This is a genomic window from Bizionia sp., from assembly GCF_048259285.1.
GTDB lineage: Bacteria > Bacteroidota > Bacteroidia > Flavobacteriales > Flavobacteriaceae > Algorimicrobium > Algorimicrobium hallyeonense.
Map to the genome: position 1 here is coordinate 1 of NZ_JBLXHU010000023.1, position 46,228 is coordinate 46,228.

General features: G+C 34.9%; 36 protein-coding genes. 11 read left to right on the forward strand and 25 right to left on the reverse strand.

The window, feature by feature from the left end:
* The 3 genes from ACN0QX_RS11155 to ACN0QX_RS11165 form a co-directional block, all read right to left on the reverse strand.
* The coding region (locus tag ACN0QX_RS11155) for a phosphoribosylaminoimidazolesuccinocarboxamide synthase (RefSeq protein WP_417197029.1) at window positions 1–287 on the reverse strand (287 nt) is incomplete at its 3' end.
* A gap of 118 nt (window positions 288–405) precedes the next feature.
* Entirely contained in the window at window positions 406–918 is a 513-nt protein-coding gene (locus ACN0QX_RS11160; RefSeq protein ID WP_248399034.1) for a hypothetical protein, read from the reverse strand.
* A gap of 200 nt (window positions 919–1,118) precedes the next feature.
* Window positions 1,119–2,072: a PhoH family protein gene (locus ACN0QX_RS11165; protein WP_248399032.1), complete on the reverse strand. Its 954-nt coding sequence runs from the start codon at window positions 2,070–2,072 to the stop codon at window positions 1,119–1,121.
* 110 nt (window positions 2,073–2,182) lie between these two features.
* Between ACN0QX_RS11165 and ACN0QX_RS11170 the strand changes: the two genes are divergently transcribed.
* From ACN0QX_RS11170 to dnaN, 4 genes are all read left to right on the forward strand, one after another.
* A complete protein-coding gene (locus ACN0QX_RS11170) occupies window positions 2,183–3,019 on the forward strand; it encodes an SAM hydrolase/SAM-dependent halogenase family protein (protein WP_248399030.1) in 837 nt (278 codons plus the stop codon).
* Between the two features lie 3 nt (window positions 3,020–3,022).
* Window positions 3,023–3,319: a putative quinol monooxygenase gene (locus ACN0QX_RS11175; RefSeq protein WP_248399028.1), complete on the forward strand. Its 297-nt coding sequence runs from the start codon at window positions 3,023–3,025 to the stop codon at window positions 3,317–3,319.
* A gap of 167 nt (window positions 3,320–3,486) precedes the next feature.
* Window positions 3,487–5,871, forward strand: coding sequence for a gliding motility-associated ABC transporter substrate-binding protein GldG (gldG, locus tag ACN0QX_RS11180; RefSeq protein ID WP_417197032.1), 2,385 nt, complete (start codon window positions 3,487–3,489; stop codon window positions 5,869–5,871).
* Between the two features lie 130 nt (window positions 5,872–6,001).
* On the forward strand, window positions 6,002–7,120 hold the full coding sequence (gene dnaN / locus ACN0QX_RS11185; protein ID WP_248399024.1) for a DNA polymerase III subunit beta: 1,119 nt from the start codon (window positions 6,002–6,004) through the stop codon (window positions 7,118–7,120).
* A gap of 100 nt (window positions 7,121–7,220) precedes the next feature.
* Here the strand turns inward: dnaN and ACN0QX_RS11190 are convergent, their stop codons facing one another.
* A complete protein-coding gene (locus ACN0QX_RS11190) occupies window positions 7,221–7,559 on the reverse strand; it encodes a DUF4870 domain-containing protein (protein WP_417197035.1) in 339 nt (112 codons plus the stop codon).
* A 270-nt stretch (window positions 7,560–7,829) separates the two neighbouring features.
* Between ACN0QX_RS11190 and ACN0QX_RS11195 the strand changes: the two genes are divergently transcribed.
* The 4 genes from ACN0QX_RS11195 to ACN0QX_RS11210 all read left to right on the forward strand — a co-directional run bounded on the left by ACN0QX_RS11195 (window position 7,830) and on the right by ACN0QX_RS11210 (window position 15,484).
* Window positions 7,830–10,085, forward strand: a complete 2,256-nt coding sequence (locus tag ACN0QX_RS11195; RefSeq protein ID WP_417197037.1) for an FUSC family membrane protein — start codon at window positions 7,830–7,832, stop codon at window positions 10,083–10,085.
* A 150-nt stretch (window positions 10,086–10,235) separates the two neighbouring features.
* Window positions 10,236–13,322 carry a ligand-binding sensor domain-containing protein gene (locus tag ACN0QX_RS11200; protein WP_417197039.1) on the forward strand — a complete coding sequence of 1,029 codons (3,087 nt, stop codon included), beginning with the start codon at window positions 10,236–10,238 and terminating at the stop codon, window positions 13,320–13,322.
* Window positions 13,323–13,339: 17 nt separating this feature from the next.
* A complete protein-coding gene (locus ACN0QX_RS11205) occupies window positions 13,340–13,957 on the forward strand; it encodes a response regulator transcription factor (protein WP_248399016.1) in 618 nt (205 codons plus the stop codon).
* 168 nt (window positions 13,958–14,125) lie between these two features.
* Window positions 14,126–15,484, forward strand: coding sequence for a S28 family serine protease (locus ACN0QX_RS11210; RefSeq protein WP_417197041.1), 1,359 nt, complete (start codon window positions 14,126–14,128; stop codon window positions 15,482–15,484).
* A gap of 115 nt (window positions 15,485–15,599) precedes the next feature.
* Here ACN0QX_RS11210 and ACN0QX_RS11215 read toward each other — a convergent pair whose 3' ends face one another.
* The 12 genes from ACN0QX_RS11215 to ACN0QX_RS11270 form a co-directional block, all read right to left on the reverse strand.
* On the reverse strand, window positions 15,600–16,808 hold the full coding sequence (locus tag ACN0QX_RS11215) for a M24 family metallopeptidase (RefSeq protein WP_417197043.1): 1,209 nt from the start codon (window positions 16,806–16,808) through the stop codon (window positions 15,600–15,602).
* A 5-nt stretch (window positions 16,809–16,813) separates the two neighbouring features.
* Entirely contained in the window at window positions 16,814–18,109 is a 1,296-nt protein-coding gene (locus tag ACN0QX_RS11220) for an aminopeptidase P family protein (RefSeq protein ID WP_417197045.1), read from the reverse strand.
* A gap of 243 nt (window positions 18,110–18,352) precedes the next feature.
* A complete protein-coding gene (locus tag ACN0QX_RS11225) occupies window positions 18,353–18,802 on the reverse strand; it encodes a heavy-metal-associated domain-containing protein (protein ID WP_417197047.1) in 450 nt (149 codons plus the stop codon).
* A 34-nt stretch (window positions 18,803–18,836) separates the two neighbouring features.
* Window positions 18,837–20,594, reverse strand: a complete 1,758-nt coding sequence (locus ACN0QX_RS11230; protein WP_417197049.1) for an efflux RND transporter periplasmic adaptor subunit — start codon at window positions 20,592–20,594, stop codon at window positions 18,837–18,839.
* 67 nt (window positions 20,595–20,661) lie between these two features.
* Entirely contained in the window at window positions 20,662–21,150 is a 489-nt protein-coding gene (locus ACN0QX_RS11235) for a DUF305 domain-containing protein (protein WP_417197051.1), read from the reverse strand.
* 177 nt (window positions 21,151–21,327) lie between these two features.
* Window positions 21,328–24,045, reverse strand: a complete 2,718-nt coding sequence (locus ACN0QX_RS11240) for a heavy metal translocating P-type ATPase (protein WP_417197053.1) — start codon at window positions 24,043–24,045, stop codon at window positions 21,328–21,330.
* Window positions 24,046–24,108: 63 nt separating this feature from the next.
* Window positions 24,109–24,696, reverse strand: coding sequence for a transposase (locus ACN0QX_RS11245; RefSeq protein ID WP_417197055.1), 588 nt, complete (start codon window positions 24,694–24,696; stop codon window positions 24,109–24,111).
* A 72-nt stretch (window positions 24,697–24,768) separates the two neighbouring features.
* On the reverse strand, window positions 24,769–25,155 hold the full coding sequence (locus tag ACN0QX_RS11250; RefSeq protein ID WP_248398997.1) for a DUF302 domain-containing protein: 387 nt from the start codon (window positions 25,153–25,155) through the stop codon (window positions 24,769–24,771).
* Window positions 25,156–25,226: 71 nt separating this feature from the next.
* Entirely contained in the window at window positions 25,227–26,501 is a 1,275-nt protein-coding gene (locus ACN0QX_RS11255) for a TolC family protein (RefSeq protein WP_417197058.1), read from the reverse strand.
* The gene (locus ACN0QX_RS11260; RefSeq protein ID WP_417197060.1) at window positions 26,498–26,857 is read right to left on the reverse strand and encodes a four helix bundle protein; all 360 of its coding nucleotides are present in this window, start codon (window positions 26,855–26,857) and stop codon (window positions 26,498–26,500) included. The genes ACN0QX_RS11255 and ACN0QX_RS11260 overlap by 4 nt, the downstream gene beginning before the upstream one ends.
* 82 nt (window positions 26,858–26,939) lie before the next feature.
* Entirely contained in the window at window positions 26,940–30,821 is a 3,882-nt protein-coding gene (locus ACN0QX_RS11265) for an efflux RND transporter permease subunit (RefSeq protein WP_417197062.1), read from the reverse strand.
* A 107-nt stretch (window positions 30,822–30,928) separates the two neighbouring features.
* Entirely contained in the window at window positions 30,929–31,342 is a 414-nt protein-coding gene (locus tag ACN0QX_RS11270) for an HYC_CC_PP family protein (RefSeq protein ID WP_417197063.1), read from the reverse strand.
* Between the two features lie 331 nt (window positions 31,343–31,673).
* Here ACN0QX_RS11270 and ACN0QX_RS11275 point away from each other — a divergent pair, with 331 nt between their 5' ends.
* Window positions 31,674–32,525: a hypothetical protein gene (locus tag ACN0QX_RS11275; protein ID WP_417197064.1), complete on the forward strand. Its 852-nt coding sequence runs from the start codon at window positions 31,674–31,676 to the stop codon at window positions 32,523–32,525.
* A 209-nt stretch (window positions 32,526–32,734) separates the two neighbouring features.
* On the opposite strand, the gene ACN0QX_RS11280 is transcribed toward ACN0QX_RS11275, so the two are convergent.
* The 7 genes from ACN0QX_RS11280 to ACN0QX_RS11310 form a co-directional block, all read right to left on the reverse strand.
* Window positions 32,735–34,258: an N-6 DNA methylase gene (locus ACN0QX_RS11280; protein ID WP_417197066.1), complete on the reverse strand. Its 1,524-nt coding sequence runs from the start codon at window positions 34,256–34,258 to the stop codon at window positions 32,735–32,737.
* A gap of 1 nt (window position 34,259) precedes the next feature.
* Window positions 34,260–35,231 carry a RhuM family protein gene (gene rhuM / locus ACN0QX_RS11285; protein WP_417197068.1) on the reverse strand — a complete coding sequence of 324 codons (972 nt, stop codon included), beginning with the start codon at window positions 35,229–35,231 and terminating at the stop codon, window positions 34,260–34,262.
* Between the two features lie 70 nt (window positions 35,232–35,301).
* Window positions 35,302–36,726: a restriction endonuclease subunit S gene (locus ACN0QX_RS11290; RefSeq protein ID WP_417197070.1), complete on the reverse strand. Its 1,425-nt coding sequence runs from the start codon at window positions 36,724–36,726 to the stop codon at window positions 35,302–35,304.
* 56 nt (window positions 36,727–36,782) lie between these two features.
* Window positions 36,783–36,941: a GxxExxY protein gene (locus tag ACN0QX_RS11295; RefSeq protein WP_417197072.1), complete on the reverse strand. Its 159-nt coding sequence runs from the start codon at window positions 36,939–36,941 to the stop codon at window positions 36,783–36,785.
* The gene (locus ACN0QX_RS11300) at window positions 36,928–37,161 is read right to left on the reverse strand and encodes a GxxExxY protein (RefSeq protein WP_417197074.1); all 234 of its coding nucleotides are present in this window, start codon (window positions 37,159–37,161) and stop codon (window positions 36,928–36,930) included. The genes ACN0QX_RS11295 and ACN0QX_RS11300 overlap by 14 nt, the downstream gene beginning before the upstream one ends.
* A 50-nt stretch (window positions 37,162–37,211) precedes the next feature.
* Entirely contained in the window at window positions 37,212–38,165 is a 954-nt protein-coding gene (locus tag ACN0QX_RS11305; protein WP_417197076.1) for a type I restriction-modification enzyme R subunit C-terminal domain-containing protein, read from the reverse strand.
* Window positions 38,053–40,026 carry a DEAD/DEAH box helicase family protein gene (locus ACN0QX_RS11310; protein ID WP_417197077.1) on the reverse strand — a complete coding sequence of 658 codons (1,974 nt, stop codon included), beginning with the start codon at window positions 40,024–40,026 and terminating at the stop codon, window positions 38,053–38,055. Before ACN0QX_RS11310 ends, ACN0QX_RS11305 begins: the two co-directional genes overlap by 113 nt.
* 625 nt (window positions 40,027–40,651) lie before the next feature.
* Between ACN0QX_RS11310 and ACN0QX_RS11315 the strand changes: the two genes are divergently transcribed.
* Window positions 40,652–41,950, forward strand: coding sequence for a BspA family leucine-rich repeat surface protein (locus ACN0QX_RS11315; RefSeq protein ID WP_417197079.1), 1,299 nt, complete (start codon window positions 40,652–40,654; stop codon window positions 41,948–41,950).
* Window positions 41,951–42,277: 327 nt separating this feature from the next.
* Here ACN0QX_RS11315 and ACN0QX_RS11320 read toward each other — a convergent pair whose 3' ends face one another.
* Window positions 42,278–43,027 (reverse strand): hypothetical protein, encoded by a 750-nt coding sequence (locus tag ACN0QX_RS11320; protein ID WP_417197081.1) that lies wholly within the window; start codon window positions 43,025–43,027, stop codon window positions 42,278–42,280.
* A gap of 675 nt (window positions 43,028–43,702) precedes the next feature.
* On the opposite strand from ACN0QX_RS11320, the gene ACN0QX_RS11325 reads away from it, so the two are divergent.
* Window positions 43,703–45,409, forward strand: a complete 1,707-nt coding sequence (locus tag ACN0QX_RS11325; protein WP_417197083.1) for a potassium channel family protein — start codon at window positions 43,703–43,705, stop codon at window positions 45,407–45,409.
* 63 nt (window positions 45,410–45,472) lie between these two features.
* On the opposite strand, the gene ACN0QX_RS11330 is transcribed toward ACN0QX_RS11325, so the two are convergent.
* The gene (locus ACN0QX_RS11330; RefSeq protein ID WP_417197085.1) at window positions 45,473–45,862 is read right to left on the reverse strand and encodes a hypothetical protein; all 390 of its coding nucleotides are present in this window, start codon (window positions 45,860–45,862) and stop codon (window positions 45,473–45,475) included.
* Window positions 45,863–46,228: the final 366 nt, after the last annotated feature.

Below are 46,228 nucleotides of genomic sequence, written 5' to 3' on the forward strand. Positions count from 1 at the left end.
TTAAAAGGCGTACATAAATGGCCAACCGCTACGTTTGGATCTGGAGTAGCTATAAGCCAGTTTGGAACCACATCTTCCGTGGCTTTCATCATTTTTGTCGCAATCTGATTTAGAATTTGCCCTTTATACGGAATTCCTTTTGGCATAACCACATCAAAAGCGCTTAACCTATCTGTTGCAACCATAACTAATTGCTCATTGTTTATATTATAAACTTCTCGAACTTTACCTTTATAAAGGCTTTTCTGTCCTGGAAAATTAAAATTGGTATCCGTAATTGTATTCATTTAAAGTTGGTTGTTGTTTGTTTGGTAAAAGTAAATTGTTTCTGAATGTCAAACAAATCTAAATGTAAAAAGGGAGAACTATTTGTTCTCCCTTTTATCAGCTGTTGATATATTTATATTAATTGAATCGGATGTTGTACGTTACACCAACTCCAACATTTGATAAATTTAAATCGTTTTCTGCAAAGGTATTTTGGTAATAGGCGTAAAAATTCCAATCGCGGTTATGGTAACCAACTTGTGGGTTAAGATACAAGCCACCATCATTATTATCTATATTGGCTAAAAAACCGTAACCTACATCAGCACCAAAAAATAAACCGTCTGGTGTAAAGTAATATCTAAAAAAGGCGGCAGCTGGAATAACACCAAAGTCCTCGAAGTCGTCATTTGCAAAATAATGGGTGTAACCAGATGCAAAACCTATGGCAACATTTGGGTTAAACAAATATTGTCCTCTAATGTCTGCCCCTACTGTAAAATCGGAAACATCACTTGCATCCCCTACAGGAATACCAGCTGTTAAGCCAACTTTTAACCAAGAGTTATCTGGTGTTAAATCTACATTGTCATCCTGTGCAAACATTGGACTAAATCCAAATAATAATGCTACTAAAAATAATTTTTTCATTTTGTCTCTTTTTTGATTAGAGTACAAAGTTGGACAATAAACAGAGAATTATCTTACAGCATTCAAGGCTATGTTTATAGAATTATAGGAAATCACCATTGAAAACCACTTCAAACACCTGACTACCAGCGTGAAACACCACAATAAAAAAGCCAGTTAGAAAACCGGCTTTTATAAGTAAAAAAATTAGTTTGTAGGTATTAGTCCACGTTCTCAATACTTTTATAGGCTTCAATAACTTTTTTTACCAATTTATGGCGAATAACATCCTTATCATCTAAAAATATCATCCCCACACCTTCTACGTTTTTCAAAATGAGCAAGGCTTCTTTTAGTCCGGAAATGGTGCGTCTTGGTAAATCTATTTGTCCAGGATCTCCTGTTAATAAGAACTTGGCATCTTTACCCATACGTGTTAAAAACATTTTCATTTGGGCATGTGTGGTGTTCTGACCTTCGTCTAAAATAACAAATGCATGATCCAAAGTTCGTCCACGCATAAAAGCTAAAGGTGCAATTTGAATGGTGCCGTTTTCAATATAATGCGCTAATTTTTCAGGCGCAATCATATCGCGTAAGGCATCATACAAAGGTTGCATGTAGGGATCTAATTTTTCCTTTAAATCGCCAGGAAGAAACCCCAAATTTTCACCAGCCTCAACCGCTGGACGTGTTAAAATAATCCGTTTAACTTCCTTATTTTTTAAGGCACGAACCGCTAAAGCCACACCGGTGTATGTTTTTCCTGTTCCAGCTGGACCAATAGCAAAAACCATATCGTTTTTACGCATGCTTTCTACCAATTTACGCTGATTGGCTGTTTGGGCTTTAATTAATCGGCCGTTAACACCATGAACAATCACTTCGCCACTTTTAGCGCTAGTCTCATAATCCGCTTTACTATCACTGGTTAAAACGCGTTCAATAACATTTTCGTCTATCTTATTGTATTTCATATAATGCTCCATGAGCATATTAAAGCGTTTATCAAATTCTTCCAGTAAATCTTCATCACCATAGGCTTTGATTTTATTACCTCTGGCAACAATTTTTAGTTTTGGATAATACTTTTTAAGGAGTTCTATATTAACGTTTTGTGCACCAAAAAAATCCTTTGGTGATACGTCTTCAAGTTCGATTATGATTTCGTTCAAAAGCTAGGCGATTTAATTAAATTAATCTATTTAGTTTTATTAGTTTTGTGTTTAAACAAAAATACACATTTTAATTTCGTGTTGGGTTAAAAAAATATCAACAATTCTAAATGGCAATCATTACATTAACAACTGACTTTGGGGAGAGAGATCACTTTGCAGGCGCAACCAAAGGTGCTATTTATAGCGAATTACCTGATGTAAAAATTGTTGATATCTCACATTCCATTTCGCCTTTTAGTATTCCTGAGGCAGCTTATATTATATTAAACGCTTTTAGTAGTTTCCCGAAAGGCACCATTCATATTATAGGTGTGGATTCAGAATTAAATGAAGAGAATAAACATATAGCCGTAAAATTAGATGGTCATTATTTTATTTGTGCCAACAATGGTATTATGAGTATGATTTGTGCCGAAATAGCACCCGAGAAAATTGTAGAAATTAATATCCATGACGCTATTATAACCAGTTTTCCGGTTTTAGATGTGTTTGTAAAAGTAGCCTGCCATATTGCTCGAGGTGGTACGCTGGAAGTAATTGGAAAGGTAATTAACACGATAAAACCTATAAAAAATATCATTCCGTTTGTTAATGATGAACGCACGCAGATAATTGGTCATATTATTTATATTGACAATTACGGGAATGTGATAACTAATATTAAACGTAACTTTTTTGAAAAAGTGCAATTGGGTCGTTCGTTTGAAATTTCCGCGAGAAACAAAACTTTCAATAAAATTTATAACAAATATAGTGATGTGGTAGATTTTAGTAAAGCGCCCGAAACACGGAATATTGAAGGTCATAGAATGGTGGTTTTTAATTCCTCTAGTTACCTAGAAATTGCCGTTTACAAGAGCAATCCAAATACCACCGGTAGCGCCTCATCATTGTTAGGTTTAGAACTTATGGATACTATTTCCGTTAATTTTTTAAAAGAATAAAATATGTTTGTACGTATTGTGAAATTGGGCTTTGAACCGAAACATATTGATACCTTTCTAGAAAATTTCCATAAAAACAAACAGGCTATTCGAGATTTTGAAGGATGCCAGTTTTTAGAATTATATCGCGATAAAAACAATACACATGTGTTTTTTACGTATAGTTATTGGAAAAGTGAAAACGATTTAGAAAATTACAGGCAATCTCAATTATTTAAAAGCATATGGTCTGTAACCAAACCCATGTTTAATATGAAACCTGAAGCTTGGAGTGTTGATAAGCTGGAATCGCTTGAATAGTGAATAGTGAATAGTGAATAGTGAATAGTGAATAGTGAATAGTGAATAGTGAATAGTGAATTTGGTTTTTGAAAAGGACAATACAAAAGAAATTTTACTTTTATTTTACTCACCGCTAACACCTAATACCTAATACCTAATACCTAATACCTAATACCTAAAATAGCATGTTTGCAATCCTCAAAAAAGAAATAAATGCCTTCTTCGCCTCCTCGATTGGCTATTTAGTGATTGCCATTTTTCTCATTTTAAACGGTTTATTTTTATGGCTTTTTATAGGGGAATTTAACATCCTTGATAATGGCTTTGCTGATTTGTCTAGCTTCTTTTTATTAGCACCTTGGATTCTGTTGTTTTTAATTCCTGCGGTTACCATGCGGAGTTTTTCAGACGAAAAAAAACAAGGCACTTTAGAACTATTAGTCACCAAACCCATCAGCTTATTTAAAATTGTTTTAGGAAAATATTTAGGCGCTTTTATACTTATTATCTTAGCCTTACTTCCTACGCTACTCTATGTATACACGGTGTACCAATTAGGAAACCCAGTAGGAAATATTGATTTTGGAAGTACGTTTGGTTCCTATATAGGTTTATTATTTCTGGCTGCGGCTTACACGGCAATTGGTGTGTTTGCTTCTAGTTTAACAGACAATCAAATAGTAGCTTTTATATCTGCTGTATTCTTGTGTTTCTTCTTTTATATTGGTTTAGAAGGTATTGCCGATTTTGTTTCTAGTAGTTTTATTGACCAACTCGGTATGAGTGCCCACTATAAAAGCATTAGTCGTGGTGTTATTGATACACGCGATTTACTGTACTTTATAAGTATCATTTTAGTGTTTTTGGTTTTTACAGTTCGGTTTATAACCACCCAACCATTCCACAAAAAAGAATTGACCACACTTGTACTACTTCCTTTAGGCCTACTTGTATTGAATATTTTTACACATAATTTTTATGAGCGTTTTGATTTAACTAAAGACCAACGCTACACCTTAAGTCAAGCTTCTCGAAGCATTATAGAATCGGTGGAATCGCCTATTATTATTGATGTTTTTTTAGATGGTTCCAATCTCCCTTCAGAATTCAGACGTTTACAAACGGAAACACGTCAACTTTTAGAAGAATTTAAATCGGAAAACAGTCAAATTTATTTCAATTTTATCAACCCACTAGAAGATGATAAAACGCGCGAGCAGAGTATTCAGGCCTTAAATGAGCGTGGTTTAAAACCCATGCAAGTTACCGTTCAAGATGCAGGGAAATCCAGTCAAGAAGTTATTTTTCCATGGGCTTTGGCAAGTTATAATGAAGTAACTATTAAAATTCCTTTAATTAAAAATAAAATTGGCGCTGATGTGCAAGAATTAGCTAGTAATTCCATTCAGCATTTAGAGTATGCATTTGCAGATGGTTTAAGCAAGCTGGTGAATCCAAAACGTCGTAAAATTGCAATTCTTAAAGGAAATAATCAGTTGAAGGATGCGCAAATTTTCGATTTTGCAAAAACTATAAAAGACTATTATTATATAGCAGCCTTTACTTTAGATAGCGTTCAAAGCACACCACAAAAAACGTTGGACGATTTAAAATCTTACGATTTAATTATTTCAGCTAAACCAACAGAGGCCTTTACAGAAGCTGAAAAATTGGTATTGGATCAATTTACCATGTCGGGTGGAAAAAGTCTGTGGCTGTTGGATAGAGTGGTAATTGAGCAGGATAGTTTGTTTAATGCGGAAGGAAAAAATATTGCGGTTGCTCGCGATTTGAATTTAACCGATTTCTTTTTCAAATACGGAGTCCGCATCAATCCAGTATTAATAAACGATCTCTACTCCGCGCCTATTACCTTGGCAACTGGAGACGGCAGCCAATCGCAATTTCAACAACTACCATGGTTTTATTCACCCTTGGTGACGGCCACATCCAAGCATCCCATTGTTAATAATTTGAACTTGATAAAATTTGATTTTGCCAATCAAATTGACACGCTGAAAAACGATATTCAAAAAACAGTATTATTACAAAGTTCCATACTTACCAAAATTGATGGCACACCTCGTGAAGTGAGCTTAGCTATGACAAACGAAGAGCCAGACCCAAATAAGTATGTAAATGGTCCTCAAAATTTGGCCGTTTTATTAGAAGGGGATTTTACATCCGTTTACCATAATCGCGTGAAACCATTTCATGTTGCTGATATTAAAAACACCAGTATTCCAACTAAAATGATTGTGATTGCAGATGGCGATGTCATTAAAAATGATGTAGGAAGAAATGGGCCTCTGGAATTAGGTTTTGATCGTTGGACAGGACAAGAATATGGTAACAAGGATTTTTTACTGAATGCCGTAAATTACCTGTTAGACGATAGTGGACTTATAAACATTCGATCTAAAGATATTTCTTTGGCTTTTTTAGACTATCAAAAAGTAGCGGACGAAAAAACCAAATGGCAAATTATTAATATGGTCTTACCGCTAGTGTTTTTAGCGGTTTTCGGATTATTATTCAACTTTCTCAGGAAACGAAAATACGCGAGATAAGCCTATAATATCTGGATGAGATTCCCTTTTTTATGGGAATGATTTGTTAATAAGTTTGTTTCCTATATTAATCGGTTTAGGATATATTTGTATGATTAACTTATTGAACTCATAAACGTATTTTACATAGATGAAATTTATAGTATCAAGTACCTATTTACTGAAACAATTACAAGTTCTTGGTGGTGTTATTAATAGTTCGAACACCTTACCTATTTTAGATAATTTTTTATTCGAATTAAACCAATCGGAACTTATTATTTCTGCGAGTGATTTAGAAACAACTATGTCTTCTAAATTAGAAGTGGAAAGTGATAATAGTGGTAGCGTTGCAGTACCTGCAAGACTATTGTTAGATACATTAAAAACCTTTCCAGAGCAACCTTTAACTTTTGTGGTTGAAGAAAATAATACAATTGAAATTAGCTCAAATCACGGTAAATATGCACTAGCATATGCTGATGGTGCCGAGTTTCCTAAACCAGTAACTCTAGAGGATGCTACAGCCACAACTTTAAATGGTGACATTTTAGCAACGGCTATCAACAAAACTATTTTTGCGGCAGGAAATGATGATTTACGTCCTGTAATGAGTGGTGTGTTTTTCCAGTTTTCTACCGAAGGCTTAACCTTTGTAGCTACCGATGCACACAAATTGGTAAAATATTCACGTGCCGATGTTCAGGCTTCTGAAGTCACAGAATTTATCATGCCTAAAAAACCTTTAAATTTATTAAAGGGTATTTTAGCCGCAAGTGATGACGATGTCACGATAGAATACAACGATTCGAATGCGAAATTCACCTTTGAAAACGTAGAATTAATTTGCCGATTAATTGATGGAAAATATCCAAACTATGAAGCGGTAATCCCAAAGGAGAATCCAAACAAACTTGTTATAAATAGAAATCAGTTTTTAAACTCGGTTCGTCGTGTGAGTATTTTCTCAAATAAAACAACGCACCAAATTCGTTTAAAGATTGCTGGTGCAGAATTAAATATTTCAGCAGAAGATATAGATTACTCAAACAAGGCAGAAGAGCGTTTAACCTGCGATTACCAAGGTGATGATATGCAAATTGGCTTCAACTCGCGTTTCTTAACCGAAATGTTAAACAACCTAACAAGTGACGATGTACAATTAGAAATGAGCTTACCAAATAGAGCCGGAATTCTAACACCTGTAGATGGTTTAGATGAAGGTGAACAAGTTACTATGTTAGTAATGCCTGTTATGTTGAATAACTAGTATATTCCTTCGGAAGAAGGAATATACTATATTAAAAATGCTCTCCGATTGGTGAGCATTTTTTTATAAATTTATTATAAATATCTCTCTCTATATATATTTACTTTATAAACGTAATGGAAAGCGGATAATTAGTTACTTCACCATTACTAGCTTTAATCGCATTTATTATAGGAAATATAAAAGCAATAACACCAATTACAATAAGCATTAAAAAGCCTAACCCTATAAGTATAATGGCTGGAATACTTAAAATAGCATAAATAAACATGCTGATTTGAAAGTTGACTATTTTCTTTCCATGGTCGTCCATTTTGAAAACCTTATCTTTTTGGGTTAACCAAATAATAAGAGGTACAATGAGTCCGCCAAAACCAGTAATGTACGTTAGTAGTTGACTTAAATGCGTTAATACTAATAATTGATTATCTTCTCTCATGATGATTATTGTTTATAGATTGATGTATTAATAGGACGTGAAACAGGATTAAATGTTACACCTAATATATATTAAATTACTGATTTAAAAATTATTTTTATAGATTACCCTATTCAAAACGTCAGTTAAACTGGCGGTGTTTTTCAGTATTTTCAGCAAATAGATACCTTTCAGGATTACTTATCGTGTTTTCAATTTTCACATAATCTATATAAAATTAAAAACACCCTACTATAATTAAAGTACCTTTGCTCTTAAGACATTATAATATTGAAAAAATTCCTAACAAACATAGAGCTATTTTTAAAAGGCTCCGATTTTTACCGAGGACTCAAAATTACTTTTGCTGTTTTAATTCCTCTAATAGCATTTAATTTTATAGGCTATTTTGAATTTGCACCTGCCATAGTAATTGGTGCTTTTTTAAATGCACCAGGTGATATTGCTGGCAGTATAAAACGAAAAGTAAATGCCATATTAATTAGTATTGGTTTAACCATGCTAATTACAGCTGTCATTTTGTTTCTAAAACCATACCTCCCACTTTTAGTTGTAGCCCTAGCCGTTATATCCTTTGTTGTATCTTTTATTTCGATCTATGGATTCCGCGCTTCCTTGGTGTCTTTCTCTGGATTACTTGCTATGGTACTGGCATTTGCAATTGAGAAAAAAACAGCACAAGAAATTTTCATACATATTGGACTCATGGGAATTGGTGGATTTTGGTATTTACTGGTGTCCTTTCTATTTCAAAAATTAGCACCCAAAAAAGAAGAAAACCAACTCCTATCAGACACGCTTTTACTTATTGGCGACTATTTAAAACTACGCGCACGGCTATTAACTAAAAGTAGCAAACGTGAAGAGCTTATTCAGAAGACCTTTGTACTTCAAACACAGATTAATGAGAAACACGAAACCTTAAGAGAAGTTCTTTTTACAGGAAGAAAACGATCTGGTCGTTCGCATTACGATGAAAAACAGGTGTTAATCTTTATATCATCTGTAAATATATTTGAACTCATTGAGGCCAAGCATTTAGATTACAATGAATTAGATAGATTGTTTGGCAATAATAAAAAGCATCTTAAAGCTGCTAAAAAACTGAATACCGTAATGGGCAACCACCTGATTAAGTTGTCAGAATTATTAATTCAGAATGATGAGCTACCCAATAGAGATAATTTATTAAAAGCACTTGCAAATGCACGTCAAGCTATTACAGATTATGTTAACGATGTTAAACTTCCAAAGGCTCTAGAAGGTTCACTTCTTTTGCGGAATCATTACGATTATCAAGAGCTTTTACTGGAAGAAATACGATCCATTAGGCGTGTCATGGCAAACGTACAACATGCTTCTAAAGTATCTTTAAAGCGCCAAGATGCCAAGCAATTCTTAACGCTTCAAGAATATCGTTTTAATGTTATTCTCCAAAACTTAAGCTTCAATTCAACATTATTTAGTCACGCCCTTCGTTTTACAGTAGCTATAGTATTTGCCTTTATTTTAGGAACAGTTTTTAATATTCATAATACCTATTGGATTCTATTAACCATAATTGTGATTATGAGACCCAATTACGGTTTAACGAAAGAGCGCTCCAAAGATCGTATTATAGGCACGTTAATAGGTTCTGCCTTTGCCATTGGTATTGTATTAATAACCCAAAACATTATGGTGTATGGTGTGTTAGCTATTATATCATTAACCCTAACATTTGCTTTAATTCAGCAAAACTATAAATCGGGAGCTGCATTCCTGACTATTAATATCATTTTTGTGTATTCATTAATGAATCCGAATACGTTTGAAGTTATTCAATACCGAATAATTGACACCATTATTGGCGCGGGTATTGCTGTCATTGCAAACTATTTTTTATGGCCATGTTGGGAAAGCAATAATTTAAAAGATGTATTGTTAAGCACCATTCAAAAAAACAAAGTTTACTTATTAGCCACTAAAGATTTATACCATGAAAAAAATGAAAATCAGCTAGCCTATAAAATTGCTAGAAAAGAAGTGTTTTTAGCCATTAGCAATCTGAATGCCGCATTCCAAAGGTTAACACAAGACCCAAAATCAAAGCAAAAGGAATTTCAGTTAATTTATAATTTAGTAACCTTAAACCAAACCATGGTTTCCGCTATTGCCTCCATTGGTAGTTTTATTCTAAATCATAATACCACAAAAGCATCTGAAGAGTTTGATGCCGTATTATTACATATTGTAGATAATCTACATCAGTCCTGCAAAGTGTTAGAAGGTACTGTTCCCGAAAATAGCCTAGATAAAAAGTCGGTAATCCGTGCGGAAGAATCCTTGTTAAGAGCCTATCAGAACTTATCGTGCTTACGGGATAAAGATATCCAAGATGGCAATACGGAAATAGATACGGATACCTTAAACCAATTACAAGAAGCCTATCTAATATCCAATCAACTTATTTGGTTAAAAACCTTATCTGAAAATTTAAAGAAAGCTACCAAGCAGTATAAGATAGTTTTGAATGGTAAGGGCTAAAATGGACATAAATACACTTTATTTAAGGCAATATAGAAATAAAAAAAACTATATAATATTACAGAGTGATAATGGTTAAGCACATATATTTGAAAGTAAATACTTAATTATAAGTAGATTGTTTTTATATTCAATTCAAAATTTTGTTACTTGTTATACCCAATTTTTCAGAACTTGTTTAAAATATATATTGTTTTTTTTGCGCTATTTTCTTCAGTATTTTATGCTGTAGGTCAAAATGATGTGCACGTAGACACATTAAAAATTAAACAAATAGGCCAAAAGGAAGGTTTAATACAGCTTAATGTAAAAGCCTTGGTTCAAGATAGTTTGGATTATCTTTGGTTAGCTACGGAAGATGGTTTACACCGTTATAATAGTGCAGATTTTAAAGTTTACAACAACAACCCTTTGGATTCCTTAAGTATACCAGAAGATCACGCTAGGGATTTATATATAGCAAACGACACACTTTTTATAGCCTCCAACTCCAAAGGAATTTTTGGATTGAAATTGTCTACAGATAAATTTATTGAGCTTTCAAAAAATGTGGAAGTTTTAAATACAAATACATCTTATAAAATTCGCCCTTTAGGTGAAAAAGTACTATTGTTTTCTTTTCGGAATGCGTTCATGATTTTCAATCGAGAAAATAAAACACTTAAAACCAAGAACCTACCAAAAAGCAAGATTGAAAATTACGTTCAAGATGTGTTTGCTTTAAATACAGATAATTATATACTAGCAACTACAGCATCTGGCCTTTTAAATTACAATATGAAAAGTGGCGTTATAAGCAACTTCAAAATGCTAGACGACAGCTCTCACAACGCAATCTTTATAAAAAATAGCACAATGTACATTGGTACAGATATAGGTTTTTATAGTTATGATTTGCAAACAAATAAAACAAACATTATTATCAATAATGATGGCGTGAATTGTTTTTATACAGGCCAAAATAATCGGATTTTAATAGGTGCAGATTCCGGGGCTTATACTTATTTTAGTAAAAAACAAAATCTAGTAAAACATGTATTTGTTGATCAAAATCATATGAGTTTCACACCCATTGAAATTAATGATATTAAAGGTGACAACGAAGGAAATTTATGGTTTGCCACAGATGGCGAGGGTTTGTTTCATTTTAATAGCTATCGGGAAAAATTTAAAACGCTCAAGTTAAAAATACCTGGCTTTTCAGCTTCAAAAAAAATAAGTTCCTTTCAATTTCTTCCGCTTAAAGACTCCACCTTACTCATAGGGAGCACGGTAGGTATTATTAAATATAATTTCAAAACACAAAAATTTAAGCAGTATCAAAATTATAGAGACGAATTAATTTACACCTTAATCAAAGATTTTAATGGCACTATATGGGCTGGTGGATTTACAACGGGCTTATTAAAATATAATTCAGAAACCGATAGATTTTTAGAAGTAAAAGGTGCAAATAACGGCATATCAAATCGTGATGTTATACAAATTACACCACGTTCTAAAACCGAACTGCTGGTGGCCACATGGTCTGGTGGACTGTATATGTACAATATAGAAACCAATACTTTTTCGGAATATCGCATTAATAATAAACCGTTGAACAGAGCGCGTACGTCATTCGTAGATTCTAAAAACAATCTGTGGTTAGGTACAGATGAAGGTGTTTTTAAGATAAACAAAAACGGACAGACTCAAAAACTTACAGCCGCAGATGAAAATGACAAGAAGTTGAGTAGCAACCGTGTTTTCGGTATCGCAGAAGACGCAAAAGGAAACATGTGGTTTGGCACTAGTGTTGGATTAACCAAATTAAATATCATGACCTTAAATACCACTATTTACTATAAGCAAAAAGGCCTCCCTAACGACTTTATTTACACCGTAATAGCGGATGATAAGGATAATATTTGGGTTAGTACCAATTATGGTATTTCTGTGCTAAATACAGACAACAATACCTTTACAAATTACACGCAAAATGATGGGCTTCAAAACAATGAATTTAATGGAAAAGCAGGTTTCAAGGACAGGAATGGCACCTTTTATTTTGGTGGAATAGATGGCATCAATATATTCCGGCCAACAACTATAAAAACAAGTCCGTTTTTACCAAAAGTACATATTGAGTCTATTGAGTTATTTAATACAGACATAAATAGAAATGAGCTTTATAGTAACAATATAGTGTTTAATAGTGATGAAAACGTATTGACCTTTAATTATAGGGCTATCAATTTCATCAATTCGGATAAAGTAGATTATGCCTATTATATGGAAGGGTTTGATGAATCCTGGAGACCCATCACCAAAAACAACAACATTACTTATACCAACCTAAATCCAGGAAACTATACCTTTAAAGTTAAAGCCACAAATGCAAACGGAATGTGGAGTCCCCATGAAGACACCATGCAACTCACCATTGTACCGCCATGGTATCAAACTACGCTTTTTAACATAGGAATCCTGCTCTTACTCTTAGGCTTAATTTTCGGTTTCTATTACTACAAAACCTATCGCTTAAATCAAGAAAAACACTTATTAGAAAAGACCGTAACAGCACGAACAAAGGAAGTGCAAGCAAAAAATGATGCATTAAATGAAGCTTATGAAGTTTCAATTTCGCAAAGAGAAAATATAAAATTTCTAATGCGGGAATTACAACATCGCGTAAAAAACAACCTACAAATTGTTTCTAGTTTATTAAACATACAATCACGACTTATTCAAGATGACTTGGCACATGAAGCCTTGCAAGTTGCAAAAAACAGAATTTTGGCCATTGCCTTTGTGGAAGATGCTCTAAAACTAGATTCCAAGACTATTGAAATAAAAACATTCACGATTAATTTGTGCAATAACATATTGGAGGCCTTGGGCGAATCGGAACAATTAAAATTTAGAATGCAGTACCAAATTAAACCTTTTGAATTACATAATTTGAATACAACGGTATACGGCTTAATTTTAAACGAACTAATTACAAACATCTCGAAACATGCATTTAGCACCTTTAGCGAAGCTAATTTAGTTACTGTAACCTGTTCAGAACATAACAATGTTTTGACATTGATAGTCAACGATAACGGTAAAGGCTATACGGAAACCGATACCAAATCCAATTCCATGGGCCTAGATCTAGTGCGAGATATGGTTACACAAGTAGATGGTTCAATAACTATAGAAAGTCATTTTGGAACCAAAAATATAATAAACATACCCTTAAAAAATGTATAAGTAAAGCACATAAAATTATGTTACACATATTACTAATAGAAGATGAATTGATAATTGCCAAGGACCTCCAATTGTCCTTAAACAAAGATCAATTTGCGCAAATAGATGTGGCAAGAAACTATGAAAGTGCCATAGCGCTATTTTTAAAAAATAATTACGACTTGATTATTTCAGACATCAACCTGAAATCGGATAAGGATGGTATAGACATTATAGAAAAAATTAGCGAAACCAAAATAATTCCCGTGGTATATCTTACCGCTTATTCCGATACAGATATTGTGGAGCGCGCAAAAAAAACGATGCCATTTGCCTATATTCTTAAACCGTTTAATCTTAATCAGCTGAAATTAACCATAAACTTAGCGCTCTTAAACTTTAAAAAATTTCAGGAAAATCTAGAACCGTCTGATGCCAATGCAGCCTTAGTAAAAACACTAACCAAGCGTGAAAAGGAAATTTTGGTCGTCCTAGCCTCGGGGAAATTAAGTAAAGAAATAGCCGCTACCCTAAATATTTCGGTGCTAACCGTTGAAAAACACAAACAAAACATCAGAAAAAAACTGAACCTGGTAACCATTGGCGAGTTAATTAATTTTGCATTAACCTCTAGGTTGTATGTGTTGAGTGATTAATTCCGAACCCACGAAGAATTTAACTAATAAAGCATTATAACTTTATTGTAGGATTTCGTCAGATGAAATCAACAGGTTTTTTAAAATTGTTAAAGTCCTGCTGAAATTAAGAATGGAAGGCATGTTTGCTTATAATATGAGTATATTTAGAACCTGAAATTTATAGCAATGACCCAATTCAAAAAACATAAAACAAGCCTAAATACTACAACGATGAAAGTGACCAAAGCCTTTATTATAGTAGCTACTGCACTAGTATTCGTGAGTTGTAAAACAATGCAAACGGCGAATGAATCGACTATTGAAACATCAATCTTCGAGAAATTAGCAAGCCTGAAAAATGTGGTGCGTATTGAAAAAAGAGAAGCCGTTAGTCATTTTGATGAAAACTATGAAATTTGGTTTCAACAGCCCATAGATCATAATGATTTAACCAAAGGCACTTTTAAGCAACGTGTTTTTTTAGGTTTCGAAAATATTAACAAACCCGTAATTGTTGAGCTTCGCGGTTATGGTATTGGTTCTGAAAAAGCTGGGGAACTCGCCAATCATTATCAAGCCAATCAGTTAACTATAGAGCATCGCTATTTTAATGATTCACGTCCTGAAAACATTGACTGGAATACCTTAACCGTTGAAAATGCGGCAAAAGATCAGAATTTTATTATTAATGAAATTAAAAATGTGCTCTATCCCGACGCGAAGTTTGTTACGACAGGAATCTCTAAAGGCTGCCAAACGACTATGGCACACAGAAGGTATTTTCCAAATACGGTAGATGCCAGTGTCTGTTATGTGGGACCTTTAAATTACCAACGTGAAGATCCTAGAGTATATTCATTTCTAAAAAGTGTTGGCACTAAAGACGATCGTGAGAAAATTAAGGCCTTTCAAAATTTATGTTTTGAAAATAGACAGGCGCTGTTAGAAATGATGAAAAAAGTGGGTCAAGAAAAAGGATTCTCTTGGGAATTTGGGGTTGAAAACGCCATAGATTACACAATTTTAGAATATTCATTCGCCTTTTGGCAATGGGGAACATCAGTTGATAGTATTCCATCTGGAGATGTTAAAGTGGAAGAACTATACAAGCATTTAATAGATGTGGTTGGTTATGGCTTTTTTGAAGAACAATCCGTGGCTAGTTTACAACCTTATTTTTGGGCGGCACTAACCGAACAAGGCATTTACGGATATGAAACGGCACCATTTAAAACGTATTTAAACACCGAAGAAATTTATAAATTCGATTGGGCTTTTCCTGAAGGCATTAGCAAAACATATAATTTAAAACCGATGCAGGATATTAAAACCTTTTTAGATACTTCGGCTCAAGATATGTTGTTTATTTATGGTGAATACGATTCTTGGAGTGCAACGGCCGTAGAGCTTACTGAAGACGCTTCAAAAAGAGCCGTTTATAAATATATAAATCCTAAAGGAAGTCATACTACAAGAATCAATAGCTTTAAGCCAGAAACGAAACAAGAAATTTACACCATTATAGATGGTTGGTTAGCTGAATAGCCTTCACGTTCGCAATGGATACAAACTATGCCGCCTCCCGAAAAGAAGGCGAAATAGAAGTCTAATAATTTGTATATAAAATGGAAATCTAATGGTTTATTACTAAACAATTAAATTAATAACCAAAAGGGTTATCTATACTGTGGATGGGCTGAGTAAACCATTTAGGCCCCGAATTTGTCATATATACGTGATCTTCATGACGGATTCCAAACGCATCTGGCACGCAAATCATAGGTTCAATACTAAACGTCATGCCTGGCTCTAAAACCGTGTGGTCGTTTTTAACAATATAAGGCCATTCGTGAATTCCTAAACCAATACCATGACCTGTTCTATGTGGTAATCCCGGTAATTTATAATCAGGGCCTAAACCATGTTTTTCTAAAGCAACGCGAGCTGCTTTATCAATATCTGCACAGGTATTTCCTAATTGAGACGCTTTAAAAGCAGCCAATTGTGTTTCTTTCTCGATATTCCAAATACGGGTTTGCTCCTCATTAGCAGTTCCAAAAACATAGGTTCTGGTAATATCTGAAAGATAATCATGAAGCATACAACCGGTATCAATCAATACCATGTCATTTTCTGCTAAATTTTTAGGCGCTTTGACGCCATGGGGAAACGAGGAATCGACACCAAACAACACGATACAAAAATATGAACCTGTTGGAATGCCGTGCTTTTTATGCGCTTCATGAATAAAATCTGTAACCTCTTTTGCCGAAATCCCCACGCGTAAAATTCGAGCTGTCGCTTTTTGAACCTCCAGCGTAATATCCATAGCATGTTGCATAATTGCAATTTCTGTTTCAGACTTTACCATTCTACACCCAGCCGTAATGGATTTTGCGTTGATTAAATTATAAGCGTTTTGCGCATTTTTTATGCCATCAATTACAAAAAAGGGTGTGGATTCATCCATCGCAATTTTACCTGCTTTTACCCCATTATTTTTCAGGATGTCTACAAATAGTTTGTACGGCGATTCATGTTCTATCCAACATGCAATAGTCCCTTCAATGAGCATAAAATCTAATATGGTTCCTTTTTCAAATTCAGGCGCTATATAAATAAGGGTTCCATTTGGAAATAATATAGCACCTACCATGCGCTCACTAGCACTCCATTTCATGCCTGTAAAATAAAATAAATTGGTCCCAGCATTCAAGTACATCGCTGGTATATTTTGATCTTGCATTAACTGACACGCCTTGTCAATACGCTGTTGAAATTCTTCTTTTTCTATGGGCTTAATTAAATGTGCTGTTGGTTTAATAGCGTTTAACTCTGCTTCTATTGTTGATCCTCCTATTCCTATCATGTTATTTAATATTTGGTCATTAATGCTTCAATATCACTAATTTCAATTGGCATTTTTTCTGTTAAATTTATAGTTCCATTTTCTGTAATGAGATAATCATTCTCTAACCTGCAACCAATACCTTCTTCAGGAATATAAATCCCAGGTTCGCAAGTGAGTACCATTCCCGCTTCTAAAGGTCGTGAATACAGCCCAACATCATGCACGTCTAATCCAATATGGTGTGCCGTACCATGCATAAAATATTTTTTATACAAGGGTTTATATGGATCCTGATTTGCAACCTCATCAACGTTTAATAACCCTAAAGCTATCAATTCAGTTTCCACCAATCGTGCCATTTGAGTTTCGTAATCTGAAGGTAAAACACCAGGTTTTAATAATTTACTCCCTTCTTTTAAACACTTTAAAACAGAAGAATAAACCTCTTTTTGTCTTGCTGAAAACTTACCGTTTACCGGAAAACAACGGGTTGTATCACTATTATAATTGGCATAGCACACGCCAAAATCTAATAATATCATATCGCCAGATTTACATAAGGCATCGTTTGCATTATAATGCAAAGCACAGGCATTTTTTCCTGAAGCCACAATGGGTTTAAAGGCATGTCGGGTTGCGCCCGATTGTATTAAATTATAGGATAATTCGGCTTCCAATTCGTATTCCTTTATGTCTGGTTTGCACGCTTTTAAAACGCGCATAAAACTAACAACGCTAATAGCTGCAGCCTTCTTAATTTGAAGAATTTCTTCTTCATGTTTTATGGGGCGTAACGCTCTTGTTATTTTTGCAGCGCGATAATAATCATGCAAAGGATATTTTTCTTTACACCATTTAATCATTCTGTCTTGTTGCGTTTCTTGATCCTTGGTAACTCGTTTTAAATGTTCATTATGTCCTAGATAAAACCCATCGGCTTCAAAAGCCATGTATTGTAAGGTCATTTCAAAATCATGAATCCACTCAACACGTTCAATTCCTGAAATTTCTATGGCTTGTTCTTTGGTGAGTTTTTCACCATCCCAAACTTTTATCTGTTCATTGGTTTCCTTGATAAATAAAATGACTTTATTTTCTTTTTTGTAGGCATCCGGATAAAGCACTAATATCGTATCTTCTTGATCAATTCCAGAGAGATAAAATAAATCGTTGTTTTGCGTAAACCCCATAACATCGTCGGCATTGTTATGTTTTACATCGTTAGATGTTAAAATAGCAATGGTATTAGGTTGCATTTTAGAAATAAAGTTCGTTCTGTTTTTTTTGAATAAGGTATTTGAAATGGAGTCGTATCTCATATTGAAATTTTGTGTAAATATAACGTAGCTGTAAAATGGATAAAATCGAAAGTAATCCTTTTATTTGAAAATAGCAATCCGTTGCGCTGGTATTGATACTGAAATTAGGCGCTCACCTCCAACTTTTATAGTCGTGTAATGCGTTGCTGTAATTAAGCTTTTCAAGAAAATATGCGTACGTTTTTATATAAAAAAGCTGACTAAAATATAAGTTTTAGTCAGCCTTTTTTCATTATTTAAGAATTAACCGTCGTGATTAGTATGATCTTCCGCTTTCATGTCACCAGATTGGTTCATTTCCATATCATGGTCATATTTACAACAGCCTGGTAAATTTTCGTATGCATCTAAATCACCTGTTGCTTTTTCCGTATCGTAACCCGATGCTGCAATGGCGTTATGAATGGCCATTTCGTTTGTTTTTTCATCATCAAAAGTCACATCGAGTTTCTTTTTATCAACGTCCCAATTGGCGCTAGACACACCTTCCACGCCATTCGCGGCTTTTTCAATAGTGGATTTACACATTCCACAATTACCTCTTACACCAAAAGAAACCTCTGCCATAGCTAGTTCTTGTGATACTTCGGTTGTTGTTTCTGTTTCTTGTTTCGCTTCGTTTTTACAACTTGTGAAACCTATAGCTGCTAATAGCGCTACACCTAAAATTACGTGTTTGTTTGAAAAATTCATAGTTTAAAATTTAATTATTAATTATTGTGTTTACTTATTCTATTACCTGTTTTACGTCGCCACAAGTAAGCATAGCGTCTCCAAAATACGGATTGAAAACGGTTTCTTCCTTACTTAACCAATAGGCGCCTTTATTATTATCTACCATCGGACAGTATTGATGATACACTTTTTCATTAATGCCAAAGACTTCAATAGCATTGGTTAATTGCCTTGATAGGCTTTTAAAATTAGTTCTTTGAACTTTAATATCTGTCGTTTTGGAAATGGCTATGGCTGCCGCTTTTATGTCGGTTTCTAAAGCCATCCAATGGTTATGAACATCATTATTTTTTAGAAGTTTCATATCCACTTTAGCTGTATTTTCTATGAGTTCTTTTGATTTGCTTTGCACCTTTTGGGAATCATCTTCAACTAAAGCATCTTTTAATTGGATATAGTCATTAAAAACCGTTTTTAATTGATTTTGAAATGCTTTTGGTACGTTGACTCTTTCATTCAAATTGAAAGGCGCTTTAGTTTCATTTGAAGCTGCTTCTTCCCTATTTTGATGTGCTTCGTGACCTGACGCTTTATTCATCATGGATTTTTTCCCTTGTAATTGTGCTGCGGCATCTATGGTAAATGTGCCGTTGGTTACGATTTCGTTTCCAGCAAATAAGCCTTCTAAAACTTGGTAGTTATCACCTATTTTATTACCTAAAGTAATGTTACGCATTTCAAAAATGGGTTGATTAGGATCGGTTTTTAAATATACCACAGAGCGTTCACCTGTCCACATAACGGCTGAAGCTGGAATGGTTAAAACCTCATCTTTAGTTGAAGTAACACCCTTAATTTGCCCTTCAACAAACATACCTGGTTTAAAGATATTCTCTTTATTATTTAAAACCGCTCTTAATTTTACAGTCCGTGTTTGGGTATTTAAAATCGGGTTTATAAAATCGACTTTCGCCTTAATGTCTTCTTTGGTATTAGCATTTGTTGTTATAGAAATCTCCTGACCTTTTTTAAATAAATCAATTTGATTCTCATACACATCAAAACTTGCCCAAACCGTATTGAGATTGGCTATTTTAAGTAATGGCTGACCTTGTTTAACATAGTCGCCTTGTTCAACCAGTTTTTCTGAAACCGTACCAGAAACAGTTGCATACACAGGAAAATTTTCTTGTACGTTTCCCGATGTTTCAATTTGATTGATTTGGCTTTCAGACAATTTCCATAACTTCAATTTATTACGAACCGCTTTGTATAAAGCAGGTTGCGACTCTTTTAAAGACGAGGCTGTAATGAGTTCCTGTTGTGCGGCATACAGTTCTGGCGAGTAAATAGTTGCTAATAACTGACCCTTACGAACTTCTTCGCCTGTAGAATTCACGTTCAAGCGTTCTAACCGTCCTGAAAAATAACTGACTTGTACGGCATTTGCCTCTTCATTTTCCACAATTTTCCCAGATAATTTGATGGTATTACCTTCTGTTTGCCCACTTCCAACAATAGAGGTTTGAATGTTTGCCAAAGCCATGGCGTTTTCGGTGAGCTTGAACTGATCGGCTAACAAACCATCTGCACCAGCTTCTGCAGGAATTAAATCCATGCCACAAATAGGGCAATCACCAGGTTCGGGTTGCATAATTTGTGGATGCATAGAACAGGTCCACATTTGATTGATTTGTGCTACGGTATCGTGATTGTGTTCAGTTTCATTATTGGATTTTCCACCGAAAATCATCCAACCTAAAAGTAATCCTACTCCTAAAATTGCGATGTAAATGCTATATTTTTTCATAATTTATTCTTTTTGACCAAGACCTAACAGGTTTTTGAAACCTGTTAGGTCTGGATTAGGATTGTAATTATTTTTCATTTTCCAAACGCTTAATCATTGCCTTCATTTCTTCAATTTCTTTTCGCTGTGCTTCAATAATATCCTCTGCTAACTTTTTGACTTCTGGGTCTTTGATATCTGCGCGTTCACTTGTTAAAATCGCAATGGAATGATGTGGAATCATACCTTTCATCCATAACACATCGCCAACGGTTGATTTTTGGTCACGTACCAAACCTAAAGCACCAAGAAAAAGGACGATGCTACCAATGATTATTCCCAGATTTTTCTTTTTATCCTTATACATAGTCTTCATAAAGAAGAACATAATTAAGGCCATGGCTGCAATGCCTAAACAGACCATATAAAACCTGGTTAAACTGAACCAGACATGGTCAAACTCATATGTGTTTAAGTACATGGTAATATACATGGCTATAAATGAGCAAACCAACATTAGAAAGAATTTTGTGTAATTGCTCGTTCCGTTTTTGCTTGTATCTACTTGTGTATTCATGATTTTTAGTTTTTAAATTAATAGTCGTTTAAATTTTTGTTGTTCTTTAATAGTCCATAATCGTTATCGGAATTTTGAAACCTAACAGGTTTTTAAAACCTGTTAGGTTTGGTTTCGCGCTAAATTTATACTTTAGATAACTCATCGTTTTCATTTTAATTAGTTTTGCATTAATTATTAAATTTTTGCACTTCGCAATCGTAAGGCATTCCCAATAACAGAAACCGAACTAAAGCTCATGGCCAGTGCTGCAATCATTGGCGATAGTAATAATCCAAAAAACGGAAATAAAACGCCTGCTGCAACTGGAACGCCTAGTGTGTTGTAGACCAATGCAAAAAACAAGTTTTGTTTAATGTTTTTCATCACGCTATGACTTAAGTTTTTGGCTTTTACAATGCCGTGCAAATCACCTTTAACCAAAGTAATCATAGCGCTTTCAATGGCGACATCAGTTCCTGTTCCCATAGCAATCCCAACATCACTTTTTGCTAATGCTGGGGCATCGTTTATGCCATCACCAGCCATGGCAACCACCTTACCTTGTTTTTGAAGTTTTTCAACTTCCTTTAATTTGTCTTCAGGCAACATGCTGGCTTTAAAATCTGCCAGGTTTAATTCCGTTGCAACCGCTTGTGCTGTATTATGATTATCGCCTGTAAGCATGATCACTTCAATGCCATTATCTTGAAGTTCTTTAATGGCCTTGGCACTAGTTGCCTTTATTTTATCGCCAATGACGACATAACCAACAACATTTTCGCCAATGGCTAAATAAGAAACGGTTTTACCCTGTTTTTGATAGCTTTTTGCTTCGTCTTCCATTTCCGAAGAAATTTCAGCATTTGCATGTTCCATCATTTTAGGGTTTCCTAATGCTACGGTTTTACCGTTTATGGTTCCTTCAACACCTTTACCTGTTAAAGCACTAAAATCAGTAGACTTCAATAATTCGGCATTCTTATCTTTTCCATATTTAACGGTTGCTTCAGCTAATGGATGTTCAGAATTACTATTTAAGGACACAATATATTGAAGGACTTTTTCTTCGGAATATTCATTTCCAAAAGCAACAACTTTTTCTACGGTGGGTTTGCCTTCGGTAATGGTTCCTGTTTTATCTACAATTAAAGTATCTACTTTGTCCATTTTTTCGAGGGCTTCGGCATTTTTAATCAGCACACCATTTTGAGCGCCTTTCCCAACACCAACCATAACAGACATAGGTGTTGCCAATCCTAATGCGCATGGACAGGCAATAATTAAAACCGCAATAGCATTCACAAAGGCATACACATAAGCGGGTTCTGGTCCCCAAATGGCCCAAACTACGAAGGTTATTAATGAAATGATAACCACAACTGGCACAAAATAACCCGACACTTTATCGGCTAAATTTTGAATGGGCGCGCGACTTCTGCTCGCATCGTTCACCATGTGGATAATTTGAGAAAGTAAGGTGTCGCTTCCAACTTTTTCAGCTTTCATCAGGAACACTTGATTCCCATTTATGGTACCACTACTTACGTTATCACCAACCGTTTTGTTAACAGGAATTGGTTCTCCAGAAATCATGGATTCGTCAACCGTAGTTTCACCTTCGGTTATGGAACCGTCAACAGGAATTTTATCTCCTGGTTTTACTTTTAAAATATCGTTTAATTCAATGTTGTCAATACTTACCTCAACATCTTCGCCATCTACAACTTTTGTGGCTTTGTTTGGTGCCAGTTTTAACAATTCTTTTACGGCTGAATTGGTTTTACTATGCGCACGTGCTTCTAACAATTGCCCTAGTAATACCAAGGTTAAAATAACCGTTGCAGCTTCAAAATAGACATGAACTGCGCCAGATTCTGATAAAAATTGTTCTGGAAAAAAGTCAGGAAAGAACATCCCAAAAACACTGAATAACCAAGCTACTCCAGCTCCTATACCAATAAGCGTGAACATATTGAGGTTCCACGTTTTGATGCTTCGGTAAGCACGTTCAAAAAACATCCAAGTAGCATAAAATACCACTGGAATGGACAATACAAACTGTACCCAATTCCAGTTGACTTGATCCATAATGTTGTATAATGGATTGTTGGTGAGCATTTCACTCATGGCAATGATGAAAATCGGCAAGGTGAATATGGATGCTATCCAAAATTTCTTCAAGAGTTTTTTATAAGTTTTCTCTTCTGAAGATAAGTCGGGTTCCATAGGCACTAAATCCATTCCGCAGATAGGACAATCTCCTGCTTCGTCTTTTACAACTTCAGGATGCATCGGGCAAGTCCATTGTTCTGCATTGGAAGTTGAAAGGTTTTGCTCTTCTACCAAATCCATTCCACAAACCGGACAATCGCCAGCTTTATCATAGGTTTTATCGCCTTCACAATGCATTGGGCAATAAAATGTTCCAGTACCTTTGCCTTTAGGTATTTCTACTTTTACATTTTGAGATGGCTTTTCTCCAAGTTTATGAATGCTATAACTTCCACCATCTTTTTTTAAGGCATCCTGAAATGTTTCAATTGGAATATGCGATGCCATTTCAATGTTAGCTTCTTTCTTTTCTAAATTGACGCTTGCATTAGAAACACCTTCTACTTTAGAAAGTATGTCTTCAACGTGGTTGCGACAGCCGTTGCAAGTCATGCCGTGTATGTGATATGTGTGTTTCATCTCGTCATCGTTCTGAATGTGAATCGTATAAGTGTCACCATCCATTTTCAAAGCCTCTTGAAAGGTTTCAATAGGAATATGCGATGGCATTTCAATCGTAGCTTCTGCCTTTTCTAAATTGACGGTTGCATTAGAAACACCTTCTACTTTAGAAAGTATGTCTTCAACGTGACTACGACAACCGTTGCAAGTCATGCCGTGTATGTGATATGTGTGTTTCATTTTTGTTGTTTTATAGACCTAACAGGTTTTTGAAACCTATTAGGTCTGGTCTGGTTTATTTTTTTATTCTAAAATTAATTCCTGCAACGTCTCAATATTCAACTTTTTGGAACTTAATACATGCTTAAAATTATTCACATCACTAAATAGCTCTATTACCTCATCTCTTTTTATAGACGTTTCTTGATCGCTTATCAAGGCATCATAAGATGAATGTTTATATGTTCTATAATCTTCTATTTGATGATGGGTAGAATTTGTATTTACATATATAATAAGGTTTCTCAAGTAATTCTCTTCTGTAATTTTTATTCGCTTTAAATGTTCTTGAAACAAGCTTCCTCTTCTATTATACCTTTTGTTAATGGCTTTAGTATAAGCGTTCATCATGTTTGAAATAGGTTGGTGCAAACTGATTTTACTATTATTTTTACCAACTTCTTGTTGCGATTCCTCTTTGAATTTTATAATAATATGAAAATGATTTGGTAGTAAGCAATAGCTGTAAACATCCGCTACAGAAAGCAAATACTTCTTCATTAAAACCAAGAAATAGCTGTAGTTTTCTTGTTCTAAAAAAATGTTTTCATCATTATTCCCTCTATTGTATAGATGGAAAAAATGTTCTGCTTCAAAAGGTTGATGTTTCATTTTTATTTGTGTTATTATTTAGACCTAACAGGTTTCAAAAACCTGTTAGGTCTTTTAGGTCTGGTTTATTAATTAAAGCGTATCAATAACCGATTTCAATTTATTGGTTATTTCTTCGGCAATCCCCTTTAAATCATCATTTTCTACAGCTTGCATGCTAGCCATAGGATTTACGGCGGAAACTTCAATATCGCCAGATTCCAACCTCTGTACAATAACATTACAAGGTAACATGGTGCCAATCTTATTTTCTGCCAATAGTGCTTTATGCGCATACGTTGGATGACATGCTCCCAAAATTTTGTAGTCGTTAAAATTGACATCCAGTTTCTTTTTAAGCGTTGCTTTAATATCAATTTCCGTTAAAACGCCAAAGCCTTCCGTTTTGAGTGCTTCTGTTACGTTTTCTATAGCGTCGTTAAAATTTCCTTTTACTGTTTTGTTAAAATAATACGTCATAATGTGCTGTTTTTAATGTTAATAATATAGTTTAGAACTAACAGGTCTGTTCAATCTTAAAATACGAAAAATTAACTCGTTAAATAATTTATAAGTATCGTTTGAACGTAATAAGTTTTTATGGACTCTATTTGATTCATCTGAAATTTTAATTGTAATTCCTGAATATCCAAAACATCATTAAAATCAATGGTTCCTGTTTCATAGCTTTTCACTAAAATCCTTTCAGCATCTTTGGCTTGTTTTAGATTTTTATCCTGCGTATCGAATTTAATTCGTGACTGATTACGCTGCGAAATGGCTTTCGACAGTTCCGCTTTCAGTATATTTAAGCGTTCCGCCTTTTGAGATTGTATTTCCTGTTTCCGTAATTCATTTTGCTTGCTTTGTGAGCTGTATTTTTTATTGAAAATAGGTATGGAAACCGTCAGCATGGGCATTACCATATCTTTATAGGAACTGGTAATCATGGGGCTATTTTCTTGATTAATATATTCCACACCAAAACCTATCATGGGTCCACGTTCTTTTTGGTTTAGTAATTCGGACTGTTCCACAGATTGATACAACTTATCATACTTGAGTAATTCTGGGTTTATAGATAAACTATCATAGCTAAAGAAATTGTCGCTTTCCGGAATTTTCATGGTTGAAACCACAGACACCTTAACATCGTAGTCCCGATTTAGTAAACTATTCAGAGCAGCTTGAATACCTATATATTGTTGATTTAACACCTCTTTCTCTTGTTGTAATTCGTTTTGTCTAATCTGTAAACGTAAGACATCTACGGCTGATGCTTTGCCGACTTCTACCGAAGTCAATGCCAATTGCTCATAGGTTTTCAATAAGCTAATAGTGTCATCAAGAACATCTTGTTTGGCGCTTATTTCATACAGTTGATAATAGAATTGCGACACAGACACCGCTAATTTCCGTTTGACTATGGTGATGTCTATATATTGCGCATCAGCCATAGAAGTCGCATAATTTTCTCGTGCAGTTATAGTACCAAACCAAGGCAGCATTTGCATAACGGATACCCTAAAGTTTTCCATAGGCATTTCCATTTCAGGTTTCAAAGCCATAACGCCCAAATTAAATTCGGTGTTTGGCAAACTGTTGACTTCGTTTACTTTTTCGGAAGCAATTTGATATTGAAAATCAACCTTTTGAATTTCGGGATTGTTCTCTAGAGCTTCGTTTATGAGGGTGTTTAAATCTTGAGCACTCAAAGAGTGAAAAGTGAAAAGTGAAAAACTACAAATCAAAACAATTCGCAAAGGACAGGTGACTTGCGGAAAACTAAAAACTCGTATTCGTAATATGTTTATAAACTGTTTCATTTTTGAATGTTTGATTTAGTGGTTTTAATAGAACTTACTAACATGGCAACTAATTCTTTATTAAAACCAACATGTAATTGATGTGCGTCTTCATGTATATAACCAGTATCTTTCAAAAAATCCAACCAATACAATGTTTCATTAGCTTCTTTCAGTGAAATACTCATTTTATGTACAAAATCGGCCTTGCTTTGAGCAAATTCCGCTTCACGAATTAATGCGCCAATTGCAGTTCCACTTCTCAAAAACTGATTGCTTAAAACATATTCTGTTCGCTCATTTACCAATAATTGGGACAACTTTACTACCAGAACTGCAAAGGCATAACTTTTATCTTTTAAAATGCTTTTACTCATAACTTTAAACTTTTAGTTTTTCACTTATCACTTTTCACTTTTCACTCTTCACTTTTAATTTTTCACTTCTCACTCTTCACTTTTAGTTTTTCACTTTCAACTCCGCCCTCCAGCTATACAATACGGGAACCACAAATAAGGTGATTAGTGCAATTAACATGCCTCCAAAACTTGGGATAGCCATCGGAATCATGATGTCACTTCCGCGTCCTGTAGATGTTAAAATGGGTAATAATGCTAAAATGGTGGTTGCTGTAGTCATTAAACAGGGTCTGATGCGTTTTTCGCCGGCTTCCACAATGGATGCTCTAATTTCTTTTCTATTTTCTGGCGTATTTCTATCAAATGTTTGCGTTAAATAAGTCGCCATAACCACACCATCATCAGTTGCAATTCCGAAGAGCGCAATAAACCCAACCCAAACGGCCACACTTAAATTAATTGGATGCATCTGAAACAAGTCGCGCATATTTTCTCCAGCGACATTGAAGTTTAAAAACCAATCTTGTCCATACAACCAAATCATGATGAATCCACCTGCGAAGGCAACCGCAATTCCGGTAAACACCATTAAAGACGTGGATACAGAACGGAATTGGAAGTACAGAATCAAAAAGATAATTGCTAAAGCTAAAGGCACAACAACCGATAAGGTTTTTTCGGCTCGCAACTGATTCTCATAGGTTCCTGTGAATTGGTAATTAATCCCTTTAGGTACAATCAATTCACCAGAAGCTATTTTACTTTGTATTAAAGCTTGTGCGTTTTCAACAACACTTACTTCTGCAAAACCAGCTTGCTTGTCAAATAATACATAACCGACTAAAAAGGTGTCCTCACTTTTAATCACTTGTGGACCTTGTTCATAACGAATGCTTGCCAATTCACTTAAAGGAATAGGACTACCTGTTGAAACAGGAATATAAATTTGTTCTAAATCAGACGGATTCCCGCGCAATTCTCTTGGATAACGCACACGAACACCATAACGTTCTCTGCCTTCAACGGTTTGGGTTAGTACCATGCCACCAACTGCGACTTGTATTACGTCTTGCACATCTTGAATAGAAATACCATAACGGGCTATTTTTTCTCTATCAATATCAATTAGCAAATACGGTTTCCCAACAATACGGTCGGCAAAAACCGCTTCTTTTTTAACACCTTCAGCTTCTTTTAATATCGTTTCTAATTGCACGCCAAACGCTTCAATTTGTTTTAAGTCTTGTCCTTTTACCTTGATTCCCATGGGTGCTCGCATGCCTGTTTGAAGCATGACCAATCGGGTTTCAATAGGTTGTAGTTTTGGTGCTGACGTTACACCTGGTAATTTGGTGACTCGTACAATTTCATTCCAAATATCATCAGGTGATGTAATTTCTGGTCGCCAGTTTCGGTAGAATTCACCATCGTTGTCTTCTATTAGTTGAGATTGTTTAACGCTAGTGGTAACTTCGAGTGATTCTGATTTTTTATCAGAATTGTATCGAGAAGTATTGGGTCTCGATACATCACTCGTGCCTCGTGACACTCGACCTGACGTCTCCTTGAATCTTTCACTTCCATCGTACGCCAATCGTCCATCGGTCAATTCAAACAAACCATCCTCATTCACTTTATAACGCTGACGCTCACCATCATCATTCAGCATATATTCCGGTTTATACTGAATCATGTTTTCGTACATCGATAAAGGTGCCGGATCTAAAGCCGATTCGGTTCTACCTGCTTTACCAACAACGGTTTCAATTTCTGGAATGCTGGCAACGGCCATATCCAATTGCTGCAACACCCGTTTGTTTTCTTCAACTCCAGAGTGTGGCATTGAGGTTGGCATCAACAAGAAAGAACCTTCGTTTAATGATGGCATAAATTCTTTTCCTGTGTTTTTCATGATGAAAAAACCGGCAATTACAATCGCCGTTGGAACAGATAGAAACAATAGTTTATTATCTAAACACCATCTTAAAATACGCGTGTAATAACTTCGGAATAACATAAAACCACCCAACAATCCAAAACAAATGACACTTACAAAAATGAGATTCCAAAAGATGCTTTTATCGACTCCTAATGGTCTCCAATATTCAGCTAAAAGGAATACGATAGCAGCTGCAGAAATGATTATATTAATAATATTTGCGCGCTTTGCATCAATAATATTTTGAAGTTTTAATAGACCTGAAATTCCAAAACCTATCAAAATGATTCCTAACCAATAACCATAAATAAGACCCATTATTCCTGCTATTATTAAAGCTGCATTTATAAGGTAACTAAAACGCGTTTTGATGCTTTTTCTTCGGAATAAATAGGCTGCAAAAGGTGGAATTATAAATAAAGCCACAATAAGGGAAGCGGTTAATGCAAAGGTTTTTGTAAAGGCTAATGGTCTGAATAGTTTGCCTTCGGCTCCAATCATAGTAAACACAGGAATAAAACTAATAATGGTTGTCATTACTGCGGTTACAATGGCACCAGAAACTTCCGCTGTGGCGTTGTAAACGATTTGGTTTATTGAACGTTTGTCATTCTGAACAGCGTGAAGAATCTCATCTTCAGAATCTGCGTCGCTATAATCATTTTTAATTTTTAACTTTTCACTTTTAACTGTTCGCTTTTCACGTTCAACTTCCAAATGCCTGATGATGTTTTCTGAAAGTATGACACCAACATCCACCATGGTTCCAATAGCAATGGCAATACCAGAAAGTGCCACAATATTGGCATCGACATTGAAGAGTTTCATGGCGATAAATACCATTAAAACCGCAACTGGTAATAAGCCAGAAATTAAAATAGAAGCGCGAAGGTTAAATACCATAATGATAATAACCAAAATGGTAATTAAAATCTCTAATGTTAGGGCTTCGTTTAGTGTGCCTAAAGTTTCTTGAATCAGTTCACTCCTATCGTAAAATGGCACAATAGTCAGTTGGGATGTACTACCATCTGCTAAAACTTTGGATGGCAAACCAGAACTCAATTCGTTGATTTTTTCTTTGACGTTGTTGATAACTTCCATCGGATTTGCACCATAACGTGCCACAACAACGCCTCCAACAACCTCTGCACCTTCCTTATCTAATATGCCGCGTCGTGCTGCAGGCCCTAATGATACCTTACCAATGTCTTTAATTTTTAGGGATGTAAAATCTTCAGAAGTCACAACAGCATTTTCTATGTCTGCAATAGATTTTACGTAACCCAAACCACGCACTAAATATTCGGCTTGATTGATTTCTAGTGTTTGCGCACCAATGTCTTTGTTGCTTTCCTTAACGGCTTTTACAACTTGGTCTAACCCCACATTGTATTGACGCATAAGTTCTGGATTCACATCTACTTGATATTCCTGAACATAACCACCAATAGAAGCTACTTCAGATACGCCACTTGCCGATGATAAGGCATATTTTACGTAGTAATCTTGAATGCTTCGCAATTCGTGTAAATCCCAACCACCAGTAACGTTTCCGTTTTTATCACGACCTTCTAATGTGTACCAAAAAATTTGTCCTAAACCTGTGGCATCTGGTCCTAAAGCAGGATTAACATCTTCGGGTAATAATCCGCTTGGTAAAGAGTTTAGCTTTTCTAATATTCTGCTTCGGCTCCAATAGAATTCTACATCTTCTTCAAAAATGATATAGATACTTGAAAAACCAAACATAGATGAACTTCTGATGGTTTTTACACCTGAAATTCCCAATAAAGACGTCGTTAAAGGATAGGTAATTTGGTCTTCAATATCTTGGGGTGATCGACCTTCCCATTTGGTAAATACTATTTGTTGATTTTCTCCAATATCTGGAATAGCATCTACTGCCACGGGATTACTCGGTAAAAACCCAGTATCCCAATTAAAAGGGGCATTCACAGTTCCCCAACCTACAAAAAGGACGAGTAACAGAACAGCTACGAGTTTATTTTCTATTAAAAATTTGATGCTTTTATTCAGCATGAGTATTGATTATTAAACAGTTAGACATTGATGTTAGAAAAACATCGAACGCAAGAAGTCATCCTAATGAAATGAATCACTGGATAACAGGGTTTATTGTTTAAAAATCAAATTAAATAAGTCTCGTCAAGCTTGAAGATTTGCCTGATAACGAGTGGAGGTTCGTATGTTGTATAAGAAGAAGCTTGGGTGTCAAGATCTTCAAAAAGGTTTAGGTATGTCTGTACAAATGACGCAATAAATACCTGTTGCTCAAAAGAAATTTTGTCAACATGTAATTGGAGTTCATCTTGACCATCAACTAGAGTTTGTTCGTTTTTACAACAATCTTTTTTGGTAATCGTACAGCCTTCCGTAGATGGTTTATTCATATCCATACCGCAGCCTTTGGCTTTATTAAAGATAGCGGTTTCTACCAAAGTACCACCACAATAATGCATATCAACTGTGAATGACAACGTCGAAAATAACACGACAAATGCCATAGCAATAGATAGTATATTATGGAATATTTTTTTCATACGAATTACGAAGTTACAAAAAATTTATAACTCACTATTTTCTTTAACAGAAGTTTACCTATTTAAAAAAGAAACAACTGGATTTATAAGCACTTTTATATACCTATAGGTTAAAATTAATAAAAGCTTACATAAGAAAAAACAATAAAACAAATACCAAATATCACCACTGGAGCATGCGATAAAAAGTTCAGGACGCTTTAAATATGACAAGATTACACATCCTAAATAATTAACAATCAACTGAATGATTTTAAAAAAAACACAACCACATGCAATGAAATCGGTACTATTTCGTTATTTTACAATAACATATAAAACAGCAATTAACATGAAACCAATCAAATTTAAGCACCAACTACTGCTCCTTTTCGGATTGAGCATCATGGCATGGTCTTGTTCATCAGATGATGACAGCAATAACAATCAAAACACCCAAGCACAAATTCAAGCCAGTGTAACAGCCAATACCTGGATCATTACACGCTTTGTAGATTCTGGAAATGATGAAACTGGTCATTTTTCCTGCTATGCCTTTCAATTTGGTGCTAACGGCACACTAACAGCAACTAGTAGTAATAATACTTACACAGGAACCTGGAGCATTACAGATAGTAACAGTAATGATGACAGCCAAGACGACCTAGATTTTAACATCAACTTCAACCTCACCAATGAATTTGAAGATTTAAATGATGATTGGGACATTATTAGTTATAGCTCTAATTCCATTGCACTTATAGATGTTAGTGGTGGCAATGGCGGAACCGATTATTTAACCTTTACAGTCGGCGCGCCAAACAGCAATTGTTCATCAGAAACCCAAACCACCATACAAGATAATGTGGCAACAGGAACCTGGCGAATTACTAATTTTGTAGATTCCGGAACCGATGAAACCACCAATTTTTCAGGCTATAATTTCACCTTCAATAGTTCAGGTGTCTTAAATGCCAACAATGGCACAACGGAATACAATGGTACATGGAGTATAACAGATAGCAATAGTAATGATGACCATCTGGATGATTTAGACTTCAATATCAATTTCAATCTTACCAATAACTTTCAAGATTTAAATGACGATTGGGACTTTGTATCACAATCAGCAACCAGAATTGAGTTAATAGATGTAAGTGGCGGAGGTGGCGGAACCGATTACTTAACATTCGAGAAAAACTAAACCACTAAATTAGGTTCGTTGGTTGTATTTACATTTTAATTTAAATCGCTTTAATATCAAACGTTTAAGTTTGGGTTTAAAGCGATTTTCTTTGGACTCGGATTTGAAACCCTACTTCTCAATACATCAGTTAACAAATAAGGTATAATAAGTCACCGATTTTGGTGTTATTAAAACAAAAAGCTTTTTTTATTATTGTTTGGTCTGCACTAATCTGACTCACCATTTATCGTTTCCATTATTTCTCTAAAACTATTCAGTCCAGATTCTATATTTTCAATGATTTCATTCGCTAAAATGTCTGGGTCTGGTAAATTGTCTAAATCGGTTAAGCTTTTGTCTTTTAACCAAAAAATATCTAAACTCGTTTTGTCTCTTGCTATGACCTCATCATAGGTATATTTTCTCCATCTTCCTTCCTCGTTTTCTTCGCTCCAAGTTTCTTTTCGTTTGTTAATGTTCTTGCCCTTATACAACTCAATAAACTCTTTTAAATGCTCTTGTCGCATCGGGCTTTTCTTTGGTGTATGATGTACGTTTGTTCTGTAATCATAAAACCAAATGTCTTTTGTCCAAGGGTCTTTACTTGCAGGTTTGTTGTTAAAAAACAACACATTTGCTTTTACACCTTGCGCATAAAATATTCCTGTTGGCAATCTTAAAATAGTATGCAATTCTGTGGTTTGCATTAATTGCTTACGCACTTCTTCGCCAGCTCCACCTTCAAACAAAATATTGTCAGGAAGTACAACTGCTGCTTCTCCTGTTATTTTTAATTGTGTTTTTATATGCTGTAAAAAATTTAATTGCTTGTTGGAAGTCGTTTCCCAAAAATCTTGACGATTATAACTTAAATCTTCTTTTACAATTTCGCCTTGTTCGTTGGTAAAAGTCATACTACTTTTCTTACCAAAAGGTGGATTTGCCAAAACGTAATCGTAGCGTTCGCCATCATCTGCAATTAAGGCATCATTTGGATTGATAAACGATTCTCCATCTATTTCTCCAATGTTGTGCAAATACATATTCATTAAGCACATTCTACGTGTATTGGCAACAATTTCGTTTCCGTAAAAGGTTTTGTTCTTTAAAAACTCTTTTTCTTCTCGGTCTAATTTGTTGTTATCTACAATCCAATCGTAAGCAGCTAAAAAGAAACCACCAGTTCCACAGGCTGGGTCAACAATGGTTTTCATTGGTTTTGGTTGCACACAGGCTACCATTGTTTTTATCAATGCTCTTGGTGTAAAGTATTGTCCAGCGCCACTTTTGGTGTCTTCTGCGTTTTTCTCTAAAAGACCTTCGTAAATTTTACCTTTTATATCTGCGCCCATCATGGACCAATCTTCTTTATCAATCAGGTTGATGACTTTAAGCAATTTGGCCGGGTCTTGTATTTTATTCTGACTTTTGGTAAAAATTTGACCAAGTGTTCCTTTTTCGGTAGAAAGTGTACGCAATAATTGACTGTAAAACGACTCTAATTCTGCACCACGTTTGCTAGATAAAGTTTCCCAATTGGCAATTTCGGCATCTGCAACCTCGTTGCCTTCCACATCTTTTAGTTTCGGAAAAACTAATCCTTTATTGTAAGGCGGTTTATTGAGTTCATCTGCCATTTTTAAGAATAGCAAATAGGTAATTTGTTCTAAATAATCGCCATAACCTACGCCATCATCACGAAGTACGTTGGCAAGGTTCCATATTTTTGATATTATTGAGCTGTCAGTCATTTTATTTATTTCTATTTAATACGCTAATCACTAATCGTTTTACTGTTTCCATTTCTTCTGGTTTGCTAGAAGCAATAAAAAGGGTTAAACTCGCTAGCGTATCATTACTAATTATCGGTTGCTGTTGGCTATTAAATAGCATATTATTTTGTTGTAAAAACTTAAGAAAACAAGCTGCTGCTATACGTTTATTACCATCTACAAATGAGTGGTTTTTTACAACTAAATATAAAAGCATTGTAGCTTTCTCCTCTAGTGTTGGATAAAAATCAGCTGACCCAAAGCCTTTTGCAATTTGGGCTACCGAACTTTCAAAGCTCTTATCTTTTTCTTTGCCAAATACAGCACTATCAAACTCGGCTAACATTTGATTGATGAGCTTTTGATAATCGGCTAAACTTGGGTAATCTGCTTCTCTTTTAGTTAAACCTTCAGCATCTAATTGTTCATGGTCGTAATCATCTAACAAGCTTAAACCTTTTGCAAAAACAGTTAGCCATTCATTATCTACTGTTTTTTCTTCAATAACTCTACTTAAAATGTGAATACCATCTTTTAATAGTTTTACTTCTTGTTCTTTTTGGGCTAAACGTTTTTCATTAATAGTATAACCTTTTACCAAATGGTCTTTTAAGGTTTGAGTTGCCCAAATTCTAAATTGAGTTCCTTGTTTAGATTTTACACGATAACCTACAGATATTATTACATCAAGGTTATAATGTTCAATCTCTCTTTCTACAGTTCTATTACCTTCTTTTCGAACTTGTCGGTATTTCCGACTAGTTGCTTCTTGTTCTAATTCCTTTTCCGAAAAAACATTTAAAATATGTTCAGTAATTGTACTTCTCCCTTTACCAAACAAAGATGCCATTTGGTCTTGTGTAAGCCAAACCGTTTCCTGCTCAAATTTTACTTCAATTTGAGTAGTTCCATCTTTGGCTTGATAAATTTCTATTTGGTTTTGTTCCTTCATCTATATTGAGCTTGTGCCATAGTTGCACAAGTTATAGTTTTTTGAACTATCGCCTATTTTGCGACAGTTGCTATTTTTTCTTCTTTTCCTCTCTAATCCTCTCCAACAACACACTAGCAGGCTCATACTCCTTATCTGATTTACATTCTTTAATTTCTGCTGCACTTAACAGTTTACCTTCAAATGCTTTTTTAAGAATACTTTGGCGTAAGGCTCGTGCTTTTTCTAAACTTGTAGCAATATTTTCCTCTAGCTTATCACAAACAGATAATCTACTTTCTACTTCGCGGACAATATTTTCTTGTTCGTGGATTGTTTCAGGTAGAATAAAATCAAATTTTTCAATTTTAGTAGAGCTTATGTTTGGTTGCTGTGAAGACGAAGATTCTTTTAAAACACGCCTTTTAAAAAAGTCTGTGAATATAAAATACTTCAAAAAATTCTTATTTAGTTCACCATTAATTACAAACCTACCAACACGTTGATTTAATAAAGCTGGTAAATCTGATTCTTTAACAACAACTGTTTTTATATTATTAAGTGATTTTATTACTGGACGTGTCATAGCAATTAAAACATCTCCTTTGTTTAGTGAATAAGAATTAAACTCTTCCATTCTAGAACTGGATACAAATGTTTTATCACTCCAATCGATATTTTGATAATGAACATTTTTTATTTTTACTATTGGTATTCCCGAATCAGTAAATTCTGCACTTTTGAAAGCAAAACCTCCTTGAAGTTTTGCAATACTACCAATTTTACAAACTTTCCAATTTTTTGGTATTGATGACTTTAATCCGTTTATAAGGATATCTTTTTTTTCTGTATTTGGTTGAGTATAACCACCCTCAAAAGCCTTTTTTAAAACCGCTTGCCTATAAACAACCAATTGGTCTTGTGCTTTTTTAAGGTCTGCAATGCCACTATCTAAACTGCTAAATAATTCTTCTATTTTTTTGACAATGGCTTTTTGGATATGAATAGGTGGCAATAAAAACTCAACAGATTTGAGATTTGGAAGATTGATACCTAATACCGTTGTGCCACTTGAAAGTTTTAGTATTTCAGGTTTTAGTGTATTAAATAACCAGAAGAAATATTCTATTTCAGATTCAATTTTTGGTTTAGCAACTTTTAAATCTTGATTTATAGCTGTTTTAATTTTCGATAAAATTGGTGTACCTGGGCTTATTCTTGTTGCGAGAATTATTTCATTTTTATTTGCAATATTTGCCGAACTGTTTTTTAAACCTTCTTCAGTAATAAAGTCTTGTGTACTAATTAAGTTATCGCCTTTTAGGTCTTTTATTGATGCCCAAGGAATATTACCATTCCAATAATCAGGATTACTCTTGCTAGGTGTGCCTCCTCCAATAAAATCAAACACTTCTCCTAAAGTACATTCAACCCAATCTTGTCTCAAATTGTCTGAACCTTGATTTGGCTCGATTTTCTTGATTTCTTGATTTTTTATGTTCGGTGTGGTTTTCACTATTGCTGGTATTTTTTTTTAATCAGGTAATCTTCTACTCCTAAAAAATTCAAGGTTTAAGACTTTTTATTGTTATTGTGTACTCTTTTAAATTGAAGCGATTTTGCACCAAAATTTATCAAAAGCCCTATTTCTAAATTATAAGCTTCTACATAATTCATCGCTTGAGCCAAATGTACATCTTCGAGGTTGATAATTGCTTTAATTTCTACCATAATGATGTCTTCTACAAAAAAAATCAACTCTTCTAGTACCAATATCGTGACCCTTGTACTGTATAGACATATTATGCTCTCGACTAAAATTAATATTTCTATCACTTAACTCAATAGCCAAAGCTCGCTGGTAGATGACTTCCTGAAAACCATTGCCCAAAGTTTTGTGCACTTCCATTGCAGCTCCAATAATTGTATGTGTCAATTCTTTATGTTCCATTCATCAAAAATCAAGTAATCTAATAATCCTAAAAATCAAGGTTCAGACATTTACGCTGCCAACACTTCATTCAATTCCTCAATAATCGTGTTCATTTCCTTACCAAATAATTGGTACATTTTACCTTTTCCGCCTTTGGCATCAAAAGGTGTGTAATCTAAATCGTCTATTTCTATATGGTAACTACTCACAACGTGGTCTTTTATCATTCGTAACCAGTCTAATTGCTCTTGCGAAAAGCGGTTATGTTGTCCTGTATGCTGTTTAAAAATCCATTTATTAAAATTAGCTTCAATGGTGCTGTCGTAGGCTTTCAATTCGCTGTCTATGCCACAAACTCGTCTAATTAAAGAGACCAACGCAGTTAATTCGTCTTTGGGTTGTTTGCTTTTTACGTCTTCTAAAGTTGCATAAGCATCCCAAACATAATCTGGTGCTAATAATGGCTTTTCAAGTTGCAGTTTTTCCATTACATCTTTTATCATTTTAAAGGTGATGTCTCTACGGTTATATGGTTGATTGTAAAAGATGCTCAAGGCTTTAATTTCGTCTTTATTGGCTTCTAAATATTCGGTAAAATGGTTTACAATTTCTGTTGCTTTTTCTACAGAAGTGGTTTGCCATTCGCTTTTTGTAACCGTATCTATATTTACACTATCAATAATTTGTTCGTGTTGTTTACGAACATTATCCAAATAACCATTTAACGCTCCGTTAAACGTTTTACTTGCTTCTAAAATCAATTGTTCTTGGGCTTTCTTTTTAGCCTCTTTTATTAAAGCCGGTGTTTGGTCTTGAACAGGAACTTTGTCAATCTCAATTTGTGCTTTGGTTTCAATGTCGTCTTGGTCGAAAGCTGTAATTAATTCTTTGGTAATTTGTTTTAAGTTTTTACCACCAGAAAACTCCAATAATTTGTCTTTTTCCTTGTCTGTAATTTGTTTTTCTAAACGGATTAATCGGTTGGCTAAAGACAAAAACAAATCTTCGTCTGCAACTCCCATGGTTATTGCTCCCAATAAATCTTTCATTGGCACAGAAGGTTTGCGTTCTAAAGGTCTGCTGTCCGTTTTTTTTAGATTTTGTGGCGCCAACAGCATCTACAATAACAAAATGTGTTTTGGTTTTGGCTGTTTTTGTTACGAGTTGTAAAGAATCGCTATTAATCGTTCGTGTTCCACGACCTTTCATTTGTTCAAAATAGTTGATGCTTTTTACATCTCGCATAAACAATAAAACTTCCAAAGGTTTTACGTCTGTTCCTGTTGCAATCATATCAACTGTAACTGCAATCCGAGGATAATAGGAATTTCTAAAACGGTTCAATATCGATTTTGGGTCTTCCTCAATTTTATAGGTTACTTTTTTGCAAAAATCGTTTCCTTCGTCAAATTCTTCACGAATTATTTTTATAATATCGTCTGCGTGACTGTCTGTTTTTGCAAAGACTAATGTTTTTGGCACTTCGTAATCTCCGTTTTCGTCAATACGGTTTGGGAAAATAGTGGTTTTTAACGCCTTTTTATATTCACGAATAATGTTTCTAATTTGACTGGGATTAACAACTTTTTTATCTAAATCGTTGCGTTTATAATCTGTGTCTTCATCTTCTTGTTGCCAACGTTTTTTACGTGTTAGCTTATCTCGTCTGTCTACAAACCATCCTGCTTTTATGATTTCTCCATTTTGAGAAATTTCCGTTTCAATCGTGTACACATCATAAGGTACATTGACGCCATCTGTTACGGATTCTTCATACGTATATTGGCTCACTACGTTTTCATTAAAAAAACCGAAGGTTCTTTTATCAGGTGTTGCCGTTAAACCAATAAGAAAAGCATCAAAATAATCTAGTACTTGTTTCCATAAATTATAAATGGAACGATGAGCTTCATCAATGACTATAAAATCAAATTGTTCAATGGGTACTTTTGGTGTGTACTCAACAGGAACCGCTTTGTTTTTAGACATTTTGTTTTGTAACCAAGAATTTTCGTTTGGATTTTCTAATTCAGCACTTTCGTCTAGTTCTTCTCCTTTTAGAATAGAATAGAGACGTTGTATGGTTGAAATACACACTTGACTATCCGAAGCTATATAACTTGAAGATAAACGCTGAACATTGTACAATTCTGTAAATTTTCGATTATCATCATTTGGCTGAAAAGTCATAAATTCCTGTTCGGCTTGTTCGCCAAGGTTTTTGGTGTCCACCAAAAACAAAACACGTTTTGCATCTGCGTGTTTTAGCAAACGATAAACAAATGTTGCTGCTGTAAATGTTTTTCCAGCTCCAGTAGCCATTTGAATTAAGGCTTTTGGTCTGTTCTTTTTGAAAGAGTGCTCCAGATTGTTAATAGCTACAATTTGAGCAGGACGCAATCCTGTTTCGTCTAAAGCAGGAATTGATAACAATCTCTCTCGAAGAGGTTGCCCTTTTTTTAGCCATTCTGCAATGGTTTCTGGTTTATGAAACCAAAATACAAGCCGACCTCTTGGTTTGGGGTCTCTATAATCTGTAAATCGTGTTAGCGTTCCAGTGCTTTCATAAACAAATGGCAAGGGATCGTTATCTAAATATTTTAATTTAGCATTGGCATAATTCATGGACTGGTCCTCAACCACGGTAAGTCTATGCCCTTCATCTTCACGTTTGGCTTCAATGATACCAACAGGTTTTCGGTCAACAAATAATACATAATCCGCAGGACCAACATCTGTTTGGTATTCGCGAATGGCAATGCCGCGATTGGCTGATAAGTCAACTTTGTTTTTAGATTGAACAACCCATCCAGCTTCTCGCAACATGGCGTCGATTTTATCCCTTGCAATTTGTTCTGGGTTTTGGTTGACCTTTACAGACATTTATAATAATTAGAATATGAAATAAGTTTACAAAATACATCTTTTTCATTTAATGGCGTAGCAGAATAATAACTAAATATTTAAAATAAAACATTGTAAATACAATACACTTTAACCTTCCTACTCTGAAAATCTCCAGTAAAAACAGAAGTACATCACGCCTAAAAACTCCTAAAATCTAACATTTATAAACAATAGCCTTACGGAATACCGGAATAATAACTAAATATTTAAAATAAAACACCAAAACCCCATAAACCAAAAACCTTAAACCACCACAACTAGCCATCTTTAAAATCCTTATAATGGCCACTTTTAAAACCCCAAAACATCAAACGCCGCAACGCTAAAAATATAAAAATCTAAAAATCGGAACCCCAGCAACTCAACACCTCCCAGCCTTCGCGAGAAAAAAACAAAACCCAATACCACCTAAAAAGTGCTCCAAAAAAAAGAGGTTAAAAATTATAGCTATAGTTTTTGTTAACCTTTCTCTTCCAATATCATAAATCAAGTAAAGTACCATTTTTAAACAATACAGAAACTTAAACACGGTCGGGATTTTGCTTGCCACAACCCACAATCTTTATCACCTCATTGAGTACGAACCCATAAACAAACACCCATGAAAGCCTTACAATTACATTGCAAAGCATTAATAATCTTATTAGTAATAAGTGCTACCTTTAGCAGTTGCAGTAGTGACGACGACGTTGCCGTTGCAAAAATAAAATATCAAGTATCTATAAATGCGTCCCCAAGTGATGGTGGAACCGTCTCCCCCCAAAGCGGAGAATTTGAAAAAGACAAACAAATTGATATAACAGCTACACCCGCTGCCGGTTGGGAATTTAAAGAATGGCAAGGCGATGCAACGGGAACTGCGAACCCTATCCAGCTTACTGTAAATGATACAAAAAACCTAACGGCAGTCTTTGAAAGAAACCTATTCTACCTCGCAGAAAACGGCGTAACAATACTAGCTCCAGACGCTGCCGTGGGAGATTCAGGTGTTGTAAATGGCGTTACCTATACCAAACGTACGGCAGACCAAATTACACCTGAAAATGCCGAAACCACCTGTACCACTGGTATTACGGATATGTCTAACTTATTTAGGAATGAAACGGCCTTTAACGGAGATATTAGCCATTGGGATGTAAGCTCTGTAACCAATATGAGCTCTATGTTTTACACGGCTTCCAGCTTTAACCAAGACTTAAACAATTGGGATGTGAGCCATGTAACGGATATGAATTACATGTTTTTAAAAGCTAGTGTTTTTAATGGAAACATTAGCAACTGGGATGTAAGCAGTGTAACGACCATGAATGAAATGTTTCGGGACACCAATGTCTTTAACGGTAATTTAAGCGCTTGGGATGTGAGCAGTGTAACCGCTATGAATCAAATGTTTTATAGTAGCGTCAATTTCAATGGAGATTTAAACAGCTGGGATGTGAGTAACGTAACAGATATGAGTTATATGTTTTGGGAAGCTGACGCGTTTCAAGGAAGTATAAGCAATTGGAATGTGGGCAATGTAACGAATATGTATTATATGTTTCGCGGTTCCGAAAACTTTAATAGCGACATTAGCAACTGGAATGTAAGTCAAGTAACAGATATGTCAGGTATGTTTACGGATGCCTCGTCCTTTAATCAGAATCTAAATGCATGGAATGTTGGTCTAGTAACAAAAATGAATAACATGTTTAGTGGTGCTAGCGTTTTTAACGCTAATATTAGCAACTGGGATGTAAGCCGTGTCACAACTATGGATTATATGTTTTCCCGTGCAACCAATTTTAACCAAAATCTAACGACTTGGTGTGTTATAAACATTCCGTCAGAACCTATTGGATTTGCCACCTACAGTGCATTAACCAACAGTAATAAACCAAACTGGGGATTCTGTTTATAACATAAACAAACGTCCTAAGGCAACAAGTGATGCCAACGCCAAGAAATGTAACATTCTCAATAAATAATAAATATGAATAATGTGTACTAGCTGAACAAAAACTAAAACCCTACTTGATTTTAATACATTAACAAAATATTCAGTCCTGCTTCGGTAGGACTTTTTTTATTTAAAAAAAATACCGTAACAAACAATTCCAAAATCTTTATAACTCCCAACTTTTAGACCTCATCACCAAGACAAACACCACAACAAAAAGCAAACAGCAAACAACAGCATAAACCACTTTTCACTTTCCATTTTTCACTTTTAACTTTTAACTTTTCTCTAATCAATCCCCAAAACACCAATCCCAACGCCATTAGCCGCATGTAACAAATACATCAGTCCATCAACCTCTTGGTAATACCGTACACCAAGTACAGCCAACTGCAAACCCAAACCACTCGGCACGCTGTTAGGTGTCAAACTTAAAGAAGTGCCAGTAAAATCTTTAGCCAAAACCAAAGGTGTTGCCAAGTGTAAGGCAGAATCTAACGTTTCAAAATTAAAATCCAAAATACCAAACTGCAAGGCAATATGGGTAGCACCCGGAATAAATGACACCTGCGTCATATTAAACTTAGGAAATACTAATGTATGAGTAGCCCAATCCATAGAAGACGCAAAAGGCAATACCTGTTGCACCACACAATCAGGTGTATAGTTAAAATCTTGAAGCAATTGCTTGCCCAAATCCGTCGTTAAACCGTTTGCAACGCGGCGTTCACCACGCGCATGAATAGTGTCCAAAGTTTTCAACTGGGTAAACATGGTCATCAACCGGCTATGAAAAAACGTAAACTTATGCTGGGTATAAAACGGCCGTAACGCCATACGATAGGCTTTATTTACGCGTGAACAATGTCCAAACTCGCTTCCATTTTCACGTACCCGCCGCATACTAGCTTTGGTTTTTATAGCCGTGCCATTAAACCCGCCACCTGCAACACGCGCCACAGGTTTCCCATTCAAATAATAAAAATTAATTCCACCAATCGTCCCAACCAATGGAATAATACCTTTTTGCTTTGCCATAATATGTCAATTTTAAATGAATTACAACAGAATAACCTTTCTAATCAGCAATCACCTTTTCACTTTTCACTTTTCACCTTTCACTCTTCACTTTTCACTCTTCACTCTTCACTCTTCACTTTTCACTTTTCACTCTTCACTCTTCACTCTTCACTCTTCACTCTTCACCTATCACTTTTCACTTTTCACTCTTCACTTTTCACTTTTCACTCTTCACTTTTCACTTTTCACTCTTCACTTTTCACTCCAATAAAGATAACAAATTAAAAATAAAGGTTATAGCGTGGTTATAATATGCTTAAATAATGATTAAAACAAGCTTATAGCAACCTAAACACGTATAAGAAAAAATGTAGCGTCGTAGCACTTCAACTCACAACCGTGAACCATAAACCTTGAACTCCAAACCCTAAACCTTGAAACTTGAACCCCAAACTACCCAGCACCATACAAGCAAATTACCACGAACCCTTGTTCTATTCTCTCATTTACAGTTATAAATTGAACATCAAACGTGTTTGAAAGCATAGCAATTGCTCGCCCTTTTTTACGGAAAAGACGCAACTTTGCATAATTAGAATGCTATCTTTGAAATACGCTTCAAGATGTAATAAACCATTCCATAAACGATGGGGTTTAAGGATTTAAAGCAAACTTATTTTAAACATAGAGAATATGAAATTTATCGGCAGTCAGTTAGCCTTTTATATGAACGACAGGGATTTTAAAAATAACTCCAAGGTTCTTCTTAAATATCTAGTGCTTTTAGCAATTGTCATTATAGTTTATTCACTCCTCTTCCATTTTATCATGGCTTTTGAAGGCCAAGATCATTCCTGGATAACCGGTTTTTATTGGACACTTACGGTTATGAGCACGCTTGGATTTGGAGACATTACCTTTGCCTCCGACCTTGGTCGTCTTTTTAGTATTGTTGTTTTGCTTTCTGGTATTTTCATGTTAATGATTGTGTTACCATTCGCATTTATTAGACATTTCTATATTCCGCTGTTAGAGTCCAAAAAGAATAATAAAGTTTTGCGTCAAGTACCTACTGGAACAAAGGATCATATCTTAATATGTTCTTATGACATTATTGCTAGAGACCTCATCGAGCGCCTTAAGCAGGATACCATTCCTTATTTTGTAATTGAAAGCAATCTAGAAAAAGCCATAAAAAATCATGACGATCGTGTTGCCGTGCTATTTGGAGCATTGGATGACGAGAAAACCTTTATGGCTGCCAACATTAAGGACGCGAAAATGATATTAGTCAATAGAAATGATATTTTAAACACCAAAATAATACTGACTATTAGAGACTTGGCGCCTAATATACCTATTGTGGCTATAGCCACGGATATAGATTCTGTGGATGTACAACAACTAAGTGGCGCGGACCATGTACTACCCGTAAAAAAATGGCTAGGCGAACAATTAGCCAATAGGGTTAACACCCAGCATGCGGAATCTCATGCCATCGGACAATATGAGGATCTGTTAATTGCTGAATTGCCCATCCACAATACACCTTTAGTTTCTAAAATTATTGGCGAGATAGGCTTAAGGCAAAAATTCGGTGTGAGCATTGTAGGTATTTGGGAACGCGGGAGATTGCAACCTATAAAAGGAGATGAAATATTAACACACGAAAGCGTTCTTGTAATTATTGGTAACAAAGAACAACTTAATAAAATTGACGAGCTGTTTTTAGATTATAATGTAAATCCCAATCCTGTACTACTCATTGGAGCAGGCAAGGTTGGGTTGGCAGCCGCACAATCATTACATAAAAATGGTGTTTTAGTAAATGTAATTGATAAGGATCCAGAAATATGCAAAAAAGTAAGTCCATTTTGCAATGAGGTATTTATTGGTGATGCTGCAGATTATCAACTATTAAAAAAAGCCGGCGTTTTAAAAGCACCTTCGGTTTTACTCACCACCCATGACGATACTATGAATATTTATTTAGCCTCCTATTGTCGTCAATTAAATATGGACGTCCGAATCGTGAGCCGTATCTCAGAAGCGCGGAATATTGATATTATGCAAAAGGCAGGCGCCGATTTTGTATTAAGTTACTCAACATTGGGATCAGAAGCGGTTTTATCTATTTCTAAAGGTCAAGAATTAACCGTTTTGGGTGAAGGTTTCACCCTATTTATTATTGCCATTCCAAAGTCATTAGAAGGTAAAACCCTTGCTGAATCCGGCATAGGCGCTAAAACGGGACTATCTGTTATTGCCATAAAAGAAAACGATGAAGTGGTAACCTTATTATCTGCAAAAACAATACTGCCACATGGTGCGGAAATAGTCATGCTTGGTAATATAGACATGAAACAGAAATTCAATAAAATATATGTTAACCGTGCTTAATAAGATTTTTAAAGTCCTTTACCATTTCAAAGACCAATTAATATATAGCTATTATTATGTTATTTAAGCATCCGTTTTAGCTTGGGTTATATCCCGAAACGTAGGTGCGTTTTCGGTAATACTGCCAGCACCTTTCTTATTAATTTTAAAAGTGACATCTTTTGTGGTGGTAAACAAAAGCACGGTTAAAAAGGGCGCTTTTAGACGCTGTTTTACAATCTCAAACGCTTCTTCTATAGAATGTGTTTCTTCAACATCTTCCGTTTCTTTGGAAGCATAGCGCAATTTCACCAACACCTTAAAGTCATCCTTGGCGTAAATGGGTCTGACAAAAATGTTTTTCAAATTTGGTTTACCAACGGTTTTTGCCATGGTTAATTTAGCAAAGCGTTCTTCTTGAATACTTTCGGTTACTTGATTCCAAAAAAGAATAAACACATCTTGATACGCCATAAACTAAAATTGTTAGGTAATAATTGTTAGGATTCAAAAATACCATTTATAAACCAAAACCTTATGATCCGTTTAATAAGAAATAACCAATAGTGCTCATGCTTTTAAAGCAACTAATATCACCTGACATTTGGAATTTGGAATTAAATACGCTATTTCCCAATACAATATGTAATTTTCCTTGTATTTATTGGGGTTAGAACATTTGGGCAACAAATAGGATACAAAAAACACCTAAAAAGGGTAAATTGAGGGTAATTATTAATAAATTCAATTACGAATATAGCATAAAAAAACCACTCATAAAGAGTGGTTTCATACATAAAAACATCAACCGTTAATTAGCTGTTCCAGAGCCTAAATAAA

Excerpts from the sequence above, each read along its gene's own strand:
- ACN0QX_RS11160 (WP_248399034.1), bottom strand. The coding sequence starts at position 918 with ATGAAAAAATTATTTTTAGTAGCATTATTATTTGGATTTAGTCCAATG.
- ACN0QX_RS11170 (WP_248399030.1), top strand. The coding sequence starts at position 2,183 with ATGGCAATCATTACATTAACAACTGACTTTGGGGAGAGAGATCACTTT.
- ACN0QX_RS11175 (WP_248399028.1), top strand. The coding sequence starts at position 3,023 with ATGTTTGTACGTATTGTGAAATTGGGCTTTGAACCGAAACATATTGAT.
- gldG (WP_417197032.1), top strand. The coding sequence starts at position 3,487 with ATGTTTGCAATCCTCAAAAAAGAAATAAATGCCTTCTTCGCCTCCTCG.
- dnaN (WP_248399024.1), top strand. The coding sequence starts at position 6,002 with ATGAAATTTATAGTATCAAGTACCTATTTACTGAAACAATTACAAGTT.
- ACN0QX_RS11190 (WP_417197035.1), bottom strand. The coding sequence starts at position 7,559 with ATGAGAGAAGATAATCAATTATTAGTATTAACGCATTTAAGTCAACTA.
- ACN0QX_RS11205 (WP_248399016.1), top strand. The coding sequence starts at position 13,340 with ATGTTACACATATTACTAATAGAAGATGAATTGATAATTGCCAAGGAC.
- ACN0QX_RS11210 (WP_417197041.1), top strand. The coding sequence starts at position 14,126 with ATGACCCAATTCAAAAAACATAAAACAAGCCTAAATACTACAACGATG.
- ACN0QX_RS11215 (WP_417197043.1), bottom strand. The coding sequence starts at position 16,808 with ATGATAGGAATAGGAGGATCAACAATAGAAGCAGAGTTAAACGCTATT.
- ACN0QX_RS11220 (WP_417197045.1), bottom strand. The coding sequence starts at position 18,109 with ATGAGATACGACTCCATTTCAAATACCTTATTCAAAAAAAACAGAACG.
- ACN0QX_RS11225 (WP_417197047.1), bottom strand. The coding sequence starts at position 18,802 with ATGAATTTTTCAAACAAACACGTAATTTTAGGTGTAGCGCTATTAGCA.
- ACN0QX_RS11230 (WP_417197049.1), bottom strand. The coding sequence starts at position 20,594 with ATGAAAAAATATAGCATTTACATCGCAATTTTAGGAGTAGGATTACTT.
- ACN0QX_RS11235 (WP_417197051.1), bottom strand. The coding sequence starts at position 21,150 with ATGAATACACAAGTAGATACAAGCAAAAACGGAACGAGCAATTACACA.
- ACN0QX_RS11240 (WP_417197053.1), bottom strand. The coding sequence starts at position 24,045 with ATGAAACACACATATCACATACACGGCATGACTTGCAACGGTTGTCGT.
- ACN0QX_RS11245 (WP_417197055.1), bottom strand. The coding sequence starts at position 24,696 with ATGAAACATCAACCTTTTGAAGCAGAACATTTTTTCCATCTATACAAT.
- ACN0QX_RS11250 (WP_248398997.1), bottom strand. The coding sequence starts at position 25,155 with ATGACGTATTATTTTAACAAAACAGTAAAAGGAAATTTTAACGACGCT.
- ACN0QX_RS11255 (WP_417197058.1), bottom strand. The coding sequence starts at position 26,501 with ATGAAACAGTTTATAAACATATTACGAATACGAGTTTTTAGTTTTCCG.
- ACN0QX_RS11260 (WP_417197060.1), bottom strand. The coding sequence starts at position 26,857 with ATGAGTAAAAGCATTTTAAAAGATAAAAGTTATGCCTTTGCAGTTCTG.
- ACN0QX_RS11265 (WP_417197062.1), bottom strand. The coding sequence starts at position 30,821 with ATGCTGAATAAAAGCATCAAATTTTTAATAGAAAATAAACTCGTAGCT.
- ACN0QX_RS11270 (WP_417197063.1), bottom strand. The coding sequence starts at position 31,342 with ATGAAAAAAATATTCCATAATATACTATCTATTGCTATGGCATTTGTC.
- ACN0QX_RS11275 (WP_417197064.1), top strand. The coding sequence starts at position 31,674 with ATGAAACCAATCAAATTTAAGCACCAACTACTGCTCCTTTTCGGATTG.
- ACN0QX_RS11280 (WP_417197066.1), bottom strand. The coding sequence starts at position 34,258 with ATGACTGACAGCTCAATAATATCAAAAATATGGAACCTTGCCAACGTA.
- rhuM (WP_417197068.1), bottom strand. The coding sequence starts at position 35,231 with ATGAAGGAACAAAACCAAATAGAAATTTATCAAGCCAAAGATGGAACT.
- ACN0QX_RS11295 (WP_417197072.1), bottom strand. The coding sequence starts at position 36,941 with ATGGTAGAAATTAAAGCAATTATCAACCTCGAAGATGTACATTTGGCT.
- ACN0QX_RS11300 (WP_417197074.1), bottom strand. The coding sequence starts at position 37,161 with ATGGAACATAAAGAATTGACACATACAATTATTGGAGCTGCAATGGAA.
- ACN0QX_RS11305 (WP_417197076.1), bottom strand. The coding sequence starts at position 38,165 with ATGGGAGTTGCAGACGAAGATTTGTTTTTGTCTTTAGCCAACCGATTA.
- ACN0QX_RS11310 (WP_417197077.1), bottom strand. The coding sequence starts at position 40,026 with ATGTCTGTAAAGGTCAACCAAAACCCAGAACAAATTGCAAGGGATAAA.
- ACN0QX_RS11315 (WP_417197079.1), top strand. The coding sequence starts at position 40,652 with ATGAAAGCCTTACAATTACATTGCAAAGCATTAATAATCTTATTAGTA.
- ACN0QX_RS11320 (WP_417197081.1), bottom strand. The coding sequence starts at position 43,027 with ATGGCAAAGCAAAAAGGTATTATTCCATTGGTTGGGACGATTGGTGGA.
- ACN0QX_RS11325 (WP_417197083.1), top strand. The coding sequence starts at position 43,703 with ATGAAATTTATCGGCAGTCAGTTAGCCTTTTATATGAACGACAGGGAT.
- ACN0QX_RS11330 (WP_417197085.1), bottom strand. The coding sequence starts at position 45,862 with ATGGCGTATCAAGATGTGTTTATTCTTTTTTGGAATCAAGTAACCGAA.